This window comes from Actinocrispum sp. NPDC049592, from assembly GCF_040675465.1.
Lineage (GTDB): Bacteria > Actinomycetota > Actinomycetes > Mycobacteriales > Pseudonocardiaceae > Kibdelosporangium.
Genome location: NZ_JBFAPA010000025.1, coordinates 1 through 55,343 on the forward strand (window position 1 = coordinate 1; position 55,343 = coordinate 55,343).

At 69.0% G+C, this 55,343-nt stretch carries 59 protein-coding genes and 1 pseudogene (1 of these 60 running past the window's edge); 35 read left to right on the forward strand and 25 right to left on the reverse strand.

The annotated features are described in order from the left end of the window. Positions 1-265 precede the first annotated feature (265 nt). Entirely contained in the window at positions 266-1,009 is a 744-nt protein-coding gene (locus tag AB0J95_RS44915; RefSeq protein ID WP_364771984.1) for a DUF4328 domain-containing protein, read from the forward strand. 59 nt (positions 1,010-1,068) lie between these two features. Continuing rightward, positions 1,069-1,761 (forward strand): DUF4328 domain-containing protein, encoded by a 693-nt coding sequence (locus AB0J95_RS44920; protein WP_364771986.1) that lies wholly within the window; start codon positions 1,069-1,071, stop codon positions 1,759-1,761. An 83-nt stretch (positions 1,762-1,844) separates the two neighbouring features. Here the strand turns inward: AB0J95_RS44920 and AB0J95_RS44925 are convergent, their stop codons facing one another. Next, a complete protein-coding gene (locus AB0J95_RS44925) occupies positions 1,845-2,600 on the reverse strand; it encodes a polyprenol monophosphomannose synthase (protein WP_364771988.1) in 756 nt (251 codons plus the stop codon). A gap of 17 nt (positions 2,601-2,617) precedes the next feature. After that, complete coding sequence (gene lnt / locus AB0J95_RS44930) at positions 2,618-4,186, reverse strand: apolipoprotein N-acyltransferase (RefSeq protein ID WP_364772404.1); 1,569 nt, start codon at positions 4,184-4,186, stop codon at positions 2,618-2,620. A 361-nt stretch (positions 4,187-4,547) separates the two neighbouring features. On the opposite strand from lnt, the gene AB0J95_RS44935 reads away from it, so the two are divergent. The 6 genes from AB0J95_RS44935 to AB0J95_RS44960 all read left to right on the forward strand — a co-directional run bounded on the left by AB0J95_RS44935 (position 4,548) and on the right by AB0J95_RS44960 (position 9,136). After that, positions 4,548-5,378: a DUF6597 domain-containing transcriptional factor gene (locus AB0J95_RS44935; RefSeq protein WP_364771990.1), complete on the forward strand. Its 831-nt coding sequence runs from the start codon at positions 4,548-4,550 to the stop codon at positions 5,376-5,378. 52 nt (positions 5,379-5,430) lie between these two features. Next, positions 5,431-6,036: a dihydrofolate reductase family protein gene (locus AB0J95_RS44940; protein ID WP_364771992.1), complete on the forward strand. Its 606-nt coding sequence runs from the start codon at positions 5,431-5,433 to the stop codon at positions 6,034-6,036. Next, complete coding sequence (locus tag AB0J95_RS44945; protein ID WP_364771994.1) at positions 6,033-6,941, forward strand: NAD(P)-dependent oxidoreductase; 909 nt, start codon at positions 6,033-6,035, stop codon at positions 6,939-6,941. The genes AB0J95_RS44940 and AB0J95_RS44945 overlap by 4 nt, the downstream gene beginning before the upstream one ends. A gap of 113 nt (positions 6,942-7,054) precedes the next feature. After that, positions 7,055-7,552, forward strand: a complete 498-nt coding sequence (locus AB0J95_RS44950; RefSeq protein ID WP_364771996.1) for a pyridoxamine 5'-phosphate oxidase family protein — start codon at positions 7,055-7,057, stop codon at positions 7,550-7,552. 34 nt (positions 7,553-7,586) lie between these two features. Continuing rightward, positions 7,587-7,994: a YciI family protein gene (locus AB0J95_RS44955; protein ID WP_364771998.1), complete on the forward strand. Its 408-nt coding sequence runs from the start codon at positions 7,587-7,589 to the stop codon at positions 7,992-7,994. Continuing rightward, positions 7,991-9,136 carry a DUF6596 domain-containing protein gene (locus tag AB0J95_RS44960; protein ID WP_364772000.1) on the forward strand — a complete coding sequence of 382 codons (1,146 nt, stop codon included), beginning with the start codon at positions 7,991-7,993 and terminating at the stop codon, positions 9,134-9,136. Before AB0J95_RS44955 ends, AB0J95_RS44960 begins: the two co-directional genes overlap by 4 nt. Positions 9,137-9,972: 836 nt before the next feature. Here the strand turns inward: AB0J95_RS44960 and AB0J95_RS44965 are convergent. Continuing rightward, positions 9,973-10,479 carry a pyridoxamine 5'-phosphate oxidase gene (locus AB0J95_RS44965; protein ID WP_364772002.1) on the reverse strand — a complete coding sequence of 169 codons (507 nt, stop codon included), beginning with the start codon at positions 10,477-10,479 and terminating at the stop codon, positions 9,973-9,975. Between the two features lie 61 nt (positions 10,480-10,540). Between AB0J95_RS44965 and AB0J95_RS44970 the strand changes: the two genes are divergently transcribed. Continuing rightward, positions 10,541-11,014: a MarR family winged helix-turn-helix transcriptional regulator gene (locus tag AB0J95_RS44970; RefSeq protein WP_364772004.1), complete on the forward strand. Its 474-nt coding sequence runs from the start codon at positions 10,541-10,543 to the stop codon at positions 11,012-11,014. Positions 11,015-11,176: 162 nt separating this feature from the next. Here AB0J95_RS44970 and AB0J95_RS44975 read toward each other — a convergent pair whose 3' ends face one another. The 7 genes from AB0J95_RS44975 to AB0J95_RS45005 form a co-directional block, all read right to left on the reverse strand. Next, entirely contained in the window at positions 11,177-11,752 is a 576-nt protein-coding gene (locus AB0J95_RS44975; RefSeq protein ID WP_364772006.1) for a dihydrofolate reductase family protein, read from the reverse strand. 85 nt (positions 11,753-11,837) lie between these two features. Beyond that, on the reverse strand, positions 11,838-12,185 hold the full coding sequence (locus AB0J95_RS44980; protein WP_364772008.1) for an ester cyclase: 348 nt from the start codon (positions 12,183-12,185) through the stop codon (positions 11,838-11,840). Further along, on the reverse strand, positions 12,071-12,466 hold the full coding sequence (locus AB0J95_RS44985) for a hotdog fold domain-containing protein (RefSeq protein ID WP_364772010.1): 396 nt from the start codon (positions 12,464-12,466) through the stop codon (positions 12,071-12,073). The genes AB0J95_RS44980 and AB0J95_RS44985 overlap by 115 nt, the downstream gene beginning before the upstream one ends. Before the next feature lie 14 nt (positions 12,467-12,480). Beyond that, positions 12,481-13,212: an OAM dimerization domain-containing protein gene (locus AB0J95_RS44990; protein WP_364772012.1), complete on the reverse strand. Its 732-nt coding sequence runs from the start codon at positions 13,210-13,212 to the stop codon at positions 12,481-12,483. Further along, on the reverse strand, positions 13,209-14,780 hold the full coding sequence (locus AB0J95_RS44995) for a lysine 5,6-aminomutase subunit alpha (protein ID WP_364772014.1): 1,572 nt from the start codon (positions 14,778-14,780) through the stop codon (positions 13,209-13,211). Before AB0J95_RS44995 ends, AB0J95_RS44990 begins: the two co-directional genes overlap by 4 nt. Positions 14,781-14,785: 5 nt before the next feature. Beyond that, positions 14,786-16,369: an amidohydrolase gene (locus tag AB0J95_RS45000; protein WP_364772016.1), complete on the reverse strand. Its 1,584-nt coding sequence runs from the start codon at positions 16,367-16,369 to the stop codon at positions 14,786-14,788. Between the two features lie 8 nt (positions 16,370-16,377). Continuing rightward, positions 16,378-17,400 carry an L-erythro-3,5-diaminohexanoate dehydrogenase gene (locus AB0J95_RS45005; RefSeq protein ID WP_364772018.1) on the reverse strand — a complete coding sequence of 341 codons (1,023 nt, stop codon included), beginning with the start codon at positions 17,398-17,400 and terminating at the stop codon, positions 16,378-16,380. Positions 17,401-17,489: 89 nt separating this feature from the next. Here AB0J95_RS45005 and AB0J95_RS45010 point away from each other — a divergent pair, with 89 nt between their 5' ends. Beyond that, positions 17,490-18,899: a lysine 2,3-aminomutase gene (locus tag AB0J95_RS45010; protein ID WP_364772020.1), complete on the forward strand. Its 1,410-nt coding sequence runs from the start codon at positions 17,490-17,492 to the stop codon at positions 18,897-18,899. Between the two features lie 488 nt (positions 18,900-19,387). Here the strand turns inward: AB0J95_RS45010 and AB0J95_RS45015 are convergent, their stop codons facing one another. Continuing rightward, complete coding sequence (locus AB0J95_RS45015) at positions 19,388-19,885, reverse strand: DUF6292 family protein (RefSeq protein WP_364772022.1); 498 nt, start codon at positions 19,883-19,885, stop codon at positions 19,388-19,390. Between the two features lie 334 nt (positions 19,886-20,219). Here AB0J95_RS45015 and AB0J95_RS45020 point away from each other — a divergent pair, with 334 nt between their 5' ends. The 4 genes from AB0J95_RS45020 (at position 20,220) to AB0J95_RS45035 (ending at position 23,064) form a co-directional block, all read left to right on the forward strand. Further along, positions 20,220-20,447 carry a hypothetical protein gene (locus AB0J95_RS45020; RefSeq protein ID WP_364772024.1) on the forward strand — a complete coding sequence of 76 codons (228 nt, stop codon included), beginning with the start codon at positions 20,220-20,222 and terminating at the stop codon, positions 20,445-20,447. 176 nt (positions 20,448-20,623) lie between these two features. Next, the gene (locus AB0J95_RS45025; RefSeq protein ID WP_364772026.1) at positions 20,624-21,559 is read left to right on the forward strand and encodes an acyl-CoA desaturase; all 936 of its coding nucleotides are present in this window, start codon (positions 20,624-20,626) and stop codon (positions 21,557-21,559) included. Next, on the forward strand, positions 21,559-21,780 hold the full coding sequence (locus tag AB0J95_RS45030; protein WP_364772028.1) for a hypothetical protein: 222 nt from the start codon (positions 21,559-21,561) through the stop codon (positions 21,778-21,780). Before AB0J95_RS45025 ends, AB0J95_RS45030 begins: the two co-directional genes overlap by 1 nt. Before the next feature lie 243 nt (positions 21,781-22,023). Then, the gene (locus AB0J95_RS45035) at positions 22,024-23,064 is read left to right on the forward strand and encodes an acyl-CoA desaturase (RefSeq protein WP_364772030.1); all 1,041 of its coding nucleotides are present in this window, start codon (positions 22,024-22,026) and stop codon (positions 23,062-23,064) included. A 210-nt stretch (positions 23,065-23,274) separates the two neighbouring features. Here the strand turns inward: AB0J95_RS45035 and AB0J95_RS45040 are convergent, their stop codons facing one another. From AB0J95_RS45040 to AB0J95_RS45050, 3 genes are all read right to left on the reverse strand, one after another. Beyond that, a complete protein-coding gene (locus AB0J95_RS45040) occupies positions 23,275-23,685 on the reverse strand; it encodes a DUF5994 family protein (protein WP_364772032.1) in 411 nt (136 codons plus the stop codon). 69 nt (positions 23,686-23,754) lie between these two features. Continuing rightward, a complete protein-coding gene (locus AB0J95_RS45045) occupies positions 23,755-24,882 on the reverse strand; it encodes an aminotransferase class I/II-fold pyridoxal phosphate-dependent enzyme (RefSeq protein ID WP_364772034.1) in 1,128 nt (375 codons plus the stop codon). Positions 24,883-25,011: 129 nt separating this feature from the next. Next, the gene (locus AB0J95_RS45050) at positions 25,012-25,488 is read right to left on the reverse strand and encodes an Lrp/AsnC family transcriptional regulator (RefSeq protein WP_364772036.1); all 477 of its coding nucleotides are present in this window, start codon (positions 25,486-25,488) and stop codon (positions 25,012-25,014) included. Positions 25,489-25,788: 300 nt separating this feature from the next. Here AB0J95_RS45050 and gvpO point away from each other — a divergent pair, with 300 nt between their 5' ends. The 9 genes from gvpO (at position 25,789) to AB0J95_RS45095 (ending at position 29,682) form a co-directional block, all read left to right on the forward strand. Then, on the forward strand, positions 25,789-26,103 hold the full coding sequence (gene gvpO, locus AB0J95_RS45055; protein WP_364772038.1) for a gas vesicle protein GvpO: 315 nt from the start codon (positions 25,789-25,791) through the stop codon (positions 26,101-26,103). 11 nt (positions 26,104-26,114) lie between these two features. After that, entirely contained in the window at positions 26,115-26,414 is a 300-nt protein-coding gene (locus AB0J95_RS45060; protein WP_364772040.1) for a gas vesicle protein, read from the forward strand. Further along, positions 26,411-27,265 carry a GvpL/GvpF family gas vesicle protein gene (locus tag AB0J95_RS45065; protein WP_364772042.1) on the forward strand — a complete coding sequence of 285 codons (855 nt, stop codon included), beginning with the start codon at positions 26,411-26,413 and terminating at the stop codon, positions 27,263-27,265. The genes AB0J95_RS45060 and AB0J95_RS45065 overlap by 4 nt, the downstream gene beginning before the upstream one ends. Further along, positions 27,262-27,411 carry a gas vesicle protein GvpJ gene (gene gvpJ, locus AB0J95_RS45070; RefSeq protein ID WP_364772044.1) on the forward strand — a complete coding sequence of 50 codons (150 nt, stop codon included), beginning with the start codon at positions 27,262-27,264 and terminating at the stop codon, positions 27,409-27,411. The genes AB0J95_RS45065 and gvpJ (AB0J95_RS45070) overlap by 4 nt, the downstream gene beginning before the upstream one ends. After that, a complete protein-coding gene (gene gvpK, locus AB0J95_RS45075) occupies positions 27,408-27,635 on the forward strand; it encodes a gas vesicle protein GvpK (protein WP_364772046.1) in 228 nt (75 codons plus the stop codon). Before gvpJ (AB0J95_RS45070) ends, gvpK begins: the two co-directional genes overlap by 4 nt. Then, a complete protein-coding gene (gene gvpJ / locus AB0J95_RS45080; RefSeq protein ID WP_364772048.1) occupies positions 27,632-27,964 on the forward strand; it encodes a gas vesicle protein GvpJ in 333 nt (110 codons plus the stop codon). The genes gvpK and gvpJ (AB0J95_RS45080) overlap by 4 nt, the downstream gene beginning before the upstream one ends. After that, the gene (locus AB0J95_RS45085; protein WP_364772050.1) at positions 27,961-28,491 is read left to right on the forward strand and encodes a GvpL/GvpF family gas vesicle protein; all 531 of its coding nucleotides are present in this window, start codon (positions 27,961-27,963) and stop codon (positions 28,489-28,491) included. The genes gvpJ (AB0J95_RS45080) and AB0J95_RS45085 overlap by 4 nt, the downstream gene beginning before the upstream one ends. Before the next feature lie 65 nt (positions 28,492-28,556). Continuing rightward, positions 28,557-29,264, forward strand: a complete 708-nt coding sequence (gene merB, locus AB0J95_RS45090) for an organomercurial lyase (RefSeq protein ID WP_364772052.1) — start codon at positions 28,557-28,559, stop codon at positions 29,262-29,264. A gap of 61 nt (positions 29,265-29,325) precedes the next feature. Next, the gene (locus AB0J95_RS45095; RefSeq protein WP_364772053.1) at positions 29,326-29,682 is read left to right on the forward strand and encodes a nuclear transport factor 2 family protein; all 357 of its coding nucleotides are present in this window, start codon (positions 29,326-29,328) and stop codon (positions 29,680-29,682) included. On the opposite strand, the gene AB0J95_RS45100 is transcribed toward AB0J95_RS45095, so the two are convergent. Beyond that, complete coding sequence (locus AB0J95_RS45100; protein WP_364772055.1) at positions 29,679-30,041, reverse strand: DUF1304 domain-containing protein; 363 nt, start codon at positions 30,039-30,041, stop codon at positions 29,679-29,681. The genes AB0J95_RS45095 and AB0J95_RS45100 overlap by 4 nt on opposite strands. Before the next feature lie 106 nt (positions 30,042-30,147). Then, positions 30,148-32,271 (reverse strand): FAD-binding oxidoreductase, encoded by a 2,124-nt coding sequence (locus tag AB0J95_RS45105; protein WP_364772057.1) that lies wholly within the window; start codon positions 32,269-32,271, stop codon positions 30,148-30,150. A gap of 66 nt (positions 32,272-32,337) precedes the next feature. On the opposite strand from AB0J95_RS45105, the gene AB0J95_RS45110 reads away from it, so the two are divergent. After that, positions 32,338-32,958, forward strand: coding sequence for a TetR/AcrR family transcriptional regulator (locus AB0J95_RS45110; RefSeq protein WP_364772059.1), 621 nt, complete (start codon positions 32,338-32,340; stop codon positions 32,956-32,958). Between the two features lie 96 nt (positions 32,959-33,054). Beyond that, positions 33,055-33,927, forward strand: coding sequence for a TIGR03620 family F420-dependent LLM class oxidoreductase (locus AB0J95_RS45115; protein ID WP_364772061.1), 873 nt, complete (start codon positions 33,055-33,057; stop codon positions 33,925-33,927). Here AB0J95_RS45115 and AB0J95_RS45120 read toward each other — a convergent pair. The 4 genes from AB0J95_RS45120 to AB0J95_RS45135 all read right to left on the reverse strand — a co-directional run bounded on the left by AB0J95_RS45120 (position 33,917) and on the right by AB0J95_RS45135 (position 40,156). After that, on the reverse strand, positions 33,917-34,786 hold the full coding sequence (locus AB0J95_RS45120; RefSeq protein WP_364772063.1) for an SPFH domain-containing protein: 870 nt from the start codon (positions 34,784-34,786) through the stop codon (positions 33,917-33,919). The two genes, AB0J95_RS45115 and AB0J95_RS45120, sit on opposite strands and share 11 nt — an antisense overlap. 84 nt (positions 34,787-34,870) lie before the next feature. Next, positions 34,871-35,272 (reverse strand): cold shock domain-containing protein, encoded by a 402-nt coding sequence (locus AB0J95_RS45125; RefSeq protein ID WP_364772065.1) that lies wholly within the window; start codon positions 35,270-35,272, stop codon positions 34,871-34,873. 48 nt (positions 35,273-35,320) lie between these two features. After that, positions 35,321-37,525 carry an ATP-dependent RecD-like DNA helicase gene (locus tag AB0J95_RS45130; RefSeq protein ID WP_364772067.1) on the reverse strand — a complete coding sequence of 735 codons (2,205 nt, stop codon included), beginning with the start codon at positions 37,523-37,525 and terminating at the stop codon, positions 35,321-35,323. Positions 37,526-37,561: 36 nt separating this feature from the next. Beyond that, positions 37,562-40,156 (reverse strand): hypothetical protein, encoded by a 2,595-nt coding sequence (locus AB0J95_RS45135; protein ID WP_364772069.1) that lies wholly within the window; start codon positions 40,154-40,156, stop codon positions 37,562-37,564. A gap of 115 nt (positions 40,157-40,271) precedes the next feature. Between AB0J95_RS45135 and AB0J95_RS45140 the strand changes: the two genes are divergently transcribed. From AB0J95_RS45140 to AB0J95_RS45155, 4 genes and pseudogenes are all read left to right on the forward strand, one after another. After that, on the forward strand, positions 40,272-40,535 hold the full coding sequence (locus AB0J95_RS45140; RefSeq protein WP_364772071.1) for a hypothetical protein: 264 nt from the start codon (positions 40,272-40,274) through the stop codon (positions 40,533-40,535). 58 nt (positions 40,536-40,593) lie between these two features. Further along, positions 40,594-42,051 carry a peptide MFS transporter gene (locus AB0J95_RS45145; RefSeq protein WP_364772073.1) on the forward strand — a complete coding sequence of 486 codons (1,458 nt, stop codon included), beginning with the start codon at positions 40,594-40,596 and terminating at the stop codon, positions 42,049-42,051. 80 nt (positions 42,052-42,131) lie between these two features. Continuing rightward, a pseudogene (locus AB0J95_RS45150) lies at positions 42,132-43,298 on the forward strand (alkaline phosphatase family protein); the annotation flags it as partial. 322 nt (positions 43,299-43,620) lie between these two features. Then, complete coding sequence (locus AB0J95_RS45155; RefSeq protein ID WP_364772407.1) at positions 43,621-44,130, forward strand: phospholipase domain-containing protein; 510 nt, start codon at positions 43,621-43,623, stop codon at positions 44,128-44,130. 4 nt (positions 44,131-44,134) lie between these two features. Here AB0J95_RS45155 and AB0J95_RS45160 read toward each other — a convergent pair whose 3' ends face one another. Both AB0J95_RS45160 and AB0J95_RS45165 read right to left on the reverse strand, forming a co-directional pair. Continuing rightward, complete coding sequence (locus AB0J95_RS45160; RefSeq protein WP_364772075.1) at positions 44,135-44,326, reverse strand: PspC domain-containing protein; 192 nt, start codon at positions 44,324-44,326, stop codon at positions 44,135-44,137. A gap of 27 nt (positions 44,327-44,353) precedes the next feature. Next, a complete protein-coding gene (locus tag AB0J95_RS45165) occupies positions 44,354-45,367 on the reverse strand; it encodes a GTP-binding protein (protein WP_364772077.1) in 1,014 nt (337 codons plus the stop codon). Between the two features lie 152 nt (positions 45,368-45,519). On the opposite strand from AB0J95_RS45165, the gene AB0J95_RS45170 reads away from it, so the two are divergent. After that, positions 45,520-46,569, forward strand: coding sequence for a hypothetical protein (locus tag AB0J95_RS45170; RefSeq protein WP_364772079.1), 1,050 nt, complete (start codon positions 45,520-45,522; stop codon positions 46,567-46,569). Positions 46,570-46,629: 60 nt separating this feature from the next. Here the strand turns inward: AB0J95_RS45170 and AB0J95_RS45175 are convergent, their stop codons facing one another. The 3 genes from AB0J95_RS45175 to AB0J95_RS45185 form a co-directional block, all read right to left on the reverse strand. Next, complete coding sequence (locus tag AB0J95_RS45175; RefSeq protein ID WP_364772081.1) at positions 46,630-47,403, reverse strand: class I SAM-dependent methyltransferase; 774 nt, start codon at positions 47,401-47,403, stop codon at positions 46,630-46,632. A 525-nt stretch (positions 47,404-47,928) separates the two neighbouring features. Then, the gene (locus AB0J95_RS45180; protein WP_364772083.1) at positions 47,929-49,164 is read right to left on the reverse strand and encodes a hypothetical protein; all 1,236 of its coding nucleotides are present in this window, start codon (positions 49,162-49,164) and stop codon (positions 47,929-47,931) included. After that, a complete protein-coding gene (locus AB0J95_RS45185; protein WP_364772085.1) occupies positions 49,161-49,499 on the reverse strand; it encodes a hypothetical protein in 339 nt (112 codons plus the stop codon). Before AB0J95_RS45185 ends, AB0J95_RS45180 begins: the two co-directional genes overlap by 4 nt. Positions 49,500-49,613: 114 nt before the next feature. Between AB0J95_RS45185 and AB0J95_RS45190 the strand changes: the two genes are divergently transcribed. The 5 genes from AB0J95_RS45190 to AB0J95_RS45210 form a co-directional block, all read left to right on the forward strand. After that, positions 49,614-50,057 carry a YbaB/EbfC family nucleoid-associated protein gene (locus AB0J95_RS45190; RefSeq protein WP_364772087.1) on the forward strand — a complete coding sequence of 148 codons (444 nt, stop codon included), beginning with the start codon at positions 49,614-49,616 and terminating at the stop codon, positions 50,055-50,057. A gap of 49 nt (positions 50,058-50,106) precedes the next feature. Next, positions 50,107-52,743 carry a LuxR family transcriptional regulator gene (locus tag AB0J95_RS45195; protein WP_364772089.1) on the forward strand — a complete coding sequence of 879 codons (2,637 nt, stop codon included), beginning with the start codon at positions 50,107-50,109 and terminating at the stop codon, positions 52,741-52,743. 96 nt (positions 52,744-52,839) lie between these two features. Next, positions 52,840-53,601, forward strand: a complete 762-nt coding sequence (locus tag AB0J95_RS45200) for an enoyl-CoA hydratase/isomerase family protein (protein ID WP_364772091.1) — start codon at positions 52,840-52,842, stop codon at positions 53,599-53,601. Between the two features lie 101 nt (positions 53,602-53,702). Further along, entirely contained in the window at positions 53,703-54,668 is a 966-nt protein-coding gene (locus AB0J95_RS45205; protein WP_364772093.1) for a phosphotriesterase-related protein, read from the forward strand. A 3-nt stretch (positions 54,669-54,671) separates the two neighbouring features. Then, positions 54,672-55,343 carry the beginning of an AMP-binding protein gene (locus AB0J95_RS45210; protein ID WP_364772095.1) on the forward strand. 846 nt of this gene lie beyond the right edge of the window, so only the first 672 of its 1,518 coding nucleotides appear in the window; the start codon lies at positions 54,672-54,674; the stop codon falls past the right edge of the window.

The following is a 55,343-nucleotide window of genomic DNA, read 5'->3' on the forward strand; positions in this document are numbered from 1 at the left end:
CGCCGCGGCCATCACCGACGGCTTGCGGGTCTGGGTCCGCACCACGCGACCGGCGCCGCTCACTGCCTGCTGGGCGATCGGGCCGGGGCGGCGCTGGGCGTGTTGCGGAGCGCGGATGACCGGCGCGACCGAGCCGGGGGTCGAGCCAAGGCCCAAGCGTCCAGTGCTCGCGGTTTGGGCTGAAGGCAGGGCACGACCTGGGCCGGGTGTGCGCTAGCCTGCCGTCCGGCTTCCAGGGGGAAGCGCAATTTCTGGGGGGCAAACCGTGGGGCAGCCGCATGCCGGGCTTGGCGACAGTTACTTCAACCACCGCGATCGCTACCGGCCGACCGGCGGGCTGTCGATCGCCGCGATCGTCGGCATCGGCCTGGTGTGCGTGCTGGATATCGCCAGTACCGCTACCAGCTGGACCCAGTACAACGTCATCGTCGACTACTTCGACGACCGCGCCACGGACGCCGACCTCGACGCCTCCGACAACCAGGTCTTCACCTGGGCCATCGCGCACCTGGTGGGCCTCGCCGTCGCCGGCACCGTGCTCCTGGTCTGGTGGTACCGCACGCACTACAACGCCCGCTGGATCGGCGGACCCGACACCCCCGGACGCACCGGCGGCTGGGTCATCGGCGCCTGGTTCTGCCCCGTCGCCAACCTCCGCTTCCCCCGCGACATGATCGCCGACGCCTGGCGCGTGAGCGCACCCCGCATCAAGCCACGCAGCACGTTCGCCGACGACACCCCGAGCGCCGCCATCATCAACGTGTGGTGGACAGCCTTCCTCCTCAGCAACGCCCTCAGCCTGTTCGCGACCCGCTTCTTCCGCCTTCCGGCCAAGGCACCCACCACCACGGCCGAGTTCACCGACTCCGTGCACACCGTCGCCGTCCTCGACACCGTCGCCTCAGTGATCTACCTCGGCGCGGGCATCCTCGCCATCTTCATCATCCTGCGCCTCACCAGCTGGCAGAACACCCCACGCACCCCCGTAGAACCCGCCGCCGAGACCTGACCAAGCACTGTTAGGCTGCCGTCTCGCTTCCGGGGGAAGCACAACTTCATGGGGGATTCATGACAGAGCAGCACGCCGCGCTCGGCGACAGCTACTTCAACGGCATCGGCACCTACCGGTCCACCAGCGTCATCGCCAAGGTCGCCACCGCGGGCATCGTCCTGTCCTGCGCCGTCGACGCCATCACCACCGGCATCAAGTGGACCCAGTACAACACCATCACCGACTACCTCGCCGGCACCGCCCACGAAGCCGACCTCATCGCCGCCGACGACCTCGCCAGCACCTGGACCTGGCCGTTCCTCGGCATCTGGCTCGCCGCGGGCATCCTCTTCCTGATCTGGTGGTACCAGACCTACCAGAACGCCACCTGGCTCGCGGGCGCCGACTCCCAGCGACTCTCCAGCGGCTGGGCCATCGGCGCCTGGTTCTGCCCCATCGTCAACCTCTGGTTCCCCGACCAGATGGTCACCGACGTCTGGCGCGCCAGCTCACCACGCCGGACCGCCGGCACCGCGATGATCCACGTCTGGTGGGTCACCTACCTCGTCGGCAACCTGCTCACCTTCTACGCCAGCCGGGTATCCACGCCCGCGTCCAGGGAACCGGCCGCCTACGAGACGATCTTCCACCGGGTCGCCGTGATCGACACCGTCGCCACCGCGCTCACCCTGACAGCGGGCGTGCTGATCACCGTGATCATCACGCAGCTCACCCGCTGGCAGAACACCCCACGCGACCGCGAGGCCTAGTCAGCGACGAGCAATGAACCCACCGGCTCGGTCGCGCCGGCGACCGAGCCCCGTCCGAGCGAAGCGAGGACCATCAAACACAATCAGCTCTTGTTGCCGATCCGCAGCAGCGACCGCAGCTGCTCACCACGCAGCCGCACACCCCACTTGAACACCCGCCACAACGCCTCGCGCACGATCGACCCGTCCATCTTGGACACCCCGATCTCCCGCTCGGTGAACGTGATCGGCGACTCCACCACGGTGAACCCGGCCTCGAGCGTCCGATAGGTCAGGTCGATCTGGAAGCAGTACCCCGCCGACGCCACGTTGTGCAGCTTCAGCTTCTCCAGCGCCGCCCGCCGGAACGCCCGGAACCCGGCGGTCATGTCGTTGACCTTCGCTCCCAGCCAGATCCGCGAGTAGAGGTTCGCGCCCTTCGACAGCATGTACCGGCGCCACGGCCAGTTCACCGTCTTGCCGCCCTTGACGTACCGCGACCCGATCGACAGGTCCGCGTCCGACAACGCCGCGATGATCCGCGGCAGGTCCTCCGGCGCGTGCGACCCGTCCGCGTCCATCTCCACGATCACGTTGTAGTCGCGCTCCAGCGCCCACGTGAACCCGGCCACATACGCGGCACCCAGCCCGGCCTTCTCCGTGCGGTGCATCACATGCACCCGCTCGTCCGCGGCCGCCAGCTTGTCGGCGATCTCACCGGTGCCATCCGGGCTGCCGTCATCGACCACCAGCACGTGTGCCTTGGGCACCGCCGCCTGCAACCGGTCGATGATCCGGGTGATGTTCTCCCGCTCGTTGTACGTCGGGATCACCACGAGCACCGGCTCGAGCTCCGCCATTCGCTTCCTCTCCTTGCTCATCGCTCTTCGCGGCTCGAGTCAACGCGCCGACGTCGGACCCGCGAACCGGCAGCCCACAGCAGCGCCGCGAACCCACCGGCGACCATGGCACCCTCCGGCCAGGCCCCGATCCGGGTAGCAAGGGTAACGGTCGTCTTTTTCGGCACTGTGGCGACCAGCGTGTCGCCCGTGTACAGCTCAGTCTGACGGGTGACACCGCCATCCGGTTGAATGACCGCGCTCACCCCCGTCGTCGCCGAGATGATCACCGCCCGGTCGTGCTCCACCGCCCGCACCCGGGACATGGCCTCCTGCTGGTAGCTCATCTCCGTACGGCCGAACCACGCGTTGTTCGTCGGCACCGTCAGCACCTGGGCGCCGTCCCGCGCGGCCGTCTCCAGCACGTCGTCGTAGGCCACCTCGAAGCAGATCGCCACTCCCAGCGGAACGCCCGCCGCGGTCAGCACCGGCGGCTGGGTCCCCGGCCGCATGTCCTTCTGGTCGTCCACGAACGGGGTGAAGATCCGCGCGATCGACCGCATCGGCACGAACTCACCGAACGGCACCAGCTTCTGCTTGCTGTACTCCTGACCGGGGCCCTTGACCGGATCCCACACGATCATCACGTTCTGCGCGGCCCCGTCCGGCCGGGTGATCCGCCCGCCGATCAGCGTCGGCACCCCGAGGTCCGAGACGACCTGCGCGATCTGCCGGTCCTCGGCCGGATCCGGGCCGAGGTCGGTGAACGTCTCCGGCAGGATCACGATGTCCGGCTTGGGCATCCTGCCCGCCTTGATGTCCTGCGCCAGCTGCTCGGCACGCACCAGGTGGTTCTGCCGCATCTCCGCACCGCTGCCGATGCCGCTCAGCCCCTCGGGCCCGTTGCCCTGCACGATCCCGATCGTCACCGATCCAGCCGCGTCATCCCGGTTCACCAACGGCAGCATGCCCGTCCCGACCAGCAACGGGATCACCGCCATCACCGCGAACGCCCGCCTGCCGCCGTTGAGGACCAGCGCCGCGATCGCACACCCGGTCAGCACCACGCCGAACGTCACCAGTGGCGCCCCGCCCAACGCCGCCAGCGGCAGGAAAAGCCCCTCCGGCTGTCCGAACGCGACTCGCGCCCACGGGAACCCGTCGAACGGAAACCGTTGCCGCAGGGCCTCATCCGCCACGAACAGCATGGCCATCCACACCGGACCGCCGGGCAGCTTGCTCACCACCGCCATCCCCGTGGTGCCCAACGCCACCAGCCCGGCGGACGCCAGCGACAGCCCCACCCACGGCGCCGGCCCGAACCCGGAGCCGAGGAAATCCTGCAGCCAGAACAACTCACTGGCCAGGAACACGAACCCGAAGATCAGCCCGTAACCGAACCCGGCCCGCGCCCGCCGCCGGTAGATCGTCACGGCGAACAACGCGAACGCCAGCGGCGCCAGCCACCACCAGTTCCGCGGCGGGAAACTCAGCCACAGCAACGCCCCCGCCACCGCGGCCGCCGCCATCCGCCACACCGCCGGGTGCCTACCCAGGAACGAGCCCCGGACCTGCGGTTCCGGGGCCAGCGGTTCGGGTGATGCCATCGCGATCACAACGTTCAGAGTACGGGTCTGACCCATCGGGCCGACTCCGCCCTTTGTCTTGGCGGTCTTGAGTTAATTTCGTCACTTTGAAAACAACCGTGGATGTAGTCATGAATGTATCGTCAATAAAGGGGAGTGGATCATGCGCCGCTGAGGGTGCGAACGGGGGTCTGGACCGGGCCTCCCCGCCCCGGGATTTCACCGCTCTTTCATGCCGGACTCCCCTACCCCGGCCGCTGCTTCCGCTTTTGCCGTCCGCACAAGGCATTCACGGCAAGCCGACCCGCTCCCCTCTCCCGCCACCGGCGTAGACGGGCTTGACGTGGTTCGCGGGCGGCGCTTCGGTGCGAGGGTGACTGGGATGGGTTCTTATGTGGAGCGTCCGCCGGTGCCGGAGTTGGCGGCCGTCGTGCGGACGGTCTGGATCCAGCACACCGGCAGTACGCCGTACGTGCAGCGGCACCTGCCCACCGGCGGGGTGGAGATCCACTTCCCCATCGGCGGCCGTCCACAGCTGGTCGGTCCGCTGACCGGTCCGCAGATCGAGGTCATCCCCGCGCACACCACGATCGTCGGCGCACGGTTCCACCCGGGCACCGCGCCTCCCCTGCCGACGGTCCTCGACGACCTGGTGGACCAGCGGCTGGGCCTGGCTGAGCTGTGGCGAAGTTCAACGGATCAGCTCGTCGAGGCCATCGCGTTGGCCGAGACGCCTGAGCGGGCGCTCCTGGTCCTCCAAGCCCACCTTCTACCCAAGTTCCGCAACGCGGTGCCGGTGGATTTGTTGGTGGGCGAGGCAGTCCAGGCGTTGATGCCGTGGAATCCGGTCAACATCGACACTTTGGCCACGCACCTGGCGTTGTCCGCGAGTCAGCTGCGGCGCCGGTGCCTGCACGCCGTCGGGATGAGCCCCAAGACTCTGCAGCGAACGTTGCGGTTTCAGGGGTTTCTGGCGTTGGCTCAGGCCGGTGCGGTCGCGAGTGGACGCCGTGGCACGGACGGCATGGCCGGGCTGGCGGTGGACGCGGGTTACGCCGACCAGGCCCACCTCAGCCGCGAATGCCTGCGCCTGACCGGGGTCACGCCGAGCGGGCTGCTGGGCGGGGACCTCGACCGGTGCGCCTGCGGGCACGACCATTCCGCGTCCTACCAGCCGTTCCTGGCCACCCGGCGGCGGCTGGTCCGAGTTTGATCATGCGCGTTTTGTTCAAGCCTGGTCATCGCCGGGTTCCTAGGGTCGGATCATGACCAAGGTAATCAGCGCTCACGCCGTCTCGGTGGACGGCTATCTCAGTGGACGCACACCCGAAGGCGCCGAGGAGTTCGGTCGCGGCCTCGGCGACGCGCCCATGCTCTTCGACTGGTACTTCAACGGGGACACGCCCAGCCAGGTGTTCGACGGGTTCAAGCTGAGCGGACCGAGCGCCCGGTTCTTCGACGCCGCCGCGGCCCGGGTGGGCGCGACGATCTGCGGACGCACCACCTACGAGCACTCCAGCCGGTTCGGCGGCGGCAGCCCGCACCCGACGGCCAGACTGTTCGTCGTCAGCCACCACGCCCTGCCGGAGATCAGCGCGGAGCAGACGCTCATCACCACCGGCGTCGAGGACGCCATCGCCGCGGCCCGCGAGGTCGCCGGGGACAAGGACGTCGCCCTGATGGGTGGCGGTCTGCTCACCGAGGCGCTCAAGGCGGGGCTCGTCGACGAGGTGATCCTGCACCAGGTGCCGATCCTGCTGGGCGGCGGCCACAGCTTCTTCCGGGAACTGCCCGGACACATCCAACTCCGTCTGGTGGAAGCGATCCCGGCGCCGGGCGTGACCCACCTGCACTACGAGGTGATCCGATGATCCTGGTCACCGGCGGGCTCGGCATGATCGGTGCCCACACCGCCCGTGCGCTGCTGGACCTCGGCCAGGAGGTCGTGGTCACCGCATACCGCCGGACCGACGTGCCGTCGTTCCTGGCCGGCCGGGTCACCGTCGAGTCCCTCGACGTCACCGACCGGGACGCATTCCTGGCCCTCGGCGATCGCCACGACATCACCGACATCGTCCATCTCGCCGGCAGCATCCCCGGTGACGACCCGGTGGGCTTCTTCCGGACCGATATGGCGGGCCTGCTCAACGCGCTGGATGCCGCCCGGGCCTGGGGCGTTCGCCGGTGCGCCGTCGCCAGCAGCCTCGGTGTCTACATCGGGCAGACAGAATCACCTTGGCACGAGGACCTCGCGCTGCCGACCGCGGACCTGCCGCTGCTGATCATCGCGTTCAAGAAGGCCGTCGAACCGCTCACCACACACAGTCTCCAGGGCAGCGGCGTCCAGCCGGTCGTGCTGCGGATCGGGACCATCTGGGGCCCGCTGTACGACCCGGAGTCGCCGTTCTTCTACGTCCCGCGGTACGTCAGCGCCATGCTCCGCGGTGAGCAGCCACCTCCGCTGAACGCCGATGACGGTGGCGACTGCTGTTACGCGCCTGACGCCGGTCGCGCGATCGCTCTACTGATGACCACGGAAACGTTGCGGCACAACACATACAACGTTTCCAGCGGTCGGCCGTTCAGCAATCGCGAGGTGGTCGACGCTCTGCAGGCCAGCACCCCCGGCTTCCAGCTCGACCTCAAACCCGGCGGGCAGAGCGATCCGTACATGGACATCAGCCGACTCAGCGACGACACGGGGTTCTCCCCCACTTTCGACATGGCCTCGGCGATCCGCGACTACGTTGCGTGGCGATCTCACAACCCACGCTGATGTGACGACGGTCACACGAAAGGAGTGGTCTCGGCGGTCGAGAACGCGGCGGTGGCTCCGTCCCTGGGGCGTGAACGGGCCACGACCAGGCCCCTCGACGGAAGGACCGACCGATGCGGCAGAACGAGATCGCCGAGATCCTCAACCGCCCGTACAGCAAGGAGCTGCTGGCCCGCGACCTGACCCGGCTCGCCTACGTCGCCAAGGACGGCACCCCGCGCAACGTGCCGATCGCGTTCGTCTGGAACGGCGAGCAGATCGTGATGTGCACGACCACGAACGCGCCGAAGCTGCATGCCCTGCGGCAGAACCCGATGGTCGCGCTGACGATCGACACCGAGGTCCACCCGCCCAAGATCCTGCTCATCCGCGGCCGCGCCGAGCTGGATGTCGTCGAGGGCATCCCGGACGAGTACCTGCAGATGAACGGCAGCTACGAGATGACCGCCGAGCAGCGGGTCGAGTGGGAGGCCGAGGTCCGGTCGCTCTACCAGGGCATGGTCCGGATCGTGGTGACCCCGACGTGGGTCAAACTGATCGACTTCGAGCAGACCCTGCCGAGCGCCGTGGAAGAGCTGGTCCGCGAGCGCGCCGAGCGGCAGAGCGCCTGAGGCCTCCGTGGACGGACGATGGGAGACTTTGACCATGAAGTACCTGCTGCTCAAGCACTACCGGGGTGGCCCGGCCCCGGCCACGGACTTCGCGCCGATGGACCAGTGGACGCCCGAGGAGGTCGACGCCCATGTGACGTACATGCGCGACTTCGGCGCCCGGCTGCAGGAGACCGGTGAGTTCGTCGACATGCAGGCACTCTCGCCCGAGGGCACGTTCGTGCGGTTCGGCGGCGAGGGGCGGCCACCGGTGACCGATGGCCCATTCGCCGAGACCAAGGACCTGATCGCGGGCTGGTACGTGATCGACGTGGTGTCCTGGGACCGGGCGGTGGAACTGGCCGCGGAGCTGTCCGCCGCTCCCGGGCCGGGTGGGACGCCGATCCACGAGTGGCTGGAGGTGCGGCCGTTCTATGGCGTGCCGGCCACGGTGACCGAGTGAACGAGTCGCTGCTGCGGGAGCTCGTACCGGCGGTGATCGGCGTCCTCGTCCGGCGCGGGGCGGACTTCGCCTCGGCCGAGGACGCCGTGCAGGAGGCGCTGATCCGGGCGCTGGCCGCGTGGCCGGACGACCCGCCGCGCGACCCCAAGGCGTGGCTGGTGGCAGCCGCGTGGCGCAAGTTCATCGACGCGGCCCGTGCCGAGACGTCGCGTCGGGGCCGTGAGGTCGCTGTGGACGCCGAGCCACCCGCCGGTCCGGTGCCTGGCCAGGACGAGACCCTCCAGCTCTACTTCCTGTGTGCGCACCCATCACTGCCTCCGGCTTCCGCTGTGGCGTTGACGTTGCGCGCGGTCGGCGGCCTGACCACTCGGCAGATCGCGCAGGCGTACCTGGTGCCCGAGGCGACCATGGCGCAGCGGATCAGCCGCGCCAAGCGCACGGTGTCCGCGGTCCGGTTCGACCAGCCCGGCGATGTGGGCACCGTGCTGCGCGTGCTGTACCTGGTATTCAACGAGGGTTACTCCGGCGATGTCGACCTTGCCGCCGAGGCCATCCGGCTGACCCGCCAGCTCGCGGCCGCGATCGACCACCCGGAGGTTGGCGGGCTGCTCGCGTTGATGCTGCTGCACCACGCCCGGCGCGCCGCCCGGACCGCGCCCGACGGCAGCCTGGTGCCGCTGGCCGCGCAGGACAGATCCCGTTGGGACACAGAGTTGGTCGCCGAGGGCGTGACGATCCTGCAGACCGCTCTTGCCCGCGACCAGCTGGGCGAGTACCAGGCGCAGGCAGCGATCGCGGCCCTGCACGCCGACGCCCCATCCGCGGACGAGACCGACTGGGTGCAGATCGTGGAGTGGTACGACGAACTGCTGGCCATCACCGACAGCCCGGTCGTGCGGCTCAACCGCGCCGTGGCGGTCGGCGAGGCAGATGGACCCCACGCCGCCCTCCAGGCCCTCACCGACCTCAGCCCCGACCTCCCCCGCTACACCGCCGTACAGGCCTACCTCCACGAACGCGCCGGCAACTTGTCCGAAGCCGCCGACCTCTACACCACCGCAGCCCACACCGCGACGACCATCCAAGAACGCGACCACCTCACCCGCGAAGCCGCCCGAGTCCGCCAACTCCTGCGCTCGTAAGCAAAATTCCCGGAGGCCCGGTGGCCCACACCGCCGCCTCCCCGGACGCGATGCTCCTCCCCTGCCCTGCCGAGAGGGCAGCCGCCGGGCTGTCGCGAGGCATTGCCGACGCCGAGATGTGGCGGCGCCTCGCCCACTCGGGCGACAAAGCTGTCGCTCGCTGAGCACAGGGACCGTGTGGGCACCCGGACACGTGGCGGCCGCCCCGGACTGCGATTGCTTGGCAGGCTGAGCGTCGCCGCCGCCGCGAAGTGCGGTCGCCCGCTGAGCCCGGCGGTGGCCGCCGCACGAAGGTTGTGGTGGCGGTGCTTAGCCGGTCGGTGAGCCCCGGCATGGTTACCGCCAGGCATAGCGAGGCCTGAACGTGTGGCGACCCCTCCCGGCTGGGCCAGGAATGCAGTCGCTCGCAGTCCCGCATGGCGACTCGCTACCCACGTCCGCAACGCGTTCGGCTTCCCCGCCGGAAATGCGTTCGCTCGCACGTCCCGGACGTGCGGCTTCCGCCGCCGCGAAGTGCGGTCGCCCGGTGATCCCGGCGGTGGCCGCCGCACGAAGGTTGGCGTGGTGGCCGGACTGCGGCGGGAATGAGACCGATCCCCTCGGCGTGGGTGCCGTGCGGATGGGCCTGCGCCAGATGCCGGTGGTGCTCGGCGCCCTCGACCGTCGCGGGGCGGCTTCATCTCAGCCAAGGACGCCAGCAAACTCATCACTCGCCGCATCCACCGCGATGACACCACCTCACCGCATCGCCACATCACCGCTATCGGCGCCGAGGCCAGGGCCGTGTTCTGGTGTGAGCTGCTCGGTGACGAAGCCTGATCTCTTCGTTGCGGTGGTCAGATTTTCGTCACTGTTGAACTTACTGTTTCCGTAGTCCTGGACGCAGTCCACATGGGGGTTGGGGCTCCTCGGGAGACGTCGGCGCCGCGGATGATCTGGATTCGGTGGGGTGTCAGGAGGAGGGCGGCGAAGTTCGGGGAGGTTGGGCCGTTGGGCCAGATGGTGGTGGGGTCGTAGCCGGCGGTGAGGCGGGTCCAGGCGTCGTGGGTGTCGGCGGCCCAGGTGGCGTGGCAGTCGATGAAGGCCGCGTCGTGGTCCGGGGACCAGTAGCCGCAGGTCAGCCACGGGGATCTGGCGATGTGGGCCTGTTTGGTGGGGGTTGGGAAGCTGCCGATCACGCCGGTCACACGATCGGGGGTGATTTCCCAGACGGGGTGCATGATCCGGGACCGCGGACGGCCCAGGCGGTCGCACGTGGTGACCGTGCTCCACACGATCCGGTTGACGATTTCCGCCAGGTCGTCGGTGAGGTCGGCGAGGTCCACTTCGATGGCGGTGGCCATGATGCCTCCAAATACTCAACTAAGGTTGCGCAACCATAGTTGCATATCTGATGCTTGATCGGTGACCGCACCCGAGCCGATCGGCGAAGACCTCGTCCTGCTGTTCACCGCGCTGTCGGCGACCACACAGGCCGAGATCACCGCGGCGATCGACCGGGCGGGCTTCGGCGACCTGCGGCCGAGCGACGGCTTCCTCGTCCAGCACCTGCACCATGGCCCGGCGACGATCGGCGAGCTGGCGACCAAACTGGGCATCACCGCCCAGGGCGTGTCCAAGATCGTCATCGAGATGGAGCGCAAGGGCTACGTCAGCCGCACCCCCGCGGCCGACGACCAGCGACGCCGCGAGGTCGAACTCACCCAAAAGGGCTGGGACGCCATCTACGCGACCAGAAAAGCCCGCGCGAACGTCAACCGCGAACTACGAGCCGCCCTCGGCCCTGGCGCCCAGGCGTTCCTCGACCAGGTGCACCAGCTCGCGGAGAGCACCGGTGCCCTGGCCGCACTCACCGAACGCCGCCTGCGCCCACAGTGACCCGGCGCGAGTTCGTCCCTTGTGGAATGCCGAAGACCACGGCCGGCACATCAACATCCACAATGGACTCGACTCGGTGAGCGCCATCAGCGGCCGACGCCCATCCGCGAGATCCGGCCGCTGCTCCACCAACCTGGGCCCGCCAACGGTGTGACGATGTAGTTACGCGCCGTGCAAGGTGGGTCGGTAGGTGAGTTCCATGGTGTTGCCGTCGAGAGTCCAGCTGTCGACCAGCTCGAGGTCGAAGTCGCCCGCCCCGCCGAAGATTGGGTCCTCGCCGGTCTGGCCCGTGATCACCGGGAAGACCGTCACCTGCACGAAGTCGACCAGACCGGCGGCCATCAGCGCCCAGTTCAGCGACAGGCTGCCGTGCGAGCGCAACGGCACGTCGGACTCCTCCTTGAGCCGCGTGATGATGTCGACGGCGTCGCCGCTCACCACCGTCGCGTCCGGCCAGTTCAGTGGGCTCCGCAGGGTGCTCGACACGATGGTGGCCGGCATGTTCTTCATCCGGACCACCCACTCGTCCAGGTGCTCGTCGGGCAACGAACCCAGCATCACCTCGTTCTGCCGGTAGGTGCTGGCGCCGAAGACCATCCGCTGCTGCTCGCCGAACAGGCCGCGGCGGTGCTCGAGCAGTTCGGGGCCCTGCTTGCCCCAGTAGCCGCCCCAGTCGCCGTGGTGGGAACCGAAGCCGTCCAGGCTGCAGAAGACGTCGAAGGTGTAGGTCGCGGTCATGATGTTCTCCTCGGGGTGTTGGTCTCTCACCCTGGCTACGAACCGCCCCGCCGCCGTTCGACACCCCACCGCGAGAATTTTTTCGCTATTCGATGAGGTCGCCCTCACCGAACACCAGCTCCACAGTGAACCGGAGGTCGGGAAACGCCGACCGGAACGCGGCCGCGATCTGCTTCTGCCCCTCGGGTCCGGGCGCCGCCTCGGTGGGGCGGAGGTCGTGGCGGACGTAGTCGTCCGGGAACACCTGATCGGCGAAGTCGACGGCGCCCGGCTTCTGAGGATTCGCCTTCCGGTCGGCAACCAGCCGTCGTTCGCGACCTACATGCGCGACTGATTCGACGGCACCACAACCGTTCCGCGAGCGCGGGTCACCGTCACGGCCGGGTCGAGCACATCGGCGGCCGACGGCCCGCGTTCCGGAGCGGCCCGGCACACCACCCGGGCCTCGAACTCGATCTCCCGCGACCGGTTGCCCACCCGCACGATGGTCCCGGTCGCCTCGATCACGTCCCCGGCCTGGATCGGCGCCAGGAACTCGACATTCGAGTACCCGGCGAACAGCCCTTCGTCGCCGTCGGTGCGGATCATCATCTCGGTCGCCACGTCGCCGAACATGCCCAGCCCGTAGGCGCCGTCGACGAGGTTGCCGCCGTAGTGGGCGTGCGAGTAGGGCACATACCGGCGTTGGGTGACCGAGAATCCTTCTGTCAGCACACGTTCTCCGATTCTCAGGCCGCTAGGGCGTGGACGAGGAAGCTGGCGACCTCACCGGGGGTGGTGCCGCGGCCGAAGACGCGGTCGACGCCGAGCTCGCCGGACATCAGCGGGTCGAAGCGGGGGCCGCCGGCCACGAGCAGGGGGCGTTTGTCGCCCATGGCCTCGCGGAAGGCGGCGGACATCTCCTGGGTGTTGTGGATGTGCGCGTCGCGTTGGGTGACGACCTGGGAGATCAGGACGGCGTCGGCCTTCTCGGCGCGGGAGCGTTTGACCAGGTCGGGAACGGAGACCTGGGCGCCGAGGTTGATCACGCGCAGTTCGCGGTAGTACTCCAGGCCTTTCTCGCCCGCGAAGCCCTTGATGTTCAGGATCGCGTCGATGCCGACGGTGTGCGCGTCGGTGCCGATGCAGCCGCCGACCACGACCAGCTTGCGGCGCAGGCGTTTCTTGACCGCAGCGTTGATCTCCGCCGGGGACAGCAACGGGTACTCCCGTTCCACCACACGGACTTCGTCGAGGTCGACGATGTGCTTGACCGAGCCGTAGACCACGAAGAACGTGAAGTCCTCGCCGATCGGCTTGGAGTGCACGACCATCGCCGGGTCCATGCCCATCTTGCTGGCCAGCTGGAGGGCGGCGCCGTCGGCGCGCGGGCCGTGCGGGACCGGGAGGGTGAAGGACGTCTGGATCATCCCGTCCCCCGTGGTGTCACCGTAAGGACGGATGTGCCGCTTGTTGGTCATTGCGCCGCCTCCAGCAGGTCCTGTGCGGGGTTGCGGTACCCGGAAGCCTTCTCCACCACGCCGTCCGCGCCCTTCCCACCATTGGGTGGGCGTTTCATCAGGCCGAACGTGCCGTCCGCGATCGCGTTCAGCAGGCCGTCGTCGACGATCCGCTCGAGCAGGTCGACGGCCTCGCCGAGCACCTGGTGGGCGCGTTTGACGATCAACCCGTCCGGCGCCGGGCGGAAGTCCTCGGCCAGGTTGCCCGCGGCGTTGAGCACGTACCGGACGTTGGCCAGCGCTAGGTCGCGGTCGGACAGGAACGGCGTGACGACGGCCTCGGTCATCATGCCCACCAACAGAATCGACTGTCCAGTGAGGACACCCGCGAGGTTGAAGAACCCGTCGAGCAGGTGGCCGTTGAACACGTCGCCGGTCATGTGCTTGGTCGGCGGCATCCACTTCAGCGGCGCGTCGGGGAACAACTCCCGCGCCAGCAACGCATGCGCCAGCTCGAGGCGGAACGAGTCGGGCACGGCGGGGTTGATCTCGAACGCGTGTCCCAGGCCCAGCAAGGGATCCGGCAGCCCGGCCTCGTGCGCGAAGTGCTCGTTCAGCAACTGGGACACGGTCACGGTGTGCGCGGCCTCGACGGCGTCCGCCGTGGTGAGGTAGTTGTCCTCGCCGGTGTTGATGATGATCCCGGCGCGGGCGTGCACCTGACGGGAGAACCGTTGGTCCACGAACGTCCGGATCGGGTTGATGTCCCGGAACAGGATCCCGTACATGGAGTCGTTGAGCATCATGTCCAGGCGCTGCAACCCGCCCAGCACGGCGATTTCGGGCATGCACAGGCCGGAGGCGTAGTTGGTGAGCCGGATGTAGCGACCGACCTCTTTGGACACGTCGTCCAGGGCGGCGCGCATGATCCGGAAGTTCTCCTGGGTCGCGTAGGTACCCGCGAACCCGTGGTGGGTGGCACCTTCCGGCACATAGTCCAAAAGGGACTGTCCGGTGGACCGGATCACCGCGATGATGTCCGCTCCCGCGCGAGCTGCGTTCGCGGCCTGGACGACGTCCTCGTCGATGTCGCCGGTGGCGACGATCAGGTAGATCCACGGGCGCTGCGGCGGGTCGCCGAGCTTGGCCACCAGCCGGTCACGCTGGACCCGGTTGCGGTCGATGGTCCGCAGGCCCTTGGAAATGGCCGTACGGGCCAGTTTCAACGCGCTCGTGGCGTCGCGTCCGGTGGGGACGGTGTACTGGACCTGCCCGGCGGCGGTGGCCTCGGCCAGTTCGGTCAGCGACTCGAACCCGCCCGAGCGCAGCGCGTGGAACGCAGGCAGGGCAACGCCATGCTCCAGGCCGCAGTGGTCGCGGACGGTGTCCACGACCCGGTTGACCCACGGGACGTCGCCCGCGCGGTGGGCGGTGTCGGCGCCGGTGATCCCGGCCAGCCGGAGGGTCGCGCGCTCGACCGCGACGGTGGTGTGCGCCTTCGCCAGCGCCACCACCGGTTCACCGGCCTGTGCCGCGAGGTGCCGAGCCTTGGCCACTACGCCGGGGTCGAGGTCCAGCAGTCCGCCCATTCAGTTCACCCCTTGTGGTAAATCGTCTTGCCGCGCAACACGGTCCGAACACACTTCGGCAGCTCGCCGTCCAACGAGGGCAGGCCGGGAACACCCGATCGCGGGTCGGTCGACCACCGCTGCACCCGGCTGTCGCTCCCGGCGACCACCAGCTCGCCGGTCTCCCACACCGCGTAGGTGGCCGGAGCGCCGGGCACGAGGGTGCCGGTGACGCCATCGTCCACACCGGAGGCCCGCCATCCGCCACGGGTGTGCGCGGTGAACGCGGCCCGGGCGGACACACCGAAACCGTTGGTGTGGTGGTGAACCGCGGCGCGCACCGATGCCCACGGGTCGACCGGCGTGACCGGTGCGTCCGACCCGAACGCCAGCAGGACGCCGTTGCGGGCGAGCATCGAGAACGGGTTCAGCCCGGTCCCCCGCTCCCCCAGCCGCTGCACGTACATCCCGGACGGGCCGCCCCACAAGGCGTCGAACCGGGGTTGCATGGAGGCCACGACACCCCATGAGCCCAGCAGCGCGCCTTGCTCCCCGGTCACCATCTCCACATGTTCCAGCCGATGCCGCGCGCCCGCGATCGCAGGCACGCCAACGACTTCGGCGGCCTTGGCGAAACCGTCCACAATGGTCGCGACCGCGGCCTCGCCGATGACGTGGAACCCGGCCTGCAGCCCGGCCTGCGTGCACTCGACGACGTGCTCGGCGATCTCCCCCGCGTCGAGGTAGCGGGCGCCGGTGTTGCCGGGGTCGTCGGCGTAGGGCGTGTGCAGTGCGGCGGTCCGAGAGCCCAGGGCGCCGTCCACGAACAAGTCTCCGGCCAGGCCGTGCACACCCAGCTCACGGGCCAGTTCGAACGCGCCCAGCTCGCCCCAATACCCGACGACGTCGGGAAAACCGTCCAGCCGTCCCAGCTCCAGCACCTCGGCGAGGTCCGTGCGACCGGAGATCTCGGGCCCGGCGCATTCGTGCACCGCGGCCACGCCCTGGGCGGCCGCGTGCGTCAGGAACGCGATCCTGGCGGCCTTTCGCTGCCGGCCGGACAGTCCGCGCAGCGCCACGCGGCGGACGATGTGGTGCGCCTCCTGGGACAACGGGCCGCGCTCGTCCCAGCCGGTGGCGCCGCGGGCTTCGGGCGCCTGGGCGATGGTCGCCGAGGACACCAGGGCGGAGTGGACGTCCACGCGGGAGAGGTAGACCTGGCGGCCGTCGGCGACCTGGTCGATCTCCTCGCGGGTCGGCGGGCGCTGCTCGGGCCAGCGCGTCTCGTCCCAGCCGTGGCCCCACACGACGTCTTCGCGGCGGGCGCGGACGGCGTCGAGGCAGGCGTCCAGCGAGGAACAGTGCGACAGATCCAGACCGGTGAGCTGCAGGCCGGCCGCGGTGGTGTGCACGTGTGGGTCGACGAACGCGGGCGCGACGAAGGCGCCGTTGAGCGGCACGACCTCGGCATCCGGGTAGAGCGCCTTCGCCGGGCCGTCCTGGCCGACCCACACCACCACGCCGTCCTCGATCGCCATCGCGGTCGCATCCGGCGCGGACGGGGAATGGATGCGGCCACCCAGCAACAGTGTTCTCCGGCCGGCCGTCATGCCTGTGTTCATAGTGCGGAAGTCTGCCGTTCCCTGGCCTCGAACAGCTCGCGGACCCCCGGCTCGGCGCGGATCAGGTCCAGCGCGAACTCGGCGTGACCAGGCACGTACCCGTTGCCGATGATCATCTCGACGTCCGCGGCCAGCCCTTCGGCGCCCAGCGCCGCGGCGGAGAACGAGGTGGCCATCGAGAAGAACACGATGGTGCCGCCGTCCTTGGTGGCCAGCACCGCGCCGTGCTCACAGCCAGGCACGTCGACACACACGATCGTGACGTCGACCTGACGGTTGACGACCTCGGACACGGCCACCGGGTCGCGTGCGTCGGCGATGACGACCTCGTCGGCGAGGTCGGTCCGCTCCAGCGCCTCGGCCTCTTTCTGGGTCGGGACCAGGGCGATGAGCCGTTCCGCACCGGCCCGGCGGGCGGCGGCCAGCGACAGCGAGCCGGACTTCCCTCCCCCGCCGATCACCAGGACCGATGACGCCCGGTCACGGCGGACCACACGATCGGTCAATGCCGGGGCGCCGCACACGTCCAGCACGGACAGCGCCAGGTGGTCGGGCAGATCGTCGGGCAGGACGGCGGCGATGGAGCGGCCGAACAACACCGCGGTTCCCTTGCAGGGCACCTGCTCGGACGTGCCGTCCCAGTCGGCCAGCGAGTCGGTGATCCGCAGCGGGGTCAGCGTGAGCGAGACGAGGGTGGCGATCCGGTCGCCGGGCTTCAGGCCAAGCGGCGAGTCCGGGCCGGCCTCGCGGACGGTGCCCAGCAGCATGCCACCCGATCCGGTAACAGGGTTGTGCATCTTGCCGCGCCGTTCGACGATCGCCAGCACCGCCGCCCGGACCGCCTCGCCCGAGCCGTGCTGCTCGCGCAGCTGCCGGAACGACGCCGCGTCCAGGTTGAGCCGCTCGACGTCGACGATCACCTCGTCGTGGCCGGGGACCGGGTCGGCGTTGAGCCGGTCGGCCTGCTGCGGCAGCACCCCGACCGGGTCCACAACCCTGTGCAACCCGTAAGCCGACACTCCCGCCTCCTAGATCAGACCGAAAGATTTACGTTGTATTGTCCGTCTGACAGCATATCTTTATGCGACGCTGACGGCGAGGAGTAGAGATGACTGCGATCGACGACATCGACACTGTCGCGACCACCGTCGCGGCAGCTGTCCGGGAGACGGGCGAACAGCCGTACTCCTACGTCCGCCGCGAGCTGGTGGAGCCCGACTGGCGGCGGTTCCCCGGCTGGCGGGACGTCACCGAAGCGCAGTGGCGTGACGCTCAGTGGCAGCGCGTGCACTGTCTGCGCAACATCAAACAGCTGCGCGCGTGCGTCGGCGACCTGCTGGAGGAGCGGTTCTACGAGGACCTGGCGGCCGACCAGGAGCAGCTGGCCACCATGTCGATGCTGCTGCCGCCGCAGATGCTCAACACGATGGCGCCGGACGCGGGCTGCGACCCGGTCAAGTTCACCGCCGCCTTCTACGCCGACCCGGTCCGCCGGTACATGCTGCCGGTGCGCAGCGACCGCGACCCGCGCTGGCCCAACCACCCGTACTCGACGCGGGACTCGCTGCACGAGGCCGAGATGTGGGTCGTCGAGGGGTTGACCCACCGCTACCCGACCAAGGTGCTGGCCGAGTTGCTGTCGACCTGCCCGCAGTACTGCGGGCACTGCACGCGGATGGACCTGGTCGGCAACTCGACCGCCGCGGTGGACAAGCACAAGCTGTCGCTCAAGCCGGTCGACCGGCAGGACCAGATGATCGACTACCTCAAACGCACCCCCGGCGTGCGGGACGTGGTCGTGTCCGGCGGTGACGTGGCGAACGTGCCGTGGCATCAGCTGGAGTCGTTCCTGATGCGGCTGCTGGACATCGAGACCGTGCGCGACATCCGGCTGGCGACCAAGGCGCTGGCGGGCCTGCCGCAGCACTGGATCCAGCCGAAGGTCGTCGAGGGCCTGGAGCGGGTCGCGCGCACCGCGCACCGCCGCGGTGTGAACCTGGCGATCCACACGCACGTCAACCACGCCCAGTCGGTCACTCCCCTGGTCGCCGAGGCCGCGCGGACCGCGTTGGACGTCGGCGTGCGGGACGTGCGCAACCAGGGCGTGCTGATGCGTGGCGTGAACGCGACCCCAGCCGATCTGCTGGACCTTTGCTTTGCCCTGCAAGGGGAAGCCAACATCCTGCCGTACTACTTCTACATGTGCGACATGATCCCGAACGCCGAGCACTGGCGGGTCGCGGTGTGGGAGGCGATGGAGCTGCAGCACGCGATCATGGGCTACCTGCCCGGGTACGCGACCCCGCGGATCGTCTGCGACGTGCCCTACGTGGGCAAGCGCTGGGTGCACCAGGTGCACGAGTACGACCGCGAGCGCGGGATCTCCTACTGGACCAAGAACTACCGCACCGGCATCGAGCTGCACGACCCCGAGGCGCTGGAGCGCCAGTACCCGTACTACGACCCGATCGGCACGCTTCCGGACGCGGGCCAGCACTGGTGGTCCGAACAGGGCTAGCCGAACCGGTGGCGCTGCGACGTTGACGCATGAACTACACGATCTCCGTGCGCCCCACCGGGTGATCACCGAAGAGGCATACGTCGAGGTGTCCGTCGCCGACGGGCACCTCGACGGGCAGAGGGGGTCTACAGTGAGGCGTATCGCCGTGCACGACGGCTGCCCCCGCGTCACACCCTAGACGCGGCAATGAAGGCAGGCGCCACGACACGACCTCGCCCGGACGGTCCACTTTAGACAGTTACCCGAGTTCTCCGCGATCGGGCCGGCGCGGCGTGCTGCGCGACGGCCGCAGCAGCGTGAGGCGATCGCGGTCCGGGCGGTGGACGCCGTAGGCCTGCGGTTGTGGCGTTGCTCGGGTGAGCGCTTCCCCATCGTCGCGATGGGTGTGGTGCTGGCAGGGGTGTCCACTGCGGTCGTCACCGCCGGGATCGCCTGGCCGGCAAGGTCTCCGGTGCACCGCGCGCGGACCGTCCACCGTGGAGCGATCAGGACCTGATGGCGTACCTGGTCAGGCTTTCGGCCAGCCGCAACCGGTTCGGCTCGCTCACCGCGGCCGTGGCGAGCGGCTCGATGCCGTCCTCGGCGAGCGCGTCGGTGACGAACTGGGCCACCGCTTGCGGTTCCGGCACTGAGTCGCCGCCGAGACGGGCCAGCACCATCGCGGGCTCGGCCGGGCCGGTCTCCAGCGACACGGTCCAGCCCATGCGCTCACACCACACCAGCATCAGGTCCCGGCCGGGGCGCCCCGGCCACTTGCGATCCAGCGCCAGATATGCGGTGGCCGTATCACTGACCTCGAAGGACGTGCCCTCCTCGGGGACGCCGATCGCCTTCGCCACCGCGCTCAGATAGCCTGCCAGCCCTCGGCACAACGCCTGCACAGCCTCGTCGGACTGCCACGGTTCGGTGATGAGTGGTTCGGTGATGAGCGCGGCTCCCTGCCTCGGTGTCCCCTTCTCCCAGCCACAGTCCGAGCTGCCCACACCATGCGTCCGATGCGGGCAGCCCGGCCGGCAGCAGCTCGCGCAGGCTTCCGGATCGCTCGGCACACCCCCTGGGCGGGCGCCGGCGGCTTCATCCACGTGGGGGGATACTCAGCCGCGGCCGCTCGATGACCACGATGGCCGGTGGGGTAGTGGTTCTCGCGAACAAACCGGCGATACGCGCCGCCGCTTCCGGCCGTCAGGACCGGTCTGCGAGCCGGGGCCACCGGTTCCAACACCGGCCGGGTGACACCCCGACCAGGACTACAGTACCCCACTTCACCGGCCAGGCCAGATCCGCGACGCCGGCGTCCGGGTGGCGTAGGGTTGCCCGATGGCCACACCGCCCGACGGTCCTGTGCTCGGCCCCACCCTGGCCGAGTGGTTCAAGGCCCGCGACGAGACCCGCCGGCACCTGGAGGCCTCGCAGGCCCCGGTGGACGAGGAATGGGTCCAGCGGCTGGCCGATCTGCTGGCGACCGAGCGGTCCTGGCAGGACCAGTACACCGAACTGCTGGCCCTGGGCCGGACGGACGGGAAGTTCCCCCGGTCGCAGCGGTGAGAGGTGCTTCGGCGACGCCATCGTCCCGGCCATGCCGTAGTGTCGGAGCCATCGAGGTACTTCGCATGTCCCCGCCGCGCCCGTTTCGCGCCCGGCCGGGTCTCCCTAGTTCCCCGCGCGATCGCGGCTGACGCCGTCCGCTACGTCACGTACGCCGACATCGAGACGAGTACCGCATGACCGTAGCCACCCCGCCCAAACCCATCCTGTCCGAGCGTGCCTCGCTGGCCGAGCTGGTCACCATCCGGGCATTCCTGATCATCCCGTTCGCCGCGTTGCTCGCGGCGGTACCGCTGGTATGGGGCTGGGGCATCAGCTGGGCGGCGATCGCCATCGCGGCGGTCTTCTACACGGTGTCCTCCTTGGGCATCACCGTGGGCTATCACCGGTACTTCACGCACGGCGCGTTCAAGGCACACCGTCCACTTCGGATCGCGCTGGCCATCGCGGGCAGCCTCGCCGCGCAGGGACCGGTGATCGGCTGGGTCGCCGACCACCGCCGCCACCACGCGTTCTCCGACCGGGAGGGCGACCCGCACTCGCCGTGGCTGTTCGGCACGTCGCCGCTGGCGCTGGCGAAGGGGTTCTGGCACGCGCACATGGGCTGGCTGTTCGGCCGGGACCGGACCAACATCGACCGGTTCGCGCCGGATCTGGCCGCCGATCGCGCGATCCGGGTGGTGGACCGGCTCTTCCCACTGTGGGTCACGCTGAGTGTGCTGCTGCCCGCGGTTCTGGGCGGGGTGATCACACTGTCCTGGTGGGGTGCGCTGACCGGGTTCCTCTGGGCCGGGCTGGCCCGGGTGGCCTTCCAGCACCACGTGACCTGGTCGGTGAACTCCATCTGCCACATGATCGGCACGCGGCCGTTCGCCAGCCGCGACCGGTCGGCGAACTTCTGGCCGCTGGCGATCCTGTCGATGGGCGAGTCCTGGCACAACTCGCACCACGCGGACCCGACGTCCGCCCGGCACGGCGTGCTGCGCGGCCAGATCGACATCTCCGCCCGGCTGATCTGGCTGTTCGAGAAGCTGGGCTGGGCTTGGAGCGTCCGCTGGCCGGCCGCGCCGCGGCTGGCCCGGCTGGCGCGCCGCGAATCGGAGGTAGCGTGATGACCACCCGGCACCCGAACCCGGACACCGGCACGCAGCGGCTGGCCGACGCCCGCGCGGCCCGGCTGCGTGACGAGGACGTCCAGCGTGACCAGGCCACCCGCGCGGTGGACAGCCACGCCACCGACCAGGAGGACCGGGCGATGCTGATGGCCATGCTGGGCCTGGACGCCCAGCCGGTGGGTGACCGCCTGGCCGGTGCTCCCCGGCCGATCAACTGACGGTCCACAAAGGACTGACAGCCGCGCGCCGCCGGATGTTCACGTGCCGGACGGGTACCGGCGGGCAGATGAACACGCCGGACCGCGATAGTGTGCGGCAGTCCGAACACGTGCTCATGCTTCCTGCCCGCGGAAACACGGTCACACGCGCCCGGCGGCCCAGGCGGCCCGTCCTGTCCGCAGAACACCGGCGGGCAGGTACCTCCCCTGGACTCTCCCCTCCCCCGGAAAGCGCGGACACCCATGACCTCGACTGATGTCTCCGATCCCGCCCGCCCGGCACCGGGCAGCGACTTCGCCCGGCTGGCCAGGCTGATCGGCGGCGCCGGCCTGTTCGACCGGCGGATCGGGTACTACACGGCCCGGATGACCGTGAACGCGCTGCTGCTCGCGGCAGGTGTGGTGGCGTTCGCGCTGCTGGGCGAGTCCTGGTGGCAGCTGCTGGTCGCGGCGTTCCTGGCCGTGGTGTTCACGCAGTTCGCGTTCGTCGGCCACGACGCGGGCCATGGGCAGATCTTCCGGACCCGCAGGACGAACAACGTGATCGGCTACCTGCACGGCGGGATCACCGGGCTCAGCTTCCAGTGGTGGGTGGCGAAGCACAACGCGCACCACGCGCACCCCAACCACGAGGGCCACGACCCGGACGTGGACATCACGGCGCTGGCCTTCAGCCGCGAGCAGTCCGGCGGCAAGCAGGGCGTCCTGCGCTGGGTCGCCAAGTACCAGGCGTTCCTGTTCTTCCCGCTGCTGATGGCCGAGGCGGTCATGCTGCGGGTCGCCGGGTTCCAGGCGGTGCTCAACCGCGAGGTCCGCCGTCCGGTGCTGGAAGCGGTGCTGCTCACGGTGCCGTGCCTGGGCTACCTGGCCGCCCTGTTCATCGTGTTACCGCCGGGGCAGGCGGTGCTGTTCATCGTGGTGCACCAGGCAGTGATGGGCGTGTACCTCGGTTGTTCGTTCGCACCGAACCACAAGGGCATGCCGCTGCTCAGCCCGGCCGAGCAGCTGGACCCGCTGCGGCGGCAGGTGCTCACCTCGCGTAACATCGTCGGCGGCCGCTGGGTGGACACTCTTTTCGGTGGCCTGAACATGCAGATCGAGCACCACCTGTTCCCGCACATGCCCCGGCCGAACCTGCGCCGCGCCCGCCCGATCGTGCGGGAGTTCTGCGCACAGCACGGCATTTCCTACAGCCAGTGCGGAATCATCGCGTCCTACGCCATCGTTCTGCGGCACCTGCACGACGCCGGTGCACCGCTGCGGCGGCCGCGCACGGCGGCCTGACCGCCGCAAGTCCAGGAAGGACAACCACCATCACCGACTACGACCTGTTCAGCCATCGCCAGGCCAGCGAACCGGCCGAACCGGGTGACCCGCCCGTGTTCCCGGAGAACCTGTTCCGGGAACCGGGTGACCCCGTCGAGGAACCGCCGCCCGCGCACAGCGAACCCGCGGCGCCACCACGGCACCCCGGGTTCAGCGGTCAGGACTGAGTCAGCGCGGCTCGGCGGTGTGCAGGATCTGCTCGGTGGTGGCCCCGTAGGCGCGGGTGTCCGGCGGGACGATGAGCAGCACCCTGCTCCCCCAGGTCTGGCCCGACACCCGCACGGTGTGCGGGTCGATCGAGTGGAACCCGTCGAGCCGGACCGTCTCGCTGTCGACCACCAGGCACCACGGCCCGGGGCCCCAGGCGTCCAGGTTGTACGTCAGCCGGGTGACCGGGCCCAGGCACATGGCCAGCCCGGCGATCACCGCCGGGAACTCAGCCAGCGGGTCCATCGAATACGGCCACCAAGCGCCATCGACCGCGCCCGTCCGTGCCACCCGCGGCGTCAGACTCAGTCGCAGCGAATGGCGGCGGGCCGGCGGTGAGGTGAGCAGATACGGTTGCAGGCCGGTTGGCATGCCAGTGTCCCCTCCCTGGCCGGGAGCCACCGACTCTACGCCTGCCAGGCAACCCGGGCAGCACTGGAATCACTCGGTTGGGTGAACGTTGGTCAACGCCTGATCGAGATCGGCCCACAGGTCCTCGACGTCCTCCAGGCCGACGGCGATCCGGATCAGCCGGTCGCTGATGCCGGCGTCGGCCCGCTGGCCGGCGTCCATGATGTGGTGGGTCAGCGCGGCGGGGATCTGGATCAGGCTGTCCACGCCGCCGAGGCTGACCGCCGGGGTGAACAGGCGGACCCGGTCCAGCACGTCGTGCGGGTCGCCGGGGACCTCGATGGACACCAGCGCGCCGCCGGTCCTTTGTGGATAGAACACCGCGGACACGCCGGGGTGCGCCGCCAACCGGCCGGCGAGGGTTTTCGCCGTCTGTGACGCCGTTTTCACCCGGATGGGCAGTGTTGAGAGGCCGCGCAGCAGCAGGTAGCCCGCGAGCGGGTGCAGGATGCCGCCGGTGGCGAACCGGATCTGGCGCAGCGTGCGGGCGGTTTGCTCGTCGCAGGCGATCACGCCGCCGACGACGTCACCGTGGCCGCCGAGGAACTTGGTGGCGCTGTGCATGACCATGCTCGCGCCGAGTTCGGCCGGGCGTTGCAGGATCGGCGTGGCGAAGGTGTTGTCCACCAGCAAGGGCACGTCCCCGCAGGCGTCCGCGATCGCCCGGATGTCGTGTTCTTCCAGGGTCGGGTTGGCCGGGGACTCGACGATGACCAGACCGGTGTCGTTGCGCAGCGCCGTCTCGATCTTGTCCGGGGTGGTCCAGGTGATGGACGTGCCCAGCAGGCCCGATTCGAGCAGGTGGTCGGTTGTGCCGTAGAGCGGGCGGATGCCGGCGATGTGCGGCTTGCCCCGGGCGGCCGCGGCGAGCAGGCACGCTGACAGGGCGGCCATCCCGCTCGCGAACGCCACCGCCGCCTCGCAGCCTTCGAGGTCTGCCAGCGCGGTCTCGAAGCGGGCCACGGTCGGGTTGCCGAGGCGGCCGTAGATCGGCGGGCCGCCGTCGGAGGCGCCTGTGCCCAGGATCTCCAGGCGGGCGGCCTCGCCGCGGGTGTCGAGGTTGGGGTAGGTCGTCGACAGGTCGATGGGGGCCACGTGCAGGCCGAGTCCGGCGAGGTCCGCACGGCCGGCGTGCACGGCTCGGGTGTTCAGGTTCATGTCCCGAAGTCTGGGCTCCGCCCGGTTCCACGCCGAAAAATCCGCACGATGTTCGGTGCTGGGGGTAAATCGTGTTCCTGGATTCGGCGTGGGTTCGCCGTTCGGGTGACCGGCGGAACGGGGTTCGGCTCACTCCTGGAACGGCAGCACCGGGCCGCCCTGCCAGGTGCCGAAGATCAGGTGGGTCTGCACGCGGCCGATCTCCCGGCGCGCGGTGAACTGGTCGAGCACGAGCCGTTGCAGGTCCGAGGTGCCGCCGCAGCTGACGTGCACGATGAAGTCGTCGGCACCGGTTACATGGTGCACGGCACGGGTTTCCGGCAGCGACAGCACATGCGCGACGAAGGCGTCCGCCACTCCCCTGGAGTGCGGCTGGACCTGGACGGCCAGCAGCGCGTCCACCGTGCGCCCCACCGCCGCGGCGTCCACATCCGCCCGGTACCCGGTGATCACCCCGGCCCGCCGCAGCCGCGCCACCCGGTCCAGGCACGTCGACGGCGCCACCCCCACCTTGGCCGCCAGTTCCTTGTTGGCGATCCGCCCGTCGGTCTGCAGAATCCGCAGAATCGCCACATCCACCGAATCGAAGCCGACATCATCTCGCATCGCCCGAACATATACCGGGATTACCGGGTTCTCCCGCCATTGCGCACGAGCGGGTGATGGATCGCGGTGAGCGACCGATTTGTCACCCTCCGCAGCAATGTTATCCATTCGTGATCTTCGGGCGGCGTTCTCGCACGTCGCGCGTCTTGGCGGAACGGGTGACCGGCCAAGCGGGGCGCCCGATCGCGACAACCCGCGCAGCGCGCGCACCGCCGTCCGGCGCAACGGCGTCCACATAGGATGATCCCGGGCGGGTTTTGGCGGAGTAACAAGGTTTTCCGTAGATCGATCAGGTCGGCTATGAATGAACCAGGAGCGGAGCCGCCAGATCCGCCGAACACTTCCGAACCACTGGGCGACCTCACGGCGGTCGCCGCGATCCACGCCGCGGTCGAGCAGCTGGCCGCGGTGACCGGCCGGCAGCCGGAAGGCGCCACCGGGGTCAAGCCCGGCCCCGGCGGTGGCTGGTCGGTGCTGGTCGATGTCGTTGAGCTGGAACGGATCCCGGCGGCCACCAGCGTGCTGGCCACCTACCGCGTCGATGTCGACCGGCAGGGCGCGCTGGTGTCGTGCGAACGGCTGCGCCGCTACACCCGTGGTACGACCGACCGGTAAAGGTGTCCACAGTGGAGAGTAGATCGAGCTCGCTCGCCGACGTGCTGGAGCGGGTGCTGGACAAGGGCATCGTGGTGGCCGGGGACATCGCGGTGAACGTGGTGGACATCGAGCTGCTGACGTTGCGGGTGCGGCTGTTCATCGCGTCCGCCCAGACCGCCAAGGAGCTGGGCATGGACTGGTGGACCGGCGACCCGTTCTTCGCCCCGCACAGCGCCCGGCCCGCCGTCGAGAGTGGCCTGGCCGAGGAGAACACCCTGCTGCGGCAGAAGATCGCCGACCTGGAGCGGGCGTTGGGGGACCAGTCATGACCGGCCGGATCCAGGACCTGGCCGCCGAGCACGCGTCGCACGTGCTCGCGCAGGCGCTGCCGGCCGCGATCGCCCAGGCCACGACGGAGCTCACCGCGTTGCTGGCCAAGGCGATCGTGGCCGAGGCGACCCGTGCCCAGGGCGAGACCGGGTTGTGCGCCTATGCGATCACGCGCACGCATGACTGGGATCCGGCCGCGATGCCGGATCTGCATGCCGCAGCCCCGCCCCGGTTGATCACCCGCAACGGGCTCGGCCTGGTCGCGACCGACGTGTCGCTGTCGCTGTTCAGCGGCCTGGAGGCGAAGACCAGCGAGGACAGCCCGCTGGCCACCCTCGCGCGGGAACACGACGCGGTCGTGCGGGCCGTGTTCGAGCGCGCACCGGTGCTGCCGCTGCGGTTCGGCACGATCGTGGCCGGGGAGCAGGCGGCACACCAGCTGCTCGACACCCGCCACAACGAGCTGCTGGAACGGCTGGCCCTGGTGGCCGGGCACCGGGAATGGGGCGTGCGGGTGCGCTACGAACCGCCGGCCGAGGAGCCGGTCGAGGGCCTGTCCGGAACGGACTACCTGCGCATGCGCCAGCAGACCCTGGCCGGCGGAACGGAGGTCACGCAGGCGGCGAAGTCGTTGCACACCAAGCTTTCCCAGCACGCCAGCGACGTCACGTGCCACGACGACACCGTGCTGGACGCCGCCTACCTGGTGGCCGTCGAGCAGGAGGACGCGTTCCGCACCGAGGCCGCCGCGCTCACCGCGCACCTGGTGGACCTCGGCGCGACCGTGCACGCCACCGGGCCGTGGCCGCCGTACTCGTTCACCCGGCTCGAACTGGCGGTGTCCGGATGACCAACGCGCTCGCCGACGTGCTGGACCGGGTGATCGGCCGGGGTGCGGTGATCACCGGTGACGTGATCATCACCCTGGCCGGGATCGACCTGGTCCGGCTGGACCTGCGGCTGCTGCTGATCGCCGTCGAGGACGTGCTCCCGTGACCGCCCGCCTGCCCGCCGACGCCGGCCGCAGCCTCGGCCGGCTGGTGGTCGCGGTGCTCGAACTGCTGCAGGACGTCATCGAACGGCAGGCGATCCGGCGGATGGCGTCGCTGTCCGCCGAGGAGGTGGAACGGCTCGGCCTGGCGCTGATCGCCGTCCGCCTCCAGTTCGCCGAGCTGCGGGCCGTGCTCGAACCACCGCCTGACGAAAGGATCGTGCCGTGACCGCCCCCGTCACGCCCGGCGGACTCGCCGAGACGCTGAACATCCTGCTGGACAAGGGACTCGTCATCGACGCCACGGTGCGCGTGTCGGTGATCGGCATCGAGATCCTGACCATCGAGGCCAAGATCGTGATCGCCAGCGTGGACACCTACATCCGGTACCTGGAGGCCATGCACCGCCTGGACCTCACCAGACGCACCGCGACCACCATCCCGCCGCCGGGGACCCAAGGCCTGCTCGGCACGCACGGCCTGCTGCCGATGGCCGTGCCGGTTCCCATCGCGCCGCCGAACCCGGCCGCGGTCCCGTTGGAGAACGAACTCGAGTGACCCTGCACGTCCACGGCATTGTGGCCGCCGGGCATCCGCTCCCTGCGAACAGCCCACTGCGGCTCGTGGTGTGGCAGGACCTGGCCGCCGCGGTGACTTCCGTGCCGCCGGGCCGGTCGGTCGCCGCCGACAGCCTGCCGCACCTGGAGCTGCTGTGCGCGTTGGTACGCGATGGACCCGTTGTGCCGCTGAGGCTTGGCACCCTCGCCGACGACGAGGACGCCGTCCGCGCCGATGTGCTTCGCGCCGGTGCGGCTCGGCTGCGGTTCCAGCTGCAGCGGCTGGCCGGAGTGGTCGAGGTGCACGTCTACGTGCGTTCCAGCTGGGGCGTCGGTTCGCTGGCCGCGCTGGCGGAAGACACCGCCGTTCTGCCCTCCGACCACGCCTCGCACCGCCGCGCCTACCTGATCGCGCGGGAGAACCTGTCCGTGGCGCGGGCCGCAGTGGCCGAAATGGACGCTGCGACGTTCGTCGGCCCGTTGCCCGCGTTCAGCTTCCTCGACACGCCATCACGGTGGGGGTGGTGATACCGCCGCGACGGGAAGGTGCACCCTGGACACTGTGTCGTCCCGATCAGCGGAGGGTCCAAGGAATGACCGGACACGTCCCAGCGGCGATCAGCAGCACTGAAAGAGTCCGTCTGGCTGTCTACCACGGCTTCGCGGGCACTGGCCGTGCGCCGGACGTACCGGAACTGGCCGCGCTCACCGGCCTGGCCCACGACCACGTCCGCCGGGAGTTGCGCAGCCTGCACGCAAGCCACGACCTGGTCCTGGACGCCCAGGACAACGACCGCATCGTGATGGCCCATCCCTTCGCGTCCGTGCCGCTCGGCTTCTCCGTGATGGGCGCACACACCCTGTGGTGGGGTGGGTGTGCCTGGGATTCGTTCGCCATGCCGCACCTGCTCCGGGACGAGCCCGACGTTCTGGTCGCCACCCGCTGCCCGGCCTGTGACACCCCGCACGCGTGGGTGGTCGGGCGAGGCGCACCGCCGCCCGGTGGCCAGGTGGCCCACTTCCTGACGCCCATGCGCCACGTCTGGGACGATGTCGTACGCAGCTGTGGCAATCAGCGCATGTTCTGCTCGGCCGGCTGCGTCGACAGCTGGCTGCGGCAGACGGGTCAGCAACGCGGTTACGTCATGGATCTGGACACGCTGTGGCGGTTCGCCAGCGACTGGTACACCGGACGTCTGGACCCAGGCTACATCCGTCGCGATCCCGCCTCCGCCACCGCCTACTTCGCGGGGGTCGGCCTGCGTGGCTCCTTCTGGGGGCTGCCGGACACAGTGGACTGACGCCCAGAGCATGACCTCTGGCGTAATCGACGGGCCGCGAGTGCGCCGACATGCTTGTGCCATGACCGAATACCAGAACATCGCACAGCGGTACATCGACAGCTGGAACGAGACCGACGACGCCAAGCGGCGGTTGCTCGTGGACGAGCTGTACACAGAGGACGCCGCGTTCACCGACCCGCTGGCCGACATCACCGGGCCCGAGGCGATCGACCAGCTGATGGCCGGCGCGCAGGGGCAGTTCGCCGGGCTGGAGTTCAGCCTCGGGCCGGTCGACGGCCATCACGACCAGGCGCGGTTCACCTGGTTCCTCGGCGCACCAGGCGCCGAACCCATCGTGGTGGGGTTCGACGTGATCGTGCTGGCCGACCAGAAGATCAAGCGGGTCTACGGGTTCCTGGACAAGGTCCCGGCCTAGTGCGCGGCTAGCACCAGGACCAGCCCGACCGCGGCGGGCAAGGCCTGGACGAAGATGATCCGCTTGGACGCGGTGGCCGCACCGTAGAGCCCGGCGATGATCACGCAGATCAGGAAGAACACGGAGAAGCTGTAGCCGGTGGGCCCACCGGCGATCAGCGCCCACACCAGCCCCGCCGCCAGGAAACCGTTGTACAGCCCCTGGTTGGCCGCCAGCGTCACGGTCTTCTCGGCCAGGTCGGGATCGATGCCGAACGCCTTGCGGGTGCGCGGCGTGTTCCACAGGAACATCTCCAGCACCAGGATGTACGCGTGGATAGCGGCCACCAGGCCGATCACGATGTTCGCGGCAACCTGCATCGACGCACTCCCTCACCAAGCGGGGGTCTTCCCCGGATCGGCTGGATCTTACGGGAGCCCACCCGGCGGCGCCTGGGCAAGTACCTTGACAGGACTGGCGATCGCCCTACGGATTTTCCGCAGTGGACGGTTCGGCGATGTCCAGGGTGACCTTCGACAGCGGGCAGCCCACGCAGGTCAGCACGTACCCGTCGGCCTTTTGTCGGGATGTCAGGCAGTTCGGGCCGTTCATGGCGACCTCGCCGGTGCGGAGGAGGACCATGCAGTCGCCGCAGTTGCCGACCGTGCACGAGTAGGGCATCGGCATGCCCGCCGCGAGTCCGGCGTCGAGGAGGGTCTGGCCGGGTTCGACTATCACGGAGCCGATGTCGTGCTGGCCGTCCTGGATGATCATCTGCTGGGGCGCGGTGGTCGTGGTGATGTCCGCGCCGCTGGTGTAGCGCTCGTCGTGGACGTGATCGGCGGCCACACCTCGCTCGGTCAGGACGTTGTGGACGGTGTCCATCAACGGCTCGGGTCCGCACAGGTAGTAGTGGGCGTCTTGCGCCGGTCGCAGGTCGGTCAGCCAGTTGTGGAGCGCCGCGGTGTCGAGTCGTCCTTGCTGCCGGGTCAGAACGTGGGTGACTGTCAGCCGGCCGGGGTTCTCCTTCTCCAGTCTGAGCAGCTCGTCGGCGAAGATGATCTCTTGTTCGGTGCGGTTGCTGTAGAGCAGGGCGATCCTGTTGGTGGCGGGGATCGCGAGGAGAGCCCGGATCATGCTCATCATCGGTGTGATGCCGCTGCCCGCGGCGATCAGGACTCTGTCGTGTTCTGCCGCCAGGTCGGTGTGGAACGACCCGGACGGGCCGCGCAGCGACAGGCGGTCCCCGGCGCGCAGGGTGTGGTGGATGTGGCTGGAGAACCGGCCGCCTTCGACGTGCTTGACCGTGACCTCCAGGTGGTTTTCGCCGGGCGCGGACGAGGCGGAGTAGGCGCGGCGGGTTGGTCTGCCGTCGATGTCGGTGATCAGCGTGAAGAACTGGCCGGGCCGGAAGTCGAAGGAGCCGGTGCCGTCTTCGAGCACGAGCGTGACCGCGCTGGGTGTCTCCCTGCGGATTTCGGCGATCCGTACTTCTCGCAACGGGTCTGCCATGACGGGGCTTGCGGTCTGTGCGACGACCTCGACGGCTTCGTAGCCTTCCTTCCGCAGCCCGGACCGGTAGGCGCGGTTCATCACCAGCCGCAGCATCCGGCCGATCCCTGGGATCCCGGTGACGATCTTGAGCACACGAGCGAGCACACCCGTCTGGGCCATGTTCGCCGCGAGGTGGTCTCCGGCGATCGCCAACAGGTCCGGTGCGGTGCCGCGCTCGACGTGCGTGGTCCATACCCGCGAGCGCGTGAGGGCTTCGCTGGCGGTCACTTCGGCGTGTTCGACGTCGATGAGCAGCGCCGCGTGCGGGGGCATTCCCCTTAGTGCCAAGGTCTTGAGCAGCTCAGGGTCGTCGGTGATCATGCCTCGGCCGCGGACGTGCAGGACGCCGGTCCGGCCTGGGACGAGAGCAGCGAACGAGAGCCGGTCGTCCTGGACCAGGTTGCGCAGGCTGTCCGCGCGTTTGTTTCCCTTGCGGTCCGCGATGATCAGCGTTCGGCCATCGAGGATTCGCGCAACGGTCGGCCAGTCTCCGCGCGGGCTGGTGTCGCTGCCACCATCTTTGTCCCAGGTGGACAGTGCCAGAAACGGCGCAGCTGCAAGGAAGTCTGCGACACCTGGCGCGCACAACGGGCCCTCGCCTTGGACCTCGGGTGTCGGCGCGGGAGCCGACGGTTGCCATAGGCGCGAGCGGATGACAGCCTGCGCGCAGTGTACGTAGGCCTCTTTGACGTCGACGAAGGTCTCGGCGCCCTTCCGCTTGGCTACGGAACCGTTGATACGCAACGTTTCGCCGACGCCTGGCAGGAGGAAGACGAACGACACCGGGCCGTGTGCTTCGCCGTCGGGCAGGGTGAACGAGATCCGCGTGGATGAGTGGACGCCCACGAACCCTGGTGTGCCGCCGATGAACGTCGTGCGGCTGACGCCGTCGGCGTCGCGGTAGCCGACCGCCGCGAGCGGGCACTGCGCCAGGACGGTCCGGCAGCCTTCGTCCAGGGCGCTGATCTGCTTGAGCATGATCATCGACGCTGGGCGCCCCATGATCGCCCCGACCTCTTCGACGGTCGCCACACGGCTCTTGTTTTCCCAGGTCATAGGACTATTGTGAGCATTAGCTCAGGTTTTGGCTACTCGCTTTTGCCGCCGTTGAGGAGGACCCGGATGCCGCCGGCCGACCGCCGCTTAGAGCCACGTCGCAAGCCCCGTCAGGTGCGCGCCGAGCTGACCCGCGAGCGCATCCTCGCCGCGGCTGCTCACGTTTTCGCCGAGCACGGCTACGCCGCCGGCACCACCAACCGCATCGCCGAGCGGGCCCGGATCTCGATCGGCTCGCTGTACCAGTACTTCCCGAACAAGGACGCCATCCTCGCGGAGCTGCTGGTCCAGCACATCGACCGCGGCACGTGGACCGGCGCCGACGAGCTCGACCTGTCCCCCGGCACGCTGGAGGCGACGGTCCGGGCGATCATCCGCGACGCCATCGACAACCACAGCGACGACCCCCGTCTGCTGCGCGTGATGATCGAGGAAGCCCCTGTCTCCCAAGAACTCGTCGAGGCCGTCGACCGCCACGGCAAGCTCCGCGCCGCCCAGATCCGCGACATCATCACCGCCCACCCCGACACCCACCTCGGCGACCCCGACGTCGCCGCCGACCTCATCCTGTTCACCGTCGAGATGAACACCCACAAGTTCATGGCCGCGCCGCGGAACGTCCCCGTCGAGACCTTCGAGAACGAACTGGTCGCCATGATCACCCGCTACCTCAGCGGAGATCGGTAACCCAGGCGGCGACCGAGCCCATGGTTGCGAAACGGAGAGTGCCCCCGGTATTGTCCCGACTTAACCGGGGACGCTCTCCGTTTGAAGCTGGGGTGGATGATGAAGCTGGGCAGGGTTGGGGTGTGGACGATGGACTTCGACGGTCATCCGGCCGGGGCGGTCCGGGACGCCGTCGCGGAACTGGATGAGCTCGGGTATGGGGCGCTATGGCTTGGGGAGGCGTTTGGGCGGGAGGTGTTCGCGCAGGCCGGGTTGATGTTGGCGGCGAGCCGGCGGATGGTGGTGGCGACGGGGGTCGCGAACATCTTCCTGCGGCATCCGCTGGCGACGGTCAATGCGCAGAACGCTCTGGCTGAGGCGTATGACGGGCGGTTTCTGCTCGGGCTGGGCGGGCATCGCACCACGGACCAGACCGGGATGCGGGGGCTTCCCTTTCACGGCAACGCCTTCGAGGTGATGACCGAGTATCTGGACACAATGGACTCGATCACCTACCAGGGCCCGCCGCCGGCCGCACCGCCGAAGCGCGTGCTGGGGGCGTTGGGGCCCAAGATGATCGCGTTGTCCGGCGAACGGGCGTGGGGCGCGCACACCTACCTGGTGACGCCGGACCACACCGCGAAGGCACGGGAGATCCTTGGCCCGGACGCGATGCTGGCCGTGGAGCAGTCCGTCATTCTCGACACCGACCTGGCGAAAGCCAAGGAGCAGGCCAAAACCACCGTGGGGTTGTACGCCACCTATGCCCGGCATCAGCAGAACAACATGCGGCGTATGGGTTTCTCACCCGAGGACCACGATGGGTTGGCCGATGCCCTTGTCGCGTATGGGGATCTGCCACGGATCGCCGCCCGCGTGAAGGAGCACTTCGACGCGGGCGCCGACCATGTCTGCGTTCAGGTGCTCACCGACGACAAGAGCAGCCTGCCGCTCGGCCACTGGCGGGAACTCGCCACGATCATGGCGTAGCCGCACCGGTCTGGATCACCGGCTGGCTGCCGCGGTCGCCACACAGCACGACGAGGAGGTTGCTGACCAACGCGGCCTTGGTCGGCTCGTCCAGTTCGACGAGGCCGAGCTCGGACACCTTGCCCAGCGCCAGCTGAACCATGCCGACGGCGCCTTCGACGATGCGGAAGCGGGCCGCGACCACGGCGTTGGCCTGCTGGCGTTGCAGCATCGACTGGGCGATCTCCGGCGCGAACGCGAGGTGGGTCAGCCGGGACTCGACCACGCGGACACCCGCGGCCTGCACCCGCTGGGCGATCTCCTCGGACATCCGCCGGGTGATCTCCTCGGCGTTGTCGCGCAAGGAAAGGCCACGGCCGTGCGAGTCGTACGGGTAGGCGCCGGCGATGTGGCGGACCGCGGTCTCGGTCTGGGCCGCGACGAACGCCATGAAGTCGTCCACTTCGAACAGCGCCCGGGCGGTGTCGGCGACCTGCCAGATCACCACGGCGGCCACCTCGATCGGGTTGCCGTCCGCGTCGTTGACCTTGAGCACCGAGATCTCGGTGTTGCGGATCCGGATCGACACCGTCCGTTTCGAGGCGAACGGGTTGGCCCACCGCAGACCCTGGTGCCGCACGGTGCCGGTGTAGCGGCCGAGGAACTGGATCACCTTGGCCTCACCGGGCGACACGGTCATCAGCCCGCGCGACACGATGAAGCCGAGGATCACCAGCCCGACACCCAGCGCCATGGTGGACTGCGCCGGTTTCCCGGTCGCCCGGTAGATCAGCAAACCTCCGCCGCCGAGCATCAGCAGGACCAGCAGGAGCATGATCGACCCCGGCGGGGTGAGACCACGGCGTTCTTGAAGGTTCATGCCCGTGGATGCTAGGTCGGCAAGCCCACGCTCAGGCCCGCCACGACCGAAGAGGACCGAAGGTCCGCCCAACAGTGCGAAGCGTCAGCTCTCCAGCCAGCCGTGCGCGTGCGCGAGCTTGGCGATGCGCTGGCGGACCTGGACGATCTGGGCCGCGGTCAGGGTGGGCGCGGCCTCCAGTAGCGCCTCCGTCAGCTCCTGCATCAGCTCTCTCGGGGACAGCACGTCGCACATCACGTCGTCGTCCGCGCTGGACGACGGGCCGGACGAACGGGACGGGCCGCGTTCGAGCACCCGCACCCCGGTCGCCTTCAGGCCACGGTCGCCCTCGACCACGTCGAACTCGACCGTGGTGCCGGGGGTGAACAGGAACTTCTCGTCGCGGAGGTCGTTCGCGTGCATGAAGACGTCTTCGCCGCCGTCGTCGGGTGCGATGAACCCGTAGCCGCGAACGTCGTCGAACCTCAGTACCTTGCCGGAAACCACACAACACCTCATCAACCGCACAAACAGTCTTTGGCGAAGGTTACCCCATCAGCTGCGCAACCGGTGATCGAGAGCCGTGTACCGCCTGCCGGTGCTGGCTGTGCGCACCGCCTGGCCGATCGCCTTGGCCGACCCGACCAGCACGACGAGCTTCTTCGCCCTGGTCACGGCGGTGTAGAGCAGGTTGCGCTGGAGCATCATCCACGCGCTGGTGGTGATCGGGATGACCACGCAGGGATATTCGCTGCCCTGCGAACGATGGATGGTGACGGCGTAGGCGTGGGTCAGCTCGTCGAGCTCGCTGAACTCGTAGCCGACCTCCTCGTCCTCGTCGGTGCGCACGTAGAGCTTCTGCTCCTCGGCGTCCAGCGCGGTCACCACGCCCATGGTGCCGTTGAAGACGCCGTTCTCGCCCTTGTCGTAGTTGTTGCGGATCTGGGTGACCTTGTCACCGACGCGGAACACCCGTCCGCCGAACCGGCGTTCGGGCAGGTTCGGTGTGGACGGTGTCAACGCCTCCTGCAGCAACGTGTTCAGCGCGGCCGCGCCCGCCGGGCCGCGGTGGGTGGGCACGAGGACCTGGACATCCCGGCGCGGGTCGATGCCGAACTTGCGCGGGATCCGGTTGGCCACGATGTCGACCGTGAGCGCCCCGGTCGCCTCGGTGTCGTCCACTGAGAACAGGAAGAAGTCCGTCAGGCCCTGGGTGATCGGCTGCTCGCCGGCGTTGATCCGGTGCGCGTTGGTGACCACACCGGACTCCTGCGCCTGCCGGAAGATGTGGGTCAACCGGACATTCGGGATGCGGGTGTCCGGGGCGAGCAGGTCCCGCAGCACCTCCCCCGCGCCCACCGAGGGCAGCTGGTCCACGTCGCCGACCATGAGCAGGTGTGTGCCCGGCGCGAGCGCCTTGACCAGTTTGTTCGCCAGCAACAGGTCCACCATGGACGCTTCGTCGACCACCACCAGGTCGGCCGCCAGCGGCCGGTCGCGGTCGAACGCGGCCTCTCCCCCGGGCTTGAGCTCCAGCAGCCGGTGAACCGTGCTGGCCTCGTGCCCGGTCAGCTCGCTCAACCGTTTCGCCGCGCGCCCGGTCGGCGCGGCCAGCACGACGCGGGCCTGTTTGGCGGTGGCGAGTTCCACAATGGACCGGACGGTGAAGCTCTTGCCGCAGCCCGGACCGCCGGTGAGCACGGCCACCTTGCTCGTCAACGCGAGCTTCACGGCCTGTTGTTGTTCCGGCGCGAGGGAAGCGCCGGTTCGCTTGCCCAGCCAGGCCAGCGCGCGGTCCCAGTCGACGGTCTGGAACGAGGACATCCGGTCCTCCGCGCCGTCCAGCAGCCGGCGCAGCTGCCCGGCCAGCGAGATCTCGGCGCGGTGGAACGGCAGCAGGTAGATGGCCACCTCGGGCTCGTCCGCCGGGACGATCTCGCGGACCACGCCCTCCTCGTCGATCAGCTCGGCCAGGTAGTCGATCACCAGACCGGTGTCCACCTGCAGGATCTTCACCGCCTCGGCGATCAGCCGCTCCTCGGGCAGGTAGCAGTGCCCGTCACCGGTCGACTCGGACAGGGTGAACTGCAGGCCGGCCTTGATCCGTTGTGGACTGTCGTGCGGGATGCCGACGGCTTTGGCGATGGTGTCCGCGGTGCGGAACCCGATCCCCCACACGTCGGAGGCCAGCCGGTAGGGCTCGGTGCGCACGACGTCGATGGCTTTGTCGTTGTACTGCTTGTAGATCCGGACCGCGAGCGACGTGGACACACCCACGCCCTGCAGGAAGACCATCACCTCTTTGATGGCCTTCTGTTCCTCCCAGGCGTCCGCGATCAGCTTGGTGCGTTTCGGGCCGAGCTTGGGCACCTCGATCAGCCGCTGCGGCTCGTTCTCGATCACGTCCAGCGCGTCGACCCCGAAGTGCGTGACGATCTTGTCCGCCAGCACCGGCCCGATGCCCTTGATCAGCCCGGACCCGAGATAGCGGCGGATGCCCTGGATGGTCGCGGGCAGCACGGTCGTGTAGTCGTCGACGTGGAACTGCTTGCCGTACTGGGGATGCGAGCCCCACCGGCCACGCATCCGGATCGATTCCCCCGGCTGTGCCCCCAGAAGCGCCCCGACCACCGTGACCAGATCGCCGCCGCGCCCGGTGTCCACGCGGGCGACCGTGTACCCGGTGTCCTCGTTGGCGTAGGTGATCCGTTCGAGCACAGCCTCCAGCACCGAACCCTGGAAACCCTCACCCTTGCCCACCCCTGAACGAATACCACACCCGACGTGGAGAACTGTCTACGCCCAAGGTTGAGCGGGTTCGCCGGTGGGGTCGAGGCCGTAGCGGACGATCGCCTGGAGTTCGCGGTCGTCCGGGTGGTCTTCCGCCGCCTGGCCCAGACGCCAGCGTGCTTCGAAGACCTCGCGCACGGCAAGGCGACGAAGCTCGCTGTAGCGGCCTTGCTCGGCTAAGAGCGTGGCCATTTCGTTGGCGGCATAGCCATCGCCTTCTTCCATCAGCGTGGCGAGCGACTGGTGGTCGCCAACGCGGCGGAGGATCTGAGCGCGGAACCGTCGCGAGCTCTTTCCGGCGCTGTCGCCGAACGCTTTGGCCAGACGGCTGGCTTCCTCTTTGTCGCCGTGGTCGGCATGCAGTTCAGCGGCTCGCCGCAAGGCCCATCGATCGCCAGTGCGGGCCAGGCGGTCCCACAGTGTCATCGCCTCAGACACACCATCGTTGTCCAACAACCATTCGGTCAGTTCGCGAGCCGCCGACCAGTCGTCGGCGGCGGCGCGGCTGCGCAACTCGTCGATGTGGTTGTGTGCGGCCAGCCACCGGGCGAGCGAAGACTGTGCTCGTGAGTCGGCGGGATCCCCTGCGCGGCGGCGAAGTTCGTCGACCTTGCCGCTACGGGCAAGCAGATCGGCCAAGTAGGCCTGGATGTCGTCGTTACCCGGATCGGCTTCGTCCATCGCACGCAGGATGCGCAGGGCGTCCTCAGCCAGACCCGCCTCTTCGTACAACTGCACCAGCCCGAAGCCGACCTGACTAACCGACTCCCACCGCCGCAGGTGAGCGGCGGCCCGGTCGCCCTCGCCGTTTTCGAGGAGGTGGTGGACGAGGATGTCCAGCGCTAGATAGTCTCCCCCGTCGGCCAGCTCGACCAGCTCGGAGACCCGGTTCTGCTGGACCAGTGCCTCCTTCAGCGCATACTCGGACGGCGTGATCACCACCGTGGACGGCTCCGGCGGAAGAAGCTTCCGCAGCTCCGTGTCGTCGCCGGTGACCTCCGCAACGCGGCGGGCATACGCGATCGCGAGTTCGCCGGGCTCGTCGTAGCCCAGATAGCCGGTCATCCACCGGAGCGCGGCCGGCTCATCGCGGTCGGCCAGCTCGTCGGCCAACCGGACGGCCTCGGCGGCCCGCCCCGATTCCACCAGGATGTCCGCCAACTTGAGGGTCGCCTTGGCGGTGTTCGCCTTCCGGTAGAAGCGGGCCGCGATGCCGGTCAGCAGGCGCCATTGGGCCACGTTGCCCAGGTTGATCAGCTGCTCCTCGCCGTCGACGAAGTCGACCAGGGCCGTCCACAGAGCGGGCGCGACGAGCTGTCTCGTGCGCAGCTGACGGCCCTGCTGGTCGAGGTAGTCGTGGATGGTCAGCCCGTCCGACGGTCCGGCGCCGGCGTCCCGGCGGTGCTCGGTGAGTGCGGCGACACCGAACTTCTCCGTCGTCGCCGCGGTCATGCCGCGCGCCAGCCAGTCGGCGGGCGGGTTGATCCGGTACCGCCCGTCCAGGTAGCTGGGCGCGGCGGCGAGCAGGAGGCCGGGGGCGATGGGACCGCTCAAGCCCACTCGGCGGGCGTCCAGGGCGGCGGTGGTGATAGCGCGCGCGTAGTGGTCGTCCTCGCTCACCGGCGCCGTGTAGCGCTCGACGAGCTGTGGGCCGCCGGTCATCGTCTGGATGACTTTCCGCTCGTCTCCGGCCTTGTCGATGGCCAGGAGCAGGTCGCGGTCGGTGGCCGGGTCGTCCCGCAACGTCTTGATCAGGTCCCCCGAGAAGGACTCCTCGACATCGATGCGTTCCGCGTGGTGCAGCAGCAGGTCGCGCTCCGCCGAGGCACCGCCCTCGATGCCAGACCAGGTGGTTCGCCACAGCGTGCCCAGGACCACGACCGGTCCCCGGTTCGCGTCGGACAACAACTCCTGGAGTGCCGTCGCGGCCAGCTGCGAGTTGTCGCCGACGAGGTGGTTGTGCAGATCGTTGAGCCACACCACCGTTCGCGGGCCGAACTCGTCGATCTGGTTCAGCAGCGCCGTCGCGGACCGGGGGAACACCAACGGCCACGTCGACAGCTCCGGATGCCGGGAGACCGCTTCGAACAGCGCCCGGGTCTTGCCCGTGGACGAGTCGGCGACCAGGACCAGCATCAGGCTGCTGCTCACCTCGGTGAGGCACCGGTCGAGCGCGTCGTCATGCGCGCGGCGGACGTAGCGGGGCAACGCGGCCTGCACCCGGCCGGACTGGTTGAGCGCCTTGTGAACGTGCAGGTGTTGCGCGGACCACCCGGAGATCGGCCGTCCAGCGCGGGTCTGCACGGGTGGGCGGCGGTCGCGTGACGCGGCCTCCCGGACCCGTTCCACCTCGGCCAGCCACGCGCTGGATGGTTCGGGACCGTCCATCAACGCAGTACAGCCCGCGACGAACGCTTCAACGGTGCTCTCGTTCGGCACTACCTCGCCCTTGGTGAGCTGGTAGAGCGCGCTGCGGCCCACCTCGCGCCCCAGCAGTTCGGCCTGCTCACGGATCTTGTCCACGCCAGGGCGCCCGGCTTGCTCGTGGAGCCCGTCCAGCAGCTCACGCAGTCTCTGAGCGGGGCTTGGCGCGGGCGGCACGTCCACAGGATTAGCACACGGCGTCCGGCGGACGTCCGGCCGGATCCGGGACGGACGAACGGACGGCTCCGGGCCCGCATCCTGCTTCCACCAGGCGAACACGGAGGCAGTGATGATGAGCAAGGGTGCGCGGCTGGTCGCCGGAACCGCGGTGACCTCTGGTTCGCTCGTGACCGCGATCCTCACCAGTCCGGTGCTGACCTACGGCCTGATCGCCGTGATGGTGCTGCTGCTCGTGGGGATCCTGTTGCCGGCGGTCTGGTCGGCGAGGTCGCAGCGGCGCGGTGCCGCGCTCACGGTCATCCAGGTCCTGCTCAACCGCCGCGACGGCCCGGACGGCTCAGGCAGGCCAACTGGCAGTGATTCACGCACATCGTGAGGAGACTGTGTCCGGGCCACCGAACGGACGTAGATCATCGGGCGTATCGTCACTCGACGTGACGAAACCCGTTGACGCACCTGCACGCGGTTTCTTCGGGCACCCCCGGGGACTGGCGAACCTGTTCGGCACCGAGATGTGGGAACGGTTCTCCTTCTACGGCATGCAGGCGATCCTCGCCTTCTACCTGTACTACAGCGTTACCGATGGCGGTCTTGGCCTGTCCAAGGTCACCGCCGCCGGGCTGGTCGGCGCGTACGGCGGCATGGTCTACCTGGCCTCCGTCGGTGGCGCGTGGGTCGCCGACCGGCTGCTCGGGGCCGAGCGGACGGTGTTCTACGGCGGCGTGCTGATCATGCTCGGGCACATCGCGCTCGCCGTGGTGCCGGGCCTCGCCGGAGTCGCCGTCGGCCTGGTGCTGGTGATCGTCGGGACCGGCGGGCTGAAGTCGAACGTCGCCGCATTGGTGGGCACGCTGTATCCGGAGGGTGACGAACGGCGGGATGCCGGGTTCTCGTTGTTCTACATGGGGGTGAACCTCGGCGCGATGTTCGGGCCGATCGTCACCGGGTGGCTGCAGGTGGACATCGGGTTCCACGTCGGGTTCGGCGCCGCCGCGGTCGGCATGGCCGCCGGCCTGGTCCAGTACGTGGTGGGCCGCGGCAACCTCGGCGACGACGCCCGGGTCGTGCCGAACCCGCTGGACGGCCCGGCCAAGGTGCGGTCGTTCTCGATCATCGGCGCGGGTGTGGTGGTCGTCGCGCTGCTGCTGATCACCGGCGTGATCAACCTCGGCAACCTGGCGAAGGTGGTGACCTGGGTCGTCGTGGCGGCCTCGGTGGTCTACTTCGCGATCATCCTGACCAGCAAGAAGGTCACCCCGGTCGAGCGCAGCCGGGTGGTCGCGTTCATCCCGTTGTTCATCGTCAGCTTCGGCTTCTGGTCGCTGTTCCAACAGCAGTTCACCGTGCTGCCGATCTACGCCGACACCCGGGTGGACCTGGACGCGCTCGGCTTCCACATCCCGCCCGCGATCTTCAACTCGGTCGAGCCGGCGTTCGTGATCATCCTGGCGCCGGTGTTCGCCTACCTGTGGACCAAGCTCGGCGAACGCCAGCCCAGCACGCCGGTGAAGTTCTCGCTGGGCGTGGCCGGGATGGGCCTGGCGTTCGTGCTCATGGTCGCCATCAGCTCCACCGGCGCCGGACCCGCGGTCAACCCGCTGCTGCTGGCGTTGGTGCTGGTGGTGTTCGCGCTCGCGGAGATGTGCCTGTCCCCCGTCGGCCTCTCGGTGAGCACCAAGCTCGCGCCCAAGGCGTTCGGCTCGCAGATGGTGGCGCTGTTCTACTTGTCCATCGCGGCCGGTTCGTCGGTAGCGGGTGAGCTGGCGGCGTACTCCACACCGGACAACGAGTCCGCGTACTTCGGCATCCTCGGGGCCGCCGCGATCGTGCTGGGCCTGCTGCTGCTCGCGGTCACCCCGATGCTGCGCAAACTGATGCGGGGCGTGCACTGACGTTAACCGAAAGTAGGTAGCCGCCGGGCAGGCGCGTCCGTTGACTGGGAGGCCGTTGATCCGAGTCCGCGGAGGCTGTGATGGTCGAAGTGAGTCGCCGGACGTTCCTGGCCGGTACCGGGGCGGCGGCGCTGGCAGGGGTGACGGCCCCGCCGGCGGCCGCCGCCACCGGCTCGATCCAGGACGTCCGGCACATCGTCGTGCTGATGCAGGAGAACCGCAGTTTCGACCACTACTTCGGGACCATGAAAGGGGTCCGCGGCTTCGGCGACCGCGGCACGATCCTGCTGCCCGGCGGGTACCCGGTGTTCAACCAGCCGAACGGGCTCGGCCGGCAGTACGTGTTCCCGTTGCGCGGCACGGCAAGCAACGCGGAGACCCTCGCCCAGTGCCAGGGCGACATCGCGCACTCGTGGTCCGACCAGCACGGCGCCTGGAACCAGGGCAAGCTCGACCGGTGGATGGCCGCCAAGAACAAGATCGGCTGCCTGGGCTACCTGGACCGCACCGACCTGCCGTTCCACTACGCCCTGGCCGACGCGTACACGATCTGCGACGCCTACCACTGCTCCGGGCTGACCGCGACCGGCCCGAACCGGACGTTCCTGTTCAGCGGCATGATCGACGCGGCCGGGCGGTACGGCAAACCCGCCAACGACGGCGGTGAGGAGTCCGGCCTGACCTGGCAGACCTACGCGGAGACCCTGCAGAACGCGGGCATCACCTGGCGGGTCTACCAGAACGCCAAGAACAACTACGGCGACAACGCCCTGGCGTACTTCAAGCAGTTCACCTCCGCCCAGCCGGGTTCCCCGCTGTACGACCGCGGGATGTCCAGCGTGCCCGCTACGACGGGAAGCACACCCGACGACATCCTCGCCGCGATCAAGGCCGATACGCTGACCGGGAAGCTGCCGCAGGTGTCCTGGGTGGTGACCGACCAGATCACCTCCGAACACCCGATCGGGCCGCCGGTCAACGGGGAACGGTTCGTCAACGGGCTTTTGCAGTCGCTGGCCGCCGACCCGGACACGTTCAACAGCACCGTCGTTTTCCTGAACTACGACGAGAACGACGGGTTCTTCGACCATGTGCCGCCGCCTTCGCCGGTGAGCGGGACCGCCGACGAGTTCGTCAGCGGCACCCCGGTCGGGCTCGGCTTCCGGGTGCCGATGATCGTGATCTCGCCGTGGTCCCGCGGCGGCTGGGTCAACTCCGAGGTCGCCGACCACACCTCGGTGATCCGGTTCATCGAGACCTGGTCGCACGCCATCGGCAAACCCGCTGACTGCCAGTACATCAGCGCCTGGCGGCGGTCGGTCTGCGGTGACCTGACTTCGGCGTTCGACTTCGCGAACCCGGTGTACGGGCTGCCGCCGCTGCCTACTCCCGGTCCGGCGATCTCGGCGTCGACGTGTGCCGTGTTGCCGAACCCGCAGCCACGCAACAACTCCCAGCCCGTACAGGAGCCTGGCACGAAGCCCGCGCGGGCGTTGCCGTACCAGACCGATGCGTCGATCTCGTCCTGGGACTACGGCAGCAACGGGGGTTGTCAAGCTCAACATCACCATGACCAGCACCGGTTCCCGGGCCGCGCACTTCTCCGCGTACGTCAACGCATTCCGCAGCGGCGCCCCCTGGCAGTACACAGTGAGCTCGTCCACAACGGACTTCTTCAACTGCGGGAGCGGCTTCGGCGACGGCAAGTACGACCTGACCGTTGTGGGGCCGAACCGGTTCCTGCGGCGGGTCACCGGGAATGCTCTGAGTGCGAGCCGTGGCGTGGAGACCCGGTCCCGGATCGCCGTCACCAGCAGTACCGGCAAACTGGCGCTGTGGCTGGACTTCGTCAACGGGTCCGGGTCGGCCGTGACGTTCACGGTGACGTCGAACAACTATCGCGGCGACGGCCCGTGGACCTACGCGGTCGCGGGCGGTCAGTCCACAAGCGACTACTTCGACGCCGTCGCGTACACCAACGGCTGGTACGACTTCACGGTCACGGTGACCGGCGACACCTCGTGGTCGCGCCGGTTCACCGGGCACATCGAGACCGGCTCCCCCAGCGTCACCGGTTAGCGGCTCAGTAGCGGTCCTCCTCCGGGATCATGATCCAGAGGGCGATGTAGATGATGGTCTGCGGGCCGGGCAGCAGGCAGGAGAGGAGGAACAGCAGCCGCACGCGCTTCGCGGGCCATCCCCACCGCCGGGCCAGCGCGGCGCACACCCCCGCGATCACTCGGTCCGTCCGGGGTCTGCTCAATGTCGCTGTCATGCCATCAACACTGCCCCTTCCGGGCGCTCACTGCATCGGTGAAGCCCCGGAAGGGGACCCTGATTCTTCGACGTACCTTGTGACCCACAACATATCCAGCGGCTCGACCGGCTCGGTCCGCACGCACTTGGCGAGCCGGTCCAGGACGGCTTCGGTGTCGATGCCCTTGCCGATCAGGACGAGCTGGGTGGTGGGTGTGGTGCCGCGGGGCCACTTCGATCGGTGGAACCGCAGGTAGTTGCCGACCGTCTGGACGCCGAACCGGTCGGTGTGGCCGGGCACTCCGAAGTGGACGTATCCCTTCAGCCGGTACAGACCGGCCGGGCGGTTGTCCAGGAACTCCATCAGGCGCACGGGGTGCATCGGTTCGCCGGAGGTGAACGACACGGTGTCGTAGGCCGCGTGCGCGTGATCGTCGTGGTCCTCGAGGTCCTCAAAGGACAGTTGACGGGCGGCGGGCAGCTCGCGGGTCTCGAACAGCAGCTCCGGGTCGACCGCGCCGTGGCTGACCGGCAGGATCGGCGCCTCGCCGTTGTGCTCGCGGATCGCGGCGACGACCTCGCCGAGGGCGTCCACGCGGTCGGTCTTGTTGAGTACCAACAGGTCCGCGGCCTTGAGCTGACGGGCGAGATCCGGGTGCTCGGCGTGGGTGGCGGCGAACTCGACCGCGTCGAGAACCGTGATCAGGCCGCCGTACCGGACGTTCGGGATCTGGCTGGCCAGCAACATCCGGACCATGGCCTGCGGGTCGGCCAGACCGCTGGCCTCGATCACGATCACGTCGATCCGCCGCTCGGGCTCGGCCAGCTTGGCCAGCATCTCGTCGATGTCGGAGGTGTCCGCGGCGCAGCACAGGCACCCGTTGCCGAGCGAGATCATCGAGTCGACCTGGCCCGCCACGGCCATCGCGTCGATGCCGATGCTGCCGAAGTCGTTCACGATCACCCCCAGGCGGGTGCCGCGCGCGGCCCTGAGCAGGTGGTTGAGCAGTGTGGTCTTGCCGGCGCCGAGAAAGCCGGTCACGAGGACGACGGGGATCACGGGTCTGATTCTGCTTGCTCGGGCGCTCGCTCCCCCGCCGGGTGGGTTGGCACCGGCGTGTCGCCGTCCCTGCCTGCGGGTTTGTTTCGTCACATCATAATAGAACTGTAGATGTAGTCCCGAATGACGTGTGACGAACGTGCTGGCGACGGGTGGGTGACGGCGCTGGTGGGAAGCTGGGCGCCAACTCTGGGGAGGGACTGTTCGATGCCGTTGCCGCGCAGGACGCCGCCCGGCCACCCAAGGACGACGAAGAGGCGCAGGGCAAGACGGCCAACGCCGAGAAGATGAACGACGCCAGGCCCAAGGCGTTCGACAAGGCCGCGTTCATCAAGGCCGTCGAGGACGCGATCGCGGCCAAGGCGCCGAAGAACCTCGACGAGGCCGGCAAGTTCGCCGATTCGGGGAAGCCCGAGGAGGTCCGCAACGAGGTGCGCGGCCGGGTCGGTGACGGCAAGTCCGACTCCGCCGAGCAGATCGCGACCACGACCGCCGCCCCGCCGGACACGTCAGGCGCGGTGACCAAGCAAGTCGTGCCGATGGCGCCCGACCGTCCACCTGGGACACCCGCCACGCCCAACCCGGCCGACGCCATCCCGGACAGACAACCGTTGTCCGCCACCGACATGTCCGCCGGACCGGCCCAGCTCGACCAGCAGATGGCCGACGCGCAGGTCACCGAGCCGCAGCTGCGGGAGTCGAACGAGCCGACGTTCAAGCAGGCGGTGCAGGAGAAGCACAAGGCCGAGCAGCACTCGGAGGTCACTCCCCCGACGCTGCGTCAAGACGAAGCGGCACAACTACATGCCGCCAGCACGGCCGCCAAACGCGAAGGCACCACGGCGATACAGGTCATGGGGTCGCAACGAGTGCGGACCGGGCAAGCAGCTTCAGTCGCTCCTGCTCATCAATACCAAGACCGCCGTCCGCCTGACTCAAGTCAGCCACAGCTGGATCGACACGACTCTCGGTATCTCCGCCCAAGCCGTTCGCGAGGATCGGATCCTCGACGAAGCCAGCGCGACCGGAGGAGACGTCCGTCGCCTGTGCGACCTGTTCGGCATCAGCGTGAAAGCAGCCGAGCGCTACGCCCACGCAGTCGGGCATCCCATGCTCACAACCACGTCCCCCACCAATCCAACAGAAGTTTGTCGCCGAGCCAGACGACCGACCTGTTTGTCACTAGCCAATTCTGTCGATGAGAGGACGCAGGCCTCCTGGTTGCAACCGCGCGGTCCGGCCACGGACTGCGAGCTCGTTGCCTATACCTTGCTCGCCACCACCATGTAGTTCTCGGCCTTAGGGTTGAACGTGCTCATTTCCGTCTGGAGTCCGACCCGGCCCAACTCGACTTCGAGTTCGTCGTATCGGTAGGGCCAGCTCGACAGCAGTTCGGAGCGGGCAAGAACCGACCCAGCCGTATCCACTTGCGCGATCGCAATCTCGATGTGGTGCTCGTCCTCCCAGTTCGGCGCAATGTCCCAGCGGTAGACCACGACGGCATCGCGACCGTTCCGGCGGACGAGTCGGTCACTGATGTCCAGTCGGGAACCTCTGGCCCTCACGAGTTCCCACGTGCGGGACGTGAGTACCAAGCGCCCGCCACGGCGCAGAAGCCGTGACATCGACTCCAGAGCAGCAACTCTGCCTCGCGCGCCCTCGGCATGGTGCAGGGAGTTGCCAACGCAGAACACCATGTCGAAGGTGTCGTCATCGAAATGGTCGGGCAACTCTTCCCAGTCCGCCCGCACTGTCCGGACAGATGCACCGCACTCCTCAGACAACTCCGCAGTCCGACGAACCATCGCTTCGCTGGCGTCAGTTGCGACAACGTGCATGCCAAGACCGGCGAGGCCAACCGCCAACTGTCCGGTCCCGCACGAACAATCGAGGACGTGAGCGTTCGACGGCAGGAGACTGAGGACGTCATCGAACGACGAAGCGAACTCGACCGGAGCCAGCTTCGCATCTGAGATGAGCCACTCGTACACCTCGGCAAGCGCGATATAGCCACTCACAACTACTACCTCCGTCACGCGGCAGACTCACGGTGGCCATCAGTACATCAGCGGGGCAAGTCGTTTCACCAATAGTTTTCGCAAGGGCAACGCGTCCGCGCATGCCGCTGAGAGCGCACTTCACCGCTGATGGAGGTGCGCCGGCGCGCCAGAACCTGGACTAGACCACGTTCTCGGCTTGGCCACCGGTCAGTGGTCCATCGACTGGCAGCGGGATGCTCCCTTAGTCCTGGCAGACGACCGCTGTTGGCGCCGGGAAATCCGGGCGCCGATAGCGTCTTTTTAGTGCCTAGAACGGCGCTTCTTCCTGCGCCGGCGGCGCGGATCCCACGCATCGGCTGCGGACGGACTCGATCCGGCACTGGTCCGGCTGGCCTTAGCGACCTTGGCTGTCGCGTATCGCAGTGACGGCCCATCTCCTCGACCACCAACTCCACGACGCCGCGATGGATCTGGTCGCGGACGCGATCACCGACCTGATGCCGATGATGACCTGGTTCGCCGGCCACACCCAGCCCGAGTAGCCGTCCACAGTCGACAAACCTACTGGAGTTTCCCGGGGAAGCCGGTGATCGGTTCGCGGAACGTGTAGCCCTGTTTCAGCAGCGCCTGGATCTCCGGTTCCTTGGCGTAGGACCAGCTTTTGTTGAGGTGTGACAGCGGTTCGGACTTGCCGGTGTAGTAGTCGAGGATCTGGATCTCTTTGCGTTGGGCGTTGACCATCATGAAGTCCACCCGTTTGGTGCCGCCGAGGGTGCGCTCGATCTTGGTGACCTGCCAGCCGTTGACCAGGTACTTGCCCTCGTAGGCGCGTTCCAGCTCCTTCATCGCGTTGTGCCAGTCCCGGCCGAACCCCGGTCCGGATGGGTAGTTCTGGCGTTGTGGCCACGGGGCTTTGCCCTGCTGTTGCTGGGTGGGCAGGGGTTGCATCGGCGCGGACTGCGGGCTGGTGCGGAACCTGTTGGGTACCAACACATCCGTGATCGGCTCGCCCCGCAGGTACCAGGCCAGCACCGAGTACCAGTAACCGATCCCGCCCAAGTAGGGGATCATCGAGTCCTTCAGCAGGGCGGGATTGGCCTGGCCGGAGTTGTACTGCGTGGCGGACAGCTCGCCCATGCTGTTCGACAGCTTGGTCTCCAGCTCCGAGACGCGCGGGGCGACGGCGGCGATCCGGTTCTTGGCCTCGGCCATGTCCTCGGCCGTGATCCCGCCATGGGCGCTCCTGGCCACAGTGAGGTACGAGATCAGGTCCTGCACCAAGGTGTTCAGGATCTCACCGACCTGCCGCCGGGCATCCGCGGTGACCTCGCCCGCCATGACGGCCGCCGTGCGCTTGGCCGTGGCCATGGTCGACGCCGCTTCCAGGGCCTGGGCCATCCCGGCGGCGCGAGCGCGATAACTGTCTCCCGAGACACCGCACCAGGTCTTGGTGTCGGTGGGCGCGCAGCCGCCGAGCATCCGGGCGACCTCGCTGATCTTGGCCGCCGCCTTGTCCCACGCGTCGGCGTATGCCTGGATCTGACCAGGGCGCAGCGCCATCCGGTCCTGGGCCTCTTGCAACGGGCGGAAGTCCGGCTCCAGCCAGCCCAGACCCGCGGCGCGGAGCCGATCGACCGGCTTGGTCGTGCTCTGCGCGGCGGCGAACCCGCCACCCGCCGACAGACCCGGCTGGATCCACTTGCCGCTGGTGATGTCACCGAGCAGGCGCCGCGCCTCGGTGAGGTACTGCTCGGCCGCGTCGCCGGTCAGCGGCGCCTGGGAGGCATACGTCGTCATGAGGACGGCACCTCCGAACCAGGCGAGCCCAGGCCTTCACCGGCTTCGGACAGTCCGGCTTTCGTGTCCGCTTCCTGGTGTTCGTACGCGGTGGCGGCGTCCCGGACCTTGGTGCTCTCCGCCGCCAACCCGTCCGAACCGGCCCGTACGGTGTCCTGTCCGGCCTGGCCCAGGGCTTCCAGCGCCACCGCGGCCGCTCGGCCCGTCTCGCCGAACGCGTCGTCCGGCAGGCTCACCGCGCCGTCCAGGACCGACCGCAAGTCGTCCGCGAGTGTGCTCAGCCTGCGCGCATGATCGGCCAGCGCGGCCACGTCGACTTCGTAAGACTCGCTCACCGGCATCCCGCCCTCTTGCCGAGGCAACTACCTCACCGAGTCTGCCAACGACCCGGTGCATGGGCAACGGCCGAGTGTTGCCACTGGCGTTGCGGCTGCGGCACCCTGAATCGGGTGTGGGAGCGTCAGGTCGCGGACAACGCGCGACGTTTTCAGGAGCTGACCGAGCGGGTCGCGCGCCTGCGGATCACCGAGAGCTCACCCGACGGCACGGTCAGGGTCACAGTGTCGGCCAACGGGCTGCTGACCGACCTCGTGCTCAGGGACAGCAGATACCCACGGCCCGCCGCCGAAACCGCCGCGCAGATCATGGACTGCCTTCAGCGAGCCCAAGCCCGCATCCCGGACCTGTTGCAGCACGAGATCTCCAGCACCGTCGGCGCGCAGGACCCCAGCGCACAACTGCTGATCAACGACGCACGGCAGCGATTTCCAGCGCCACCCCCGAGACTTGAACCACGACTGGTGCCGGACGCCGTCCCCGTCCCACCGCGACAGACCACCCAGCCTCGGGACGAGGACGACTGGGACGGACGCGAGATCATGCAGGACATCTGAAACCCGGTCAGCTGGCGGGCCGGAACGGTCGTTGGCAGGATCACCGCGGATGACTGTGATCGGGCGGGACGCGGAACTGGGACGGTTGAGGGCGCTCGTCGAGCGAGCGCGGCTCGGGCAGGGCGGCGCGCTGGTGGTGTGCGGGCCGGCGGGGATCGGCAAGAGTGCGTTGCTGGCGGAACTCGTCCGCGTGTCGGTGGACGTGCAACCGGTCGTTGTCGCTGGAGCCGAGACGGAACGGCATCTCGGGTTCGCCGGTCTGCACCGGCTCCTGCGGCCGTTCCTGGATCGGCTCGACCGGTTGGCACCGCCGCAGCTGCGCGCTCTACGTGTCGTGTTCGGGCTCGCGGACGGCGCCGAACCCGACCGGTTCCTGGTCGGCCTGGCCGCGTTGACGTTGTTGTCCGAGGCGGCGTCAGTGCACCCCGTGCTTTGTGTTGTGGACGATGCGCAGTGGCTCGACCACGAGACCGCTCAGGTGGTCGGGTTCGTTGCCCGGCGGTTGCTCGCCGATCGCGTCGCGATCGTCGTTGCCACGCGGCAACTGTCGGCCTTCGGTGGGCTTGATGTGCTGTCGTTGAACGGCTTGCCCGCGGACGCCGCACGGGAGCTGGTGGGACAGCGGATCGACCCGGCGGTGGCGGAACGGATCATGGAGCAGGCGCAGGGCAACCCGTTGGGATTGATCGAGTTGACGGCCGGGTTGAGCGAGGGCCAGCGCACGGGTGCCGAGCTCCTGCCGGAAGTGCTGCCGCTGAGCCGGCGCCTGGAGGAACAGTTCCGGGCGCGGGTGCGCGAGCTGCCGGAAGCGGTGCGGCAGTGTCTGCTCGTCGTGGCGACCGAGCCCGCGGGTGACGCCGCGCTGCTGCACGAGGCGGCGGCCAGGCTGAACCTTGACCCGGCGGGATTCGGCGAGGCAGTGGCCGCCGGTCTGTTATCGGTCCCTGGACTGGGATTCCGGCATCCGTTGATGCGGTCGGCGGTGTACCACGGCGCCGAACCGGCCGACCGGCGCCGGGTTCACGGGGTGTTCGCGGACATCGGCCGGCTGGGCGAGGACCGGGTCGCGTGGCACCGGGCCGCAGCCGTGACCGGGCCGGACGAGGGTGTCGCCCGCGAACTGGAGGAGGTGGCGGCACGGGTATCAAGGCGCGGTGGGCACGCGAGTGCGGCGGCGTTGCTGCTGCGTGCGGCCGACCTCAGCGATCAGGTCGGCAGTCGCGTGTCGCGGCTGTCGGCGGCGGCCAACGCCGAGATCCGCGCCGGTGCGACCGGTCGCGCACGGCCGATCCTCGACGCCGCCGAGCGGCTTGCCACCGGCCCGGCCGCGGCGCGGGTGCAGTGGTTGCGCGGCATGGTCAGCTACGCGAGCGGTGACCTGGACGCCGCTGTACCGGCCCTGATGCAGGCCGCCGCTGGGATGCGCCGCTACGACGCGGCGTTAGCTCGCCAGACTTTGCACGACGCCATGGCGGCGTGTTTCGTTCAAGGCGCGTACCGGGTGAGGCTGATCGAGGCCGCCCGCGCGATCGTGGCCACACCGGGGTCGGCGGACCTCTTCGACGTGATCCTGGACCGGATCGCGGACTTCGTGCTCGGTGTCCCGGACGCGGCGGAGGCGATCCGCCGCACGCTCGCCCCGTTGACGACCGAACGGGCCGAAGGCCTGCGGCTGTTCGGCGTGGCGTGCATGGCCAGCACGGTGATCGGCGACATGCAGCTCACCTGTGACCTGGCGGACGGGTGGATGCTCGCCGCGCGGACGCAGCACGCGTACCTCGAACTCGCCCGCGCGCTCAACTATGCCGCCGTGTACGAGTGGCATCGGGGGTCGCTGGCGCGCGCGGAGGCGCTCAGCGCGGAGCTGCGCGAGATCGAGGCGGCATACGGGCTTCGCCTCAGCCCGGGCGAGGTGCTGGTGCGGTGCCTTCGCGCGGACGAGGGTGCCGAGGCGGCCGCGATGGAGCTGGCCGGCCAGGCATGGATCGGGCTGTTCGCCCAGTGGGGTCTCGGGGTGCTCTACCTCGGCGCCGGACGGGCCGAACAGGCGTTGCCCCATCTGCTCGCCGCCTGCCCGCCCGGCTCCTACTGGGTTCCGCACGGAGAACCGGACCTGATCGAAGCGGCGGTCCGGGCCGGGGACCTGGAGCTGGCGCGCGACACCTTCGAGCGCTACCGCGCCGGCAGCGGCCCGTCGCCTTTGGTCCTCGGCCTGATCAGCCGCTGTCAGGCCATGGTGGGCACCGACGACGACGCGATCGCCGAGCACTTCGCGTTGTCCGCCAAACAGCTCGAGCAAGCAGGCAGTGCCCTCCAGATGGCACGCACCCAGCTGCTGCATGGCGAGTGGTTACGACGCCGGCGGCACCGGCAGGCAGCCGGCGTCCAGCTCCGTGCGGCCCACGAGCAGTTCAGCCGGATCGGCGCTACCGCGTTCGCCGCCCGGGCCCGTGCCGAGCTGGCCGCGGCCGGGATCGCGGCCGCCGGGCCCGCCCCGCACCAGGCGGTGGCGCTCACCGCCCAGGAACGCCGGATCGCCGCACTGGCCGCGGAAGGCGCGACCAACCGGGAGATCGGCGCGCGGCTGTTCCTCAGCCCCAACACGGTCGACTACCACCTGCGCAAGGTGTTCCAGAAACTCGGCCTGACCTCACGGCGCCAGCTCACCGGGCGGCCGCTGGACTGACTACGTGGTTCACGTGGTCCGCGCGGCCAGGTCGCGCTCCTAGCGTCCCTCGCGATCATCACCGAGAGAGACCGGCACCGAGAGAAACGGACTTCGATGAGCGCGTGGAGCCTTGAGACGCACGGCTCGGTGGCGGTGCTCGCCTTCGGCCGGCCGCCGGAGAACTTCATCGACTTCGCCGCCCTGCTGCAGCTCGGCGACCTGCTGGAGTCGTGCGCCACCGACCTGGAGGAGGTCAGCCTGGTGGTCCTGGCCAGCCGGACCGACGGGTACTTCATCAACCACGCGGACGTCGCCGACCTGGTCAAGGCCGGTGACGGGATGGCCACCCCCGAGGAGCTGGGTTCGTGGAGCCGCGCGCTGCGGCTGCTGGAGGAGATCCCGCAGCCGACCGTCGCGGCGATCGACGGTCTGGCCTCCGGGGGCGGCAACGAGCTGGCGCTGGCCTGCACCGTGCGGATCGGCTCCGAACGCGCCCGGCTGGAACAACCCGAGGTCACCGTCGGCATCATCCCCGGGGGCGGCGGCAGCGTCCGGCTGCCTCGCCTGGTCGGCCCCGGGCTCGCCGCCGAGGCCATCCTGACCGGCCGCCCGTTCGGCGCCGAGGAGGCAGTGCGCGCCGGCTGGCTCACGATGCTGCTGCCAGAGGACGACTTCCTCGGCAACGTGCTGCGTTGGTGTGATGGGGTCGCGGCCGCACCGGTCAAAGCGTTGAGCCACGCCAAGATCTCCATCGTCCAGGGCAGCCGGATGACCTTCGAGGAGGCCCAGCGCCTGGAACTGACCTTGTTCCGTGACGTCGCCGCCAGCAGCGAAGCGCTGCGACAGCAGAACCCCCTCAGCGGGTCGCACGGGTAACGCGCGGAGCAGGCGCCCCTTTCCGTACCTCATGGAAGCCGAACCCGGGTTCGGTTACGGTTCGGCGGGTTGGGCGACCCGTCGATGGCGTGGAGGTTGCGGTGGCGCAGGTGCAGACCGTTCGAGGGCCGATCCCGGTCGAGGCCATGGGGACCGTGCTGATGCACGAGCACGTGTTCGTGCTCAGCACGGAGATCCTGCGGAACTACCCGGAGATGTGGGACGAGGAGCAGCGCATTGCCGACGCGGTCGCGCGGCTGCGCGAGCTCAAGGACCACGGCGTGGACACGATCGTCGATCCCACGGTGCTGGGCCTTGGCCGCGACATCGAGCTGGTGGCCAGGGTGAACGCCGAAGTGGATCTCAACATCGTGCCCGCCACCGGGCTCTACACCTACGGCGATGTGCCGTTCTTCTTCCGGCTGCACGGTCCCGGCACGATGCTGGGCGGGCCGGAGCTGATGGTCGACCTGTTCGTCAAGGACATCACCGAGGGCATCGCCGGCACGCCGATCAAGGCCGCGTTCCTCAAGTGCGCCATCGAGGAGCAGCTCACCCCGGGAGTCGAGCGGGTGATGGTCGCGGTCGCCGAGACGCACAAGCGCACCGGCGTGCCGATCACCGTGCACACCAGCCCCGGCCACGGGACCGGCCTGGTCGCGCAGGACATCCTGCGCCGCGAAGGCATCGACCTCACGCGGGTGGTGCTGGGCCACAGCGGCGACACCGCCGACCTGGACTACCTGCGGCGGCTGCTGGACAACGGCTCCTACCTGGGCATGGACCGGTTCGGGCTGGACGTGTACCTGCCGGGTGACCAGCGGGTCGCCACGGTCGCCAAGCTCGTCGCGGAGGGCTACGCCGACCGGCTGGTCCTGTCCCAGGACGCGTCCTGTCACATCGACTGGGTGCCGCCGGGTGTGCGGGAGCAGATCGCGCCGAACTGGGTCTTCACGCACATCCAGGACGACGTGCTTCCCGCGCTGCGCGAGGCGGGCGTCACCGAGGAGCAGATCACCACGATGCTCGTGGACAACCCGCGCCGCTACTTCACCCCGGCGGGCTGACCCATGATCCAGATCGTGCCGCGGACCGGCGAGAACCCCTTCCCTGCCAACGGAATCAGCCGCGACGAGCACGGCATCGCGCACTACGACGACCTGCCGTCGTCGCTGATCGCGTTACTGCGCGGGCATGCTGAGGCCACGCCCGGCGCCGAGGCGGTCGTGGAGATCGGCGGCGCTCGGCTGACCTACCGGGACCTGTTCGACCAGGCGGCGCGGGTCGCGGGCGGTCTGCGCGCCGGTGGACTGGAGGCTGGTGACCGCGTGGCGTTGCGCTACCCGGCGGGCGTCTCGTGGGTGGTGGCGTTCTGGGGAACGGTGCTGGCCGGTGGGGTTCCGGTGGCCGTCAACACCCGGCTCACCGCGCCCGAGGTCGAGTTCGTGCTCGGCGACGCGGGTGTGTCGGTCGACCTGGACGCCACCACTCCCCTGCCGGACGGTCCACCGTTCGTGGGCGACGCCGGTCCGGACGACCTCGCCGCGTTGTTCTACACGTCCGGCACGACCGGGCGGCCGAAAGGCGTGCCGACCACACATCACGCGTTCCTGAGCAACGCCGAGAACATGATCCGCTGCATGGGGATCGGCCGCGATGCCGGTGCGGCCATGCGGACGCTGATCTCGGTGCCGCTGTTCCACGTCACCGGCTGCAACTCCCAGCTGCTTGTCGCCGCGTAT

Excerpts from the sequence above, each read along its gene's own strand:
- AB0J95_RS45110 (WP_364772059.1), top strand. The coding sequence starts at position 32,338 with ATGCCGCCGGCCGACCGCCGCTTAGAGCCACGTCGCAAGCCCCGTCAG.
- merB (WP_364772052.1), top strand. The coding sequence starts at position 28,557 with ATGACCGGACACGTCCCAGCGGCGATCAGCAGCACTGAAAGAGTCCGT.
- AB0J95_RS44995 (WP_364772014.1), bottom strand. The coding sequence starts at position 14,780 with ATGGGCGGACTGCTGGACCTCGACCCCGGCGTAGTGGCCAAGGCTCGG.
- AB0J95_RS45120 (WP_364772063.1), bottom strand. The coding sequence starts at position 34,786 with ATGAACCTTCAAGAACGCCGTGGTCTCACCCCGCCGGGGTCGATCATG.
- AB0J95_RS45050 (WP_364772036.1), bottom strand. The coding sequence starts at position 25,488 with ATGCGAGATGATGTCGGCTTCGATTCGGTGGATGTGGCGATTCTGCGG.
- AB0J95_RS45065 (WP_364772042.1), top strand. The coding sequence starts at position 26,411 with ATGACCGGCCGGATCCAGGACCTGGCCGCCGAGCACGCGTCGCACGTG.
- AB0J95_RS44945 (WP_364771994.1), top strand. The coding sequence starts at position 6,033 with ATGATCCTGGTCACCGGCGGGCTCGGCATGATCGGTGCCCACACCGCC.
- AB0J95_RS45180 (WP_364772083.1), bottom strand. The coding sequence starts at position 49,164 with ATGACGACGTATGCCTCCCAGGCGCCGCTGACCGGCGACGCGGCCGAG.
- AB0J95_RS44975 (WP_364772006.1), bottom strand. The coding sequence starts at position 11,752 with ATGACCGCGACCTACACCTTCGACGTCTTCTGCAGCCTGGACGGCTTC.
- AB0J95_RS44965 (WP_364772002.1), bottom strand. The coding sequence starts at position 10,479 with ATGGCCACCGCCATCGAAGTGGACCTCGCCGACCTCACCGACGACCTG.
- AB0J95_RS45045 (WP_364772034.1), bottom strand. The coding sequence starts at position 24,882 with ATGAACCTGAACACCCGAGCCGTGCACGCCGGCCGTGCGGACCTCGCC.
- AB0J95_RS44940 (WP_364771992.1), top strand. The coding sequence starts at position 5,431 with ATGACCAAGGTAATCAGCGCTCACGCCGTCTCGGTGGACGGCTATCTC.
- AB0J95_RS45020 (WP_364772024.1), top strand. The coding sequence starts at position 20,220 with ATGGCCACACCGCCCGACGGTCCTGTGCTCGGCCCCACCCTGGCCGAG.
- AB0J95_RS44955 (WP_364771998.1), top strand. The coding sequence starts at position 7,587 with ATGAAGTACCTGCTGCTCAAGCACTACCGGGGTGGCCCGGCCCCGGCC.
- AB0J95_RS45105 (WP_364772057.1), bottom strand. The coding sequence starts at position 32,271 with ATGACCTGGGAAAACAAGAGCCGTGTGGCGACCGTCGAAGAGGTCGGG.
- gvpJ (WP_364772044.1), top strand. The coding sequence starts at position 27,262 with ATGACCAACGCGCTCGCCGACGTGCTGGACCGGGTGATCGGCCGGGGT.
- AB0J95_RS45040 (WP_364772032.1), bottom strand. The coding sequence starts at position 23,685 with ATGCCAACCGGCCTGCAACCGTATCTGCTCACCTCACCGCCGGCCCGC.
- AB0J95_RS45025 (WP_364772026.1), top strand. The coding sequence starts at position 20,624 with ATGACCGTAGCCACCCCGCCCAAACCCATCCTGTCCGAGCGTGCCTCG.
- AB0J95_RS45010 (WP_364772020.1), top strand. The coding sequence starts at position 17,490 with ATGACTGCGATCGACGACATCGACACTGTCGCGACCACCGTCGCGGCA.
- AB0J95_RS45160 (WP_364772075.1), bottom strand. The coding sequence starts at position 44,326 with ATGACAGCGACATTGAGCAGACCCCGGACGGACCGAGTGATCGCGGGG.
- AB0J95_RS45200 (WP_364772091.1), top strand. The coding sequence starts at position 52,840 with ATGAGCGCGTGGAGCCTTGAGACGCACGGCTCGGTGGCGGTGCTCGCC.
- AB0J95_RS44935 (WP_364771990.1), top strand. The coding sequence starts at position 4,548 with ATGGGTTCTTATGTGGAGCGTCCGCCGGTGCCGGAGTTGGCGGCCGTC.
- AB0J95_RS45035 (WP_364772030.1), top strand. The coding sequence starts at position 22,024 with ATGACCTCGACTGATGTCTCCGATCCCGCCCGCCCGGCACCGGGCAGC.
- AB0J95_RS45095 (WP_364772053.1), top strand. The coding sequence starts at position 29,326 with ATGACCGAATACCAGAACATCGCACAGCGGTACATCGACAGCTGGAAC.
- AB0J95_RS45030 (WP_364772028.1), top strand. The coding sequence starts at position 21,559 with ATGACCACCCGGCACCCGAACCCGGACACCGGCACGCAGCGGCTGGCC.
- AB0J95_RS45195 (WP_364772089.1), top strand. The coding sequence starts at position 50,107 with ATGACTGTGATCGGGCGGGACGCGGAACTGGGACGGTTGAGGGCGCTC.
- lnt (WP_364772404.1), bottom strand. The coding sequence starts at position 4,186 with ATGGCATCACCCGAACCGCTGGCCCCGGAACCGCAGGTCCGGGGCTCG.
- AB0J95_RS45100 (WP_364772055.1), bottom strand. The coding sequence starts at position 30,041 with ATGCAGGTTGCCGCGAACATCGTGATCGGCCTGGTGGCCGCTATCCAC.
- AB0J95_RS45155 (WP_364772407.1), top strand. The coding sequence starts at position 43,621 with ATGACCAGCACCGGTTCCCGGGCCGCGCACTTCTCCGCGTACGTCAAC.
- AB0J95_RS44925 (WP_364771988.1), bottom strand. The coding sequence starts at position 2,600 with ATGGCGGAGCTCGAGCCGGTGCTCGTGGTGATCCCGACGTACAACGAG.
- AB0J95_RS44920 (WP_364771986.1), top strand. The coding sequence starts at position 1,069 with ATGACAGAGCAGCACGCCGCGCTCGGCGACAGCTACTTCAACGGCATC.
- AB0J95_RS45140 (WP_364772071.1), top strand. The coding sequence starts at position 40,272 with ATGAGCAAGGGTGCGCGGCTGGTCGCCGGAACCGCGGTGACCTCTGGT.
- AB0J95_RS44990 (WP_364772012.1), bottom strand. The coding sequence starts at position 13,212 with ATGACCAACAAGCGGCACATCCGTCCTTACGGTGACACCACGGGGGAC.
- AB0J95_RS44950 (WP_364771996.1), top strand. The coding sequence starts at position 7,055 with ATGCGGCAGAACGAGATCGCCGAGATCCTCAACCGCCCGTACAGCAAG.
- gvpO (WP_364772038.1), top strand. The coding sequence starts at position 25,789 with ATGAATGAACCAGGAGCGGAGCCGCCAGATCCGCCGAACACTTCCGAA.
- AB0J95_RS45000 (WP_364772016.1), bottom strand. The coding sequence starts at position 16,369 with ATGACGGCCGGCCGGAGAACACTGTTGCTGGGTGGCCGCATCCATTCC.
- AB0J95_RS45115 (WP_364772061.1), top strand. The coding sequence starts at position 33,055 with ATGATGAAGCTGGGCAGGGTTGGGGTGTGGACGATGGACTTCGACGGT.